The sequence below is a fragment of the Marisediminicola senii genome (assembly GCF_011057645.1).
Lineage (GTDB): Bacteria > Actinomycetota > Actinomycetes > Actinomycetales > Microbacteriaceae > Marisediminicola > Marisediminicola senii.
This window is the reverse complement of sequence record NZ_JAALGE010000024.1, coordinates 1-42120: the sequence shown is the minus strand read 5'-3', so window position 1 is coordinate 42120 and position 42120 is coordinate 1. Positions and strand designations below refer to the sequence as shown.

At 69.5% G+C, this 42120-nt stretch carries 35 protein-coding genes; 12 read left to right on the top strand and 23 right to left on the bottom strand.

Annotated elements, in window-relative coordinates; all coding sequences use genetic code 11:
• From ligA to G5S38_RS09190, 4 genes are all read right to left on the bottom strand, one after another.
• The coding region (ligA, locus tag G5S38_RS09205; RefSeq protein ID WP_165067653.1) for an NAD-dependent DNA ligase LigA at positions 1-2243 on the bottom strand (2243 nt) is incomplete at its 3' end.
• Between the two features lie 134 nt (positions 2244-2377).
• Positions 2378-3535, bottom strand: coding sequence for a tRNA 2-thiouridine(34) synthase MnmA (mnmA, locus tag G5S38_RS09200; protein ID WP_165067630.1), 1158 nt, complete (start codon positions 3533-3535; stop codon positions 2378-2380).
• A 55-nt stretch (positions 3536-3590) separates the two neighbouring features.
• Positions 3591-4232 (bottom strand): hypothetical protein, encoded by a 642-nt coding sequence (locus tag G5S38_RS09195; RefSeq protein WP_165067628.1) that lies wholly within the window; start codon positions 4230-4232, stop codon positions 3591-3593.
• A complete protein-coding gene (locus G5S38_RS09190; protein WP_165067625.1) occupies positions 4219-5424 on the bottom strand; it encodes a cysteine desulfurase family protein in 1206 nt (401 codons plus the stop codon). The genes G5S38_RS09195 and G5S38_RS09190 overlap by 14 nt, the downstream gene beginning before the upstream one ends.
• Positions 5425-5563: 139 nt before the next feature.
• Between G5S38_RS09190 and glgX the strand changes: the two genes are divergently transcribed.
• Positions 5564-7663 (top strand): glycogen debranching protein GlgX, encoded by a 2100-nt coding sequence (glgX, locus tag G5S38_RS09185; RefSeq protein WP_165067623.1) that lies wholly within the window; start codon positions 5564-5566, stop codon positions 7661-7663.
• Between the two features lie 36 nt (positions 7664-7699).
• Here glgX and glgP read toward each other — a convergent pair whose 3' ends face one another.
• A complete protein-coding gene (glgP, locus tag G5S38_RS09180) occupies positions 7700-10255 on the bottom strand; it encodes an alpha-glucan family phosphorylase (protein ID WP_165067620.1) in 2556 nt (851 codons plus the stop codon).
• Positions 10256-10350: 95 nt separating this feature from the next.
• On the opposite strand from glgP, the gene G5S38_RS09175 reads away from it, so the two are divergent.
• Both G5S38_RS09175 and glgB read left to right on the top strand, forming a co-directional pair.
• The gene (locus G5S38_RS09175) at positions 10351-12348 is read left to right on the top strand and encodes an alpha-1,4-glucan--maltose-1-phosphate maltosyltransferase (RefSeq protein ID WP_165067650.1); all 1998 of its coding nucleotides are present in this window, start codon (positions 10351-10353) and stop codon (positions 12346-12348) included.
• Positions 12348-14759, top strand: coding sequence for a 1,4-alpha-glucan branching protein GlgB (gene glgB / locus G5S38_RS09170; protein ID WP_165067618.1), 2412 nt, complete (start codon positions 12348-12350; stop codon positions 14757-14759). The genes G5S38_RS09175 and glgB overlap by 1 nt, the downstream gene beginning before the upstream one ends.
• Before the next feature lie 341 nt (positions 14760-15100).
• Here the strand turns inward: glgB and G5S38_RS09165 are convergent, their stop codons facing one another.
• Together G5S38_RS09165 and G5S38_RS09160 are read right to left on the bottom strand one after the other, a co-directional pair.
• Positions 15101-16045, bottom strand: coding sequence for a tetratricopeptide repeat protein (locus G5S38_RS09165; RefSeq protein ID WP_165067616.1), 945 nt, complete (start codon positions 16043-16045; stop codon positions 15101-15103).
• On the bottom strand, positions 16042-17793 hold the full coding sequence (locus G5S38_RS09160; protein ID WP_165067614.1) for a hypothetical protein: 1752 nt from the start codon (positions 17791-17793) through the stop codon (positions 16042-16044). Before G5S38_RS09160 ends, G5S38_RS09165 begins: the two co-directional genes overlap by 4 nt.
• A gap of 414 nt (positions 17794-18207) precedes the next feature.
• Between G5S38_RS09160 and G5S38_RS09155 the strand changes: the two genes are divergently transcribed.
• Together G5S38_RS09155 and G5S38_RS09150 are read left to right on the top strand one after the other, a co-directional pair.
• Complete coding sequence (locus tag G5S38_RS09155; RefSeq protein WP_165067612.1) at positions 18208-19923, top strand: coiled-coil domain-containing protein; 1716 nt, start codon at positions 18208-18210, stop codon at positions 19921-19923.
• A gap of 19 nt (positions 19924-19942) precedes the next feature.
• Positions 19943-20992, top strand: coding sequence for an AI-2E family transporter (locus G5S38_RS09150; RefSeq protein WP_165067608.1), 1050 nt, complete (start codon positions 19943-19945; stop codon positions 20990-20992).
• Positions 20993-21000: 8 nt separating this feature from the next.
• Here G5S38_RS09150 and G5S38_RS09145 read toward each other — a convergent pair whose 3' ends face one another.
• The 9 genes from G5S38_RS09145 to rpsB all read right to left on the bottom strand — a co-directional run bounded on the left by G5S38_RS09145 (position 21001) and on the right by rpsB (position 27820).
• Entirely contained in the window at positions 21001-21711 is a 711-nt protein-coding gene (locus tag G5S38_RS09145) for an alpha/beta hydrolase (protein WP_165067606.1), read from the bottom strand.
• Positions 21712-22023 carry a hypothetical protein gene (locus tag G5S38_RS09140; RefSeq protein ID WP_165067603.1) on the bottom strand — a complete coding sequence of 104 codons (312 nt, stop codon included), beginning with the start codon at positions 22021-22023 and terminating at the stop codon, positions 21712-21714.
• Positions 22024-22059: 36 nt separating this feature from the next.
• The gene (locus G5S38_RS09135; RefSeq protein ID WP_235928984.1) at positions 22060-22749 is read right to left on the bottom strand and encodes an aggregation-promoting factor C-terminal-like domain-containing protein; all 690 of its coding nucleotides are present in this window, start codon (positions 22747-22749) and stop codon (positions 22060-22062) included.
• Positions 22750-22890: 141 nt separating this feature from the next.
• Positions 22891-23442 (bottom strand): DivIVA domain-containing protein, encoded by a 552-nt coding sequence (locus G5S38_RS09130; RefSeq protein ID WP_165067601.1) that lies wholly within the window; start codon positions 23440-23442, stop codon positions 22891-22893.
• A 94-nt stretch (positions 23443-23536) separates the two neighbouring features.
• Positions 23537-24526: a phosphatidate cytidylyltransferase gene (locus tag G5S38_RS09125; protein ID WP_201276638.1), complete on the bottom strand. Its 990-nt coding sequence runs from the start codon at positions 24524-24526 to the stop codon at positions 23537-23539.
• On the bottom strand, positions 24527-25081 hold the full coding sequence (frr, locus tag G5S38_RS09120; protein WP_165067598.1) for a ribosome recycling factor: 555 nt from the start codon (positions 25079-25081) through the stop codon (positions 24527-24529).
• Between the two features lie 34 nt (positions 25082-25115).
• Positions 25116-25850, bottom strand: a complete 735-nt coding sequence (gene pyrH, locus G5S38_RS09115) for a UMP kinase (RefSeq protein WP_165067643.1) — start codon at positions 25848-25850, stop codon at positions 25116-25118.
• A gap of 106 nt (positions 25851-25956) precedes the next feature.
• On the bottom strand, positions 25957-26784 hold the full coding sequence (gene tsf / locus G5S38_RS09110; RefSeq protein ID WP_165067595.1) for a translation elongation factor Ts: 828 nt from the start codon (positions 26782-26784) through the stop codon (positions 25957-25959).
• A gap of 10 nt (positions 26785-26794) precedes the next feature.
• Positions 26795-27820, bottom strand: coding sequence for a 30S ribosomal protein S2 (gene rpsB / locus G5S38_RS09105; protein ID WP_165067592.1), 1026 nt, complete (start codon positions 27818-27820; stop codon positions 26795-26797).
• 358 nt (positions 27821-28178) lie between these two features.
• Here rpsB and G5S38_RS09100 point away from each other — a divergent pair, with 358 nt between their 5' ends.
• Positions 28179-28769, top strand: a complete 591-nt coding sequence (locus G5S38_RS09100) for a murein hydrolase activator EnvC family protein (RefSeq protein ID WP_165067589.1) — start codon at positions 28179-28181, stop codon at positions 28767-28769.
• A gap of 53 nt (positions 28770-28822) precedes the next feature.
• On the opposite strand, the gene G5S38_RS09095 is transcribed toward G5S38_RS09100, so the two are convergent.
• From G5S38_RS09095 to G5S38_RS09070, 6 genes are all read right to left on the bottom strand, one after another.
• Complete coding sequence (locus tag G5S38_RS09095; protein WP_165067586.1) at positions 28823-29734, bottom strand: tyrosine recombinase XerC; 912 nt, start codon at positions 29732-29734, stop codon at positions 28823-28825.
• A 16-nt stretch (positions 29735-29750) separates the two neighbouring features.
• The gene (locus G5S38_RS09090; protein ID WP_165067583.1) at positions 29751-30689 is read right to left on the bottom strand and encodes a phosphodiesterase; all 939 of its coding nucleotides are present in this window, start codon (positions 30687-30689) and stop codon (positions 29751-29753) included.
• A 118-nt stretch (positions 30690-30807) separates the two neighbouring features.
• A complete protein-coding gene (locus G5S38_RS09085) occupies positions 30808-32904 on the bottom strand; it encodes a bifunctional metallophosphatase/5'-nucleotidase (protein WP_165067580.1) in 2097 nt (698 codons plus the stop codon).
• A gap of 148 nt (positions 32905-33052) precedes the next feature.
• On the bottom strand, positions 33053-34597 hold the full coding sequence (locus tag G5S38_RS09080) for a tripartite tricarboxylate transporter permease (protein ID WP_165067577.1): 1545 nt from the start codon (positions 34595-34597) through the stop codon (positions 33053-33055).
• On the bottom strand, positions 34597-35250 hold the full coding sequence (locus G5S38_RS09075) for a tripartite tricarboxylate transporter TctB family protein (protein ID WP_165067574.1): 654 nt from the start codon (positions 35248-35250) through the stop codon (positions 34597-34599). The genes G5S38_RS09080 and G5S38_RS09075 overlap by 1 nt, the downstream gene beginning before the upstream one ends.
• Positions 35247-36227 (bottom strand): Bug family tripartite tricarboxylate transporter substrate binding protein, encoded by a 981-nt coding sequence (locus G5S38_RS09070; RefSeq protein ID WP_165067641.1) that lies wholly within the window; start codon positions 36225-36227, stop codon positions 35247-35249. The genes G5S38_RS09075 and G5S38_RS09070 overlap by 4 nt, the downstream gene beginning before the upstream one ends.
• Positions 36228-36352: 125 nt before the next feature.
• On the opposite strand from G5S38_RS09070, the gene G5S38_RS09065 reads away from it, so the two are divergent.
• The 3 genes from G5S38_RS09065 to G5S38_RS09055 all read left to right on the top strand — a co-directional run bounded on the left by G5S38_RS09065 (position 36353) and on the right by G5S38_RS09055 (position 39409).
• A complete protein-coding gene (locus G5S38_RS09065; protein ID WP_165067571.1) occupies positions 36353-37606 on the top strand; it encodes a sensor histidine kinase in 1254 nt (417 codons plus the stop codon).
• A complete protein-coding gene (locus tag G5S38_RS09060; RefSeq protein WP_235928983.1) occupies positions 37603-38412 on the top strand; it encodes a response regulator in 810 nt (269 codons plus the stop codon). The genes G5S38_RS09065 and G5S38_RS09060 overlap by 4 nt, the downstream gene beginning before the upstream one ends.
• Before the next feature lie 67 nt (positions 38413-38479).
• Entirely contained in the window at positions 38480-39409 is a 930-nt protein-coding gene (locus G5S38_RS09055) for an acetamidase/formamidase family protein (RefSeq protein ID WP_165067568.1), read from the top strand.
• 66 nt (positions 39410-39475) lie between these two features.
• Here the strand turns inward: G5S38_RS09055 and G5S38_RS09050 are convergent, their stop codons facing one another.
• Positions 39476-40264, bottom strand: coding sequence for a DNA-processing protein DprA (locus G5S38_RS09050; RefSeq protein ID WP_407943838.1), 789 nt, complete (start codon positions 40262-40264; stop codon positions 39476-39478).
• A gap of 278 nt (positions 40265-40542) precedes the next feature.
• On the opposite strand from G5S38_RS09050, the gene G5S38_RS09045 reads away from it, so the two are divergent.
• The 3 genes from G5S38_RS09045 to G5S38_RS09035 form a co-directional block, all read left to right on the top strand.
• Positions 40543-41553, top strand: coding sequence for a tyrosine-type recombinase/integrase (locus tag G5S38_RS09045; protein WP_235928982.1), 1011 nt, complete (start codon positions 40543-40545; stop codon positions 41551-41553).
• Entirely contained in the window at positions 41553-41906 is a 354-nt protein-coding gene (locus tag G5S38_RS09040; RefSeq protein WP_201276637.1) for a helix-turn-helix domain-containing protein, read from the top strand. Before G5S38_RS09045 ends, G5S38_RS09040 begins: the two co-directional genes overlap by 1 nt.
• A partial coding sequence (locus tag G5S38_RS09035; RefSeq protein WP_165067565.1) for a hypothetical protein occupies positions 41899-42120 on the top strand: 222 nt, incomplete at its 3' end. The genes G5S38_RS09040 and G5S38_RS09035, both read left to right, overlap by 8 nt.

Sequence of the window (42120 nt, the reverse complement as noted above, 5' to 3'; positions counted from 1 at the left end):
GCGGCGGGGCCCTCGGCGAGGAGCAGCGCGAACTGCGCAGCATCGATGATGCGCACCCCGAGCTGCTCGGCCTTGCCCAGCTTGGATCCCGCGCCGGGGCCCGCCGCGACGAAGTGCGTCTTCTTGCTGACGCTGCTGCCGGCCTTACCGCCCGCGGCCATGATGGCCTCGAGGGCGCCCTCGCGGGTGAATCCCTCGAGGCTGCCTGTGGCGACGACGGTGATGCCGTCGAGCACTCCCCCGGCGGCGACCTGTGCGCCGGGCCCCGGGTGCCCAGGGGTCGTCCACTGCACGCCGGCCGCGGCCCAGGTGTCGACGATCTCGGCGTGCCAGTCGACCGCGAACCAGTCGATCAGGGCGTCGGCGATGATGCCTCCCACCCCGTCGACCGCGGCGAGCTCGTCGCGGCTGGCGGAGCGGATCGCGTCGAGCGACCCGAAGTACCCGGCGAGGGCGCGGGCCGCGACGGGGCCGACATGACGGATGCTGAGGGCGACGAGGAACCGCCACAGATCGCGGGTCCTTGCGCCCTCGAGGTTGCGGATCAGGTCGTACGCGACCTTCGACGGGATGAATTCGGCATCGCCGTCGAACTGGCTGGCATCGGCGTCGAAAGCGGGGTCTTTCTTCTGTCGGCGCCGACGGTAGGGGGTGACGACTTTGGGCGTTCCGTCGTCGGCGAGCTTGGGCATTCCGGTCTCGGTGTCTCGTACGATCACCCGGATGGGGAACAGGTCGGCGAGGGTGAGGTCGAACAGGCCGGCCTCGGTGATGAGGGGCGGGTTCTCGGGAAACACCGGCTGCGTGAGCGCCGCGGCACCCACCTCGCCGAGCCCCTCGATGTCGAGCGCCCCCCGGCTGCCGACGTGCTCGACGCGCCCGCGCACCTGGGCGGGGCAACTGCGCGCGTTGGGGCAGCGCAGGTCGACGTCGCCCTCTTTCGATGGCGCGAGCGCGGTGCCGCACACCGGGCAGTGGGTGGGCATCACGAATTCGCGCTCGTCACCGGTGCGCAGCTCGACCACGGGCCCGAGCACCTCGGGGATCACGTCGCCGGCCTTGCGCAGCACGACGATGTCGCCGATGAGCACGCCCTTGGCCTTCACGACGTCCTGGTTGTGCAGTGTGGCCTGGCGCACCTCGCTGCCGGCGACGAGTGCCTTCTCCATCACCGCGAACGGGGTAGCGCGGCCCGTGCGGCCGATCGACACCACGATGTCGAGCAGCCGGGTGTTGACCTCTTCTGGCGGGTACTTGAACGCGGTCGCCCAGCGGGGGGCACGGCTGGTGGCGCCCAGCTCGAGGTGCAGGTCGAGGTTGTCGACCTTGACGACGATGCCGTCGATCTGGTGCTCGACCGTGCTGCGCGCCGACCCGTAGCGCCGGATGTACTCGTGCACCTGTGCGATCTCGTCGAAGACGCGGAAGTGGGTGGAGATCGGGAGTCCCCACTCGCCGAGCAGCGCGTACACCTCGGACTGCGCGGTCACCGGCGTCGAGCTCTCGATCTCGCGCACCGGCCACGCGCCGATGCCGTGCACGAGCATGCGCAGGCGTGACAGCCGGTCGCGTACGAGCGCGAGCTTGGCCTCGCTCTTGCCCTCGACCTTCTGCCGCAGCGACCCGCTCGCGGCGTTGCGCGGGTTGGCGAACACGCGCTCCCCGGCCGCCGCCTGGCGGGCGTTGAGCTCGTCGAACAGGGCGACGGGAAAGAAGATCTCGCCGCGCACCTCGACGAGGTCGGGGTGGCCGGTGCCGCTCAGGCGTTCGGGGATCGACCCCATGGCCAGCACGTTCTGGGTGACGTCTTCGCCCACGACACCGTCGCCGCGGGTGGCCGCGGTGACCAGCACCCCGCGCTCATAGCGCAGGTTGATGGCCAGGCCGTCGATCTTGAGTTCGGTGAGATAGCGCACGTCGGCCGTGCCGGCATCGCGTTCGACCTTGGCCGCCCACGCGTCGAGCTCGTTCTCGCTGAACACGTTGTCGAGGCTGAGCATGCGCTCGGCGTGCTCGACCGGGTCGAACAGCGTCGTCTCAGCCCGCCCTCCGACGGTCTGGGTCGGGCTGTCCTGCGACTGCAGCTCGGGAAACTCATCCTCGAGCTGCTGGAGCCGCCGCACCATCGCGTCGTAGTCGGCGTCGGAGACCGGCGAGGCGTTGCTCTCGTAGTAGGCGTCACGCAGCGCGAGGATGCGCGTCGTCAGCTGGTCGGATTCGTCCTTCGCGGCCGTGAACTGCACGGCTGTAACCGGCGCAGTCGTGGATTGCGCGGTCGTGGATTGCGCGGTCTCTGCTGCGGAACTGGCATCGGGTTGTTGCACCCCGCCAGCTTACGGACGACGACCGACATCCCACCCGACGGGACGGGGATGGATCAGGCGACCGGCACCGGCACGGCGCTGGTGGTGCGGTGGATGGTGCACTGCCCGAGCACGCGCGTTCCGACGTAGACCACGGCGGTCTGGCCTGGGGCGACGCCGTTGAGCGGCTCGACCGGGGTGATCACCATCTCGTTCTCACCCGAGATGGGCACCGAGTAGGTGCCCTGCGTCTGCCGCACCGCGGGCCGCACAACGGCGATGGCGGGTACCGGGTCGGCGTGGGCGCGAATCTGCACGTGGCATTCGAAGGGTATGGATGCGTCGGCCGGCGCATTCCCCGCCCAGCTGTACGAGCTGCCGGCGATCTCGGCGATGTCGAGTGCCTCCTTGGGCCCGACCACGACCTCGTTGGTGCTCGGACGCACCTCGAGCACGAAGCGGGGCCGGCCGTCGGGGCTGGGCACCCCGAGGTTGAGTCCCTTGCGCTGCCCGACCGTGAAGGCGTGGGCGCCCTCGTGGCTGCCGACGGTGTCTCCCCCGCGGTCGAGGATGACACCCTTCTCGGCGCCGACGCGTTCGGCGAGCCAGCCGCGGGTGTCGCCGTCGGGGATGAAGCAGATGTCGTGGGAGTCGGGCTTGGTGGCGACGCTGAAGCCGCGGGCTGCGGCCTCCGCCCGCACTTCGGCCTTGCTCGGGGTCGCACCGAGCGGGAACATGCTGTGCGCGAGCTGCTCCTTCGTGAGCACGCCGAGAACATAAGACTGGTCCTTGGCCCACGCGGCGGCGCGGTGCAGTTCGCGACCTCCCGCGTCATCCGTCACGATCGTCGCGTAGTGGCCGGTGGCGACGGCATCGAAGCCGAGGTCGATGGCCTTCTCGAGCAGGGCGGCGAACTTGATGCGCTCGTTGCAGCGCATGCACGGGTTCGGGGTGCGCCCCGCGGAGTACTCGGCGATGAAGTCGTCGACGACGTCGAGCTTGAAGCGCTCGGAGAAGTCCCACACGTAGTACGGGATGCCGATGATATTGGCGGCCCGCTGCGCGTCCATCGAATCCTCGATGGTGCAGCATCCACGACTGCCGGTGCGCAGGGTTCCCGGCATACGACTGAGCGCGAGGTGCACGCCGACGACGTCGTGGCCGGCGTCTACCGCCCTGGCTGCGGCCACCGCCGAATCGACGCCACCACTCATTGCTGCGAGAACCTTCATATCCCCATGGTACGGGCGACTGCCCGCGAGGCCTCCGGGTGCGGGCGCGCCGACGCTAGGGGATGTTGGGGCTCGCGAGCTGCACGGTGACGACGGACTGCCCCTCCACCGACAGGTCGGCGCCGATCACGAGGAACCACGACTGGTCGCTCTGCTCGCTGCTCGACAGCGCGGTGAGGGTGCTCTCGCCGGTGTCGGTGCTCTCGCGGGTGATCCAGCCGGCCTCGTCGAGGGTCGCGACCACGGATTCGGCCTGCGCGGCCGAGTCGACAGACGGGTCGAGCGTGATGGTGTGGATGATTCCCCAGTAGCGACCGTCGGCGACGGCCTCCACCTCCTGCGAATAGTCGTCGTCGTTGAGCAGCCCGGCGACCGCGACCAGGCCCGCGATGCGGTCGCCCACGCGCGTGGTCTCGGTCTGCGCGTATTCCAGTGTGAACTCCTCGACCCAGACCGGCAGCAGCGGGGACGGCTCGGCATCGGCCTGGTCGCTGCCTCCGTCGGCTCCGTCCGTCGCGTCGCCGTCGCCGGCCCCGTCGTCACCCGTGGAACCATCGCCTGCGCCGTCCCCGGCATCCGCACCGGCCGACGGCGACGCCGGCGTGAGGGTGGGCGTGTAGGCGGGGCCGCAGGCGGTGAGGGCGAACGCGAGCGCGGCGGCGGTCGCGAGCTGCGCGATGGTGTTACGCGGTGGCATGGACGTTCCTGTCGGAGTAGCCGGCCCGGCGCGCGCGGTCCACGGCGCCCGGGAGGGCGGCGAGGAACACGTCGACGTCGTAGTCGGTGCTGGTGTGGCCGAGGGTCACCCGGATGGCGCCGCGCGCCTCGTCTTCGTCGAGCCCCATCGCGAGGAGCACGTGGGATGCCTCGGGGATGCCGGCCTGGCAGGCCGACCCGGTGCTGACCGAGACGCCGGCGACGTCGAGCAGGAAGAGGAGCGAGTCGCCCTCGCAGCCGGGGAAGGTGAAGTGCGCGTTGTTGTCGATCCGGTCGACGGGGTCGCCGCGCAGCACGGCTTCCGGCACCGCCGCGCGCACGCCCGCGATCACCCGGTCGCGCAGCGGCGCGAGCGATGCGTGCGCCGCGCGGGCCGCGACGGCGAAGCCGATGGCTGCCGGGGCGTCCTGCGTTCCGGAGCGCACCTGGCGTTGCTGCCCTCCCCCGTGGATGAGCGGAACCACCGACGCGGTGCGCGCGACGACCAGGGCGCCGATGCCGAGCGGACCGCCGATCTTGTGGGCGGAGACGCTGAGCGCGGCGAGCCCGGACGACGCGAAGTCGATGGGGATGTGCCCGTACGCGGAGACCGCGTCGACGTGCACCGGCACGTCGAACCGGGCGGCGAGCGCCACCACCTCGGCCACCGGCTGCACGGTGCCGACCTCGTTGTTGGCGAGCAGCATCGTGACTAGCGCGACGTCGGGGCCGAGCGCCGCGGCGAGCGCGTCGACGGAGATGCGGCCGTCGGCGTCGAGCGGGATCCACTCGATGACCGCGCCCTCGTACTTCTCGAGCCACTCCACGGTATCGACGGTGGCGTGGTGTTCGCCACGGGGAACCAGGATGCGCGCGCGGGTCGGGGCCGCCGCATCCACCCCGGTCGCCTGCCCGGTTGAACGCTCCGGCGCAGGATTGCGGCGTGCCCAGTACAGGCCCTTGATGCCCAGGTTGACGGCTTCGGTGCCCCCTGAGGTGAAGACGACCTCGATCGGGTCGGCGCCGAGCGACGCCGCGACGCCCTCGCGTGCCTCTTCGAGCATGCGCCGCGCGTTCTGCCCCTGGCTGTGGATCGACGACGGGTTGCCGACGACGTCGAGGGCCTCGACGTAGGCCGCCTTCGCCTCCGGCAGCATCGGCGTCGTCGCCGCGTGGTCGAGGTAGACGGGCATTACGACTCCAGGGTCGGCGGGCGGTGCTGGTGTGCGGTGCTGGTGTGCGAGGTCTGGTGCAGGGGCTCCCGGCACCCCGGGAATCGCTGGCGACCGGGGGCGTCACGGAGGGTTTCGCGCGGCCCCTATCCTAAGACGCATGCCTGAGACCGACCCCGTGAGCGTTCTCGACAGCAGTGCCGCTGCCGACAACGACGCCGACCCCGACCACCTGCGCGACCTCGGGGTGCGTGCCACCGCCGACGGTGGCACGATCCGAGTGTGGTCCGACAGCGCCACCGCGATCGAGCTGTGCGTCTTCGCCGTGAAGGATCCGGACTGGATCGCCGACTCGGTGCAGCTCACCCGCGACGACCATGGCGTCTGGTCCGGGTTCTCCCCGTCGCTGCTGCCCGGCACCCGGTACGCGCTGCGCGCGAGCGGGCCCTCCGGCCCCAACCACGCGTTCGACCCCAGGCTCGCCCTCATCGACCCGTACTCGCGCGGCCTCGCCCGCACGTCGTCGGGCCGCTGGCGCTCGTACGTGCAGGACGACGCGTTCGACTGGGGCGGCGTGCAGAAGCCGGCGACGCCGCTCGACCACACCGTCATCTACGAGGCGCACGCCAAGGGCCTGACGAAGGCCAACCCTGCCATTCCCGAGCACCTGCGCGGCACGTATGCGGGCATCGCGCACCCCAGCACCATCGAATACCTGCAGGGCCTCGGCGTGACGGCGATCGAGCTGCTGCCCATCCACCAGTTCGTCAGCGAGCAGCGCCTCATCTCGCAGGGCCTCCGCAACTACTGGGGATACAACACGCTCAACTTCTTCACCCCGCACACGCAGTACGCGTCGCGCGACGCGCAGCTGGGCGGGCCGGGCGCCGTGCTGCGCGAGGTCAAGGGCATGGTCAAGCTGCTGCACGAAGCCGGCATCGAGGTCATCCTCGACGTGGTGTTCAACCACACGGCGGAGGAGGGCCCGGCCGGCCCCACCACGAGCCTGCGCGGGCTCGACAACGCGAACTACTACCGGCAGATGTCCGACGGCGACTACATCGACGTGACCGGCTGCGGCAACACCGTGGACTTCTCCACCCCCGCGGCGCAGCGGCTCGTGCTCGACTCGCTGCGCTACTGGGCCAACGACGTGCAGATCGACGGCTTTCGCTTCGACCTCGCCCCGGCGCTCGGCCGCGACGACCACGCCAGGTACGACCCGCAGCACCCGCTCCTCACAGCGATCGTCACCGACCCGGAGCTCGCCGGCGTCAAGATGATCTCCGAGCCGTGGGACCTCGGCATGGGCGGCTGGCAGGTCGGCAACTTCCCGGCCGGCTGGTCGGAGTGGAACGACGGCTACCGCGACCGGATGCGCGACTTCTGGCTCACCGACGTCGCATCGGAGCAGGCCCACGGGTCGCCCGCACAGGGCATCGGGGGAATGGCGAGGAGGCTCGCGGGGTCGTCGCACGTGTTCTCGCACGACCGCGGGCCGCTGGCATCCATCAATTTCGTCACCGCGCACGACGGCTTCACCCTCGCCGACCTCACCGCGTACAACCAGAAGCACAACCTCGGCAACGGCGAGAACAACCGCGACGGAACCGACAACAACCACTCGTACAACTTCGGCGTGGAGGGTCCGACGGTCGATGCCTCGGTGGTGGATGCCCGGCGCCTGGCCATGCGCAACCTGCTGGGTACCCTCCTGCTGTCGGCCGGCGTGCCGATGATCACCGCCGGTGACGAGTTCGGGCGAACGCAGCGCGGAAACAACAACGCCTACTGCCACGACAGCGAACTGACCTGGCTGCCGTGGACCCGCGACGGCTGGCAGGGCGAGCTGCTCGAGGTGTCGCGCACCCTGCTGCGGCTGCGGCGCGAGAACCCGGCGCTGCGCCCGGTGCGATTCAGCGTGATCGGCGAGAGCACCCCGTCGGCCTCCGAGATGGAGTGGTACTACGCCGACGGCGCGATGATGTCGGGAGAGCAGTGGGATTCGCCGCACGCCCGCACCCTGCAGTACCTGGCGGCGTCGACGCCGGAGCACGAGGAGCTCAACCGCATCCTGCTCGTGATGCACGGCAGGGGCACCCCGGTCACGGTGACCCTCCCCCGGCACGCCGGCATCAACTCGTACACCCTGCTGTGGGACAGCGCCGACGACGAGGCCGGAAGCCGGGGGTCGCGATCGCTACCCGGCGACACCCGCGACGTCGCCGGGCACTCGATGCAGCTGTTCCGCGCCGACTAGGGGCTGCGTTGAGAACTGGGCGGCGTCGAGCCCCGACTAGTCGGCGACCGCGACCAGCCCCAGCTCGGCCGGGCTTGCCAGCAACGGATGCTTCGGCACGACCCGCACGGTGTATCCGAAGCTCCCCGCCCGCGACAGCGGAACGGTGCCCGTGAACTGCGCGGGTCCCTCCCTCGTGGGCTGCGCGGTGAGCGCGATGTACTGGGTACGGTCGAGCCGGTCGCCGTCGATCGCCCGGCCGTAGACCACCTCGACCGCGACGTCGTCTGCGGTGAGCGCGTCGAGCTGCACGAACGCGCGCACGTGCAACTCGTCGCCGACCTGCGGCACGGTGTCGACCCCGCCGGACTCGACGTGGGCGACCGCGACGCCCGGCCACGCCGCGCGCACGCGCGACTTCCACGCGGCGAGCTCGCGCGCGCCGGCGAAGGAGTCGGCGCGCACCTCGCGTTCCGCGATCGCGGCCGGCGTGTAGAGCTGCGTGACGTACTGCTTGACCATGCGGTCGGCAGACAGCCTGGGCGACAGGGTCGACAGGGTGTGACGGATGCTGCGCACCCACCTCGACGGAACGCCGTCGTCACCGCGGTTGTAGAACCGCGGCGCGATCTCGTACTCGATGAGGTCGTACAGCGCGTTCGCCTCGAGCGTGTCGCGCTCGGCCGAGTCGCCTGCGGAGTCGGCGCTCGGGATGGCCCAGCCGTTCTCGCCGTCGTAGAACTCGGCCCACCAGCCGTCGAGGATCGACAGGTTGAGCGATCCGTTCAGCGCGGCCTTCATGCCGGAGGTGCCGCACGCCTCGAGCGGGCGCAGCGGGTTGTTCAGCCACACGTCGGTGCCCGGGTAGAGCAGCTGGGCCATGGCGATGTCGTAGTTCTCGAGGAACACGATGCGGGTGCGCAGTTCCGGGTCGGACGCGAAACGCACGAGCTTCTGGATGAGCCGCTTGCCCTCTTCGTCGGCGGGGTGGGACTTGCCGGCGATGACGATCTGCACCGGGCGGTCCTTCGAGAGCAGCAGCGAGCGCAGGCGGTTCTCGTCGTGCAGCATGAGGGTGAGGCGCTTGTAGGTGGGGACGCGGCGCGCGAACCCGATGGTGAGCACTTCGGGGTCGAGCAGGTCGGAGACCCACGATGGCGTGATCGACCCGGGGTTCTGCCCGGCGATCGCCGCGGCGATGCGGCTGCGCGCGTCGACGACGAGCTGCTGCCGCATGGCATTGCGCACCGCCCACAGGTCGGCGTCGCTCACCCGGTCGCTCGCCCAGTCCGCCTCGGTGGTGTCGGCCGTTCCGAGCTGCGTCGACGCGAGCTGCAGCAGGGCGGGGTCGGTCCAGGTGGGGGCGTGTACCCCGTTGGTGACCGATCCGATCGGCACGTCCGCGGCGTCGAAGCCCGGCCAGAGGTGACCGAACATGCCTCGACTGACCTCGCCGTGCAGCTGCGAGACCCCATTGGCGCGCTGTCCGAGCCGCAACCCCATCACGGCCATGTTGAACATGCGGGAGTCGCCGCCCTGGTAGCTCTCGGCACCGAGGGCGAGCACGTCGTCGACGCCGACGCCAGGCAGCATGCCGGTGGAGAAGTACTGGCGAATGAGGTCGGCCTCGAACCGGTCGATGCCCGCGGGCACCGGCGTGTGCGTGGTGAATACGGTGCCGGAGCGCACCACCTGCAGTGCCTCGTCGAAGCTCAGCCCGGTGCCGATCAGGTCGCCGACGCGCTCGAGGCCGAGGAATCCGGCGTGGCCCTCGTTGGTGTGGAACACCTCGGGTGCCGGTGCGCCGGTCAACTCGACGAGCAGCTTGATGGCGCGCACGCCGCCGACGCCGAGCAGAAGCTCCTGCAGCAGGCGGTGCTCGCTGCCGCCGCCATACAGCCGGTCGGTGACGCTGCGCAGGTCGTCGTCGTTCTCCGGCACGTCGGTGTCGAGCAACAGCAGGCGGATGCGCCCCACCGCGACCTGCCAGACCCTCGCCTGCAGCGTGCGGCCGTGCGGGAGCGCGAGCGACACGTGCGCCGCCATGCCGTCGGGGTGCCTCAGCACGCGCAGCGGCAGGCCGTCGGGGTCGAGCACCGGGTAGGACTCCTGCTGCCAGCCGTCTGACGAGATGGCCTGCGCGAAGTAGCCGGAGCGGTAGAACAGGCCGACGCCGATGATCGGCACCCCGAGGTCCGACGCGCTCTTGAGGTGGTCGCCGGCGAGGATGCCGAGCCCGCCCGAGTACTGCGGAAGGGCGGCGGCGATCCCGAACTCCGGCGAGAAGTAGCCGATGGCGGCGGGGGCGCCCTCCGGGAGCGACTGGTACCAGCGCGGTTCGGTGAGGTAGGTGTGCAGGTCGGCGAGGCGCTCGTTGACACGCTGCACGAACCCCTCGTCACCCGCGAGTTCGAGCAGTCGCGCCGGCTCGATCTCGCCGAGCAGACCGATCGGATCGCGCCCGCTGCGCTCCCACAGTTCGGGCGACAGCGACGCGAAGAGTTCCCTGGTCGGCTCATGCCACGACCAGCGCAGGTTGGTCGCCAGCTCCTCGAGTCCGGCCAATGGTTCTGGCAGGGATGTACGCACGGTAAAACGCCTGATCGCCTTCACGAGAAGCAGCCTAGGGGCATCGTGCGACCACCGTGCACAACCCATCGGATGACAGAACCTAGTACGGTCGGAACGTGGCTACGGCAAATAAAACCATGATGGGGCGCATCCCCATTCGAGACCTCTCACCGCAGCAACCCGGCGCTCTCTGGCCGGCTAAAGCGTATGTCGGGGAGGTGGTCCCGTTCGCCGCGACCATCTTCAAGGACGGGCACGACGTGCTCGGGGCCGAGGTGCTGCTCACGGCCCCGGATGCCACGGTGACCCGTCACCGCATGGCGCCGGGCGCCCCCGGCACCGACCGCTGGCACGCGGAGGCCCCCGTCGCCTCGCAGGGCGCGTGGAGCTACGTCGTCATGGCGTGGAACGACGACTGGGCGACCTGGCTGCACAATGCCGAGATCAAGGTGCCAGCCGGTGTCGACGTGGAGCTGATGCTCACCACGGGCTCGCAGCTGCTCACGCGCGCAGCCGAGGCCGCGGCATCCACCGGGTCGACGACCGAGCAGGCGACGCTGGATGCTGCCGCCGCGACCATGGCGAACACCGCACTGGCCGCTGCCGACCGACTCGCTGCCGCAGAGCAGCCCGACGTGCTCGCCGCGATCGACGCCGCCCCGCTGATGAGCCTCGTGACCGAGTCCTCGTCGCTCACCCTGCTCGTGGAGCGCGAGCGCGCCGGCTACGGCAGCTGGTACGAGTTCTTTCCCCGCTCCGAGGGCGCCGTCAAGAACGCCGACGGCAGCTGGACCAGCGGAACCTTCCGCACCGCCGCCGCCCGCCTTCCCGCGATCGCCGCGATGGGCTTCGACGTCGTCTACGTGCCGCCGATCCACCCGATCGGCACCACGAACCGCAAGGGACCGAACAACACCCTCGTCGCCGGCCCGAACGACCCGGGGTCGCCCTACGGCATCGGATCGGCCGACGGCGGTCACGACTCCATCCACCCGGAGCTCGGCACGGCGGCCGACCTGACCTGGTTCCTCGAGCAGTGCGCGGCCAACGGCCTCGAACTGGCCCTCGACATCGCCCTGCAGGCATCCCCCGACCACCCGTGGGTCACCGAGCACCCCGAGTGGTTCACCACCCTGCCCGACGGCTCCATCGCGCACGCAGAGAACCCGCCGAAGAAGTACCAGGACATCTACCCCCTGAACTTCGACAACGACCCCGAGGGCATCTACGACGAGATGCTGCGGGTGTTCAGGGTGTGGATAGGGTTCGGCATCAAGATCTTCCGGGTCGACAACCCGCACACCAAGCCGCTCGCGTTCTGGGAGCGCATCATCGCCGAGATCCTCGCCGACGACCCCGACATCATCTTCCTCTCCGAGGCGTTCACCCGCCCGGCGATGATGCGTGGCCTCGCGCAGGTCGGCTTCCAGCAGTCGTACACGTACTACACGTGGCGCAACACCAAGAAGGAGCTCGCGGACTACCTCACCGAGCTGTCGCACGAGACCAGCGACTACCTGCGGCCGAACCTGTTCGTGAACACCCACGACATCCTCACGCCGTACCTGCAGTTCGGCGGAACGCCCGCGTACAAGATCCGCGCGGCCATCGCCGCGACGGCGTCGCCCACCTGGGGCGTCTACACGGGCTACGAGCTGATCGAGAACGTCGCGCGCCCCGGCGCCGAGGAGAACATCGACAACGAGAAGTACGAGTTCACGTCGCGCGATTTCGCCACGGCAGAGAAGCTCGGCCGGTCGATCGCGCCGTACCTCACCAGGCTCAATGAGATCAGGGCGCAGCATCCATCGCTGCACCAGCTGCGCAACCTCGACGTGCACTGGAGCGACGACGACTCGATCCTCGTCTACAGCAAGTTCATCGACGGCGCCTACACCGACAGCGGCGAGAGCGACGCGATCATCGTGGTCGCGAACGTCGACCCGCACTCGGTGCGCGCATCGAACGTGTACCTCGACCCGACCCTGTTCGGGGTCGACCCCGAGCTGCCGTTCGACGTGACCGACCTGATCACGGGGCACACGTACACCTGGGGCCAGCGCAACTTCGTTCGCCTCGACGCATTCACCGAGCCAGTGCACATCCTGCGCGTCGAAATCCCGAAAGGCAGCTGATGGCTTCCCGAACCCCGTCCTCCCCCAAGACCCCGAAAACCCCGAAGACTCCGCGCGAGACGAAGGCGAGCAAAGCCGCCCCGGCCGAGGCTGAGACCGAGGCCGCGGAGGCGCCCGTCGCAGCTCCCGCGGCTGCGGAGGCGCCAGCTGCCGCTGCTGCGGAGGCGCCCGTCGCAGCTCCCGCCGCTGCGGAGGCGCCAGCTCCCGCCACCGCGGCTCCCACCGCCGAGGCACCCGCCGAACCCGAGTCCAGCCCGTTCCCGTGGCTGCACCCCGGGCTCATCGACGCCCTCGCCGCCGGCACGCACCCGCGCCCGCACGACACCCTCGGCCAGCACCCCGTCGAGGGCGGCTTCGTCATCCGCGCGCTGCGCCCGCTCGCCGAGTCGGTGACCGCGCTGCAGGACGACGGCACCCCGATCGCCATGCACCACGTCGCGAACGGCCTGTGGGAGGGCTTCGCGCCCGGCGCCGGCCAGGCATACGTGCTGTCGACCACCTACTCGAACGGCCCGGACTGGGTCGCGCAGGATCCGTACCGCTTCGTGCCGTCGGTCGGCGACATGGACCTCTACCTGTTCGGCGAGGGCAGGCACGAGCAGATGTGGACCGTGTTCGGCGCGCACTACCGCCCGCACGAAGACATCGCGGGCACCGCGTTCAGCGTCTGGGCGCCGCACGCCAAGGCCGTGCGCGTCATCGGCGACTTCAACGGCTGGTTCGGCGCCGCGCACGCGATGCGCAGGCTCGACGACAACGGCATCTGGGAGATCTTCGTACCCGGCGTCGAGCCGGGCGCCACCTACAAGTTCGAACTGCTCACCCAGGGTGACTACTGGGTAGAGCGCGCCGACCCGATGGCCCGCTCCACCGAGGTGCCCCCCGCGACGGCATCCAGGGTCGCCGACACCAGCTATGAATGGCAGGATGCCGGCTGGCTCGCCCGGCGCGCCGAGACCGACACCCACAACGGCCCGATGAGCATCTACGAGGTGCACCTCGGATCGTGGCGGCCCGGCCTCGGCTACCGCGAGGTCGCCGACCAGCTGGTGGAGTACGTCACCTCGGCCGGCTTCACCCACATCGAGTTCATGCCGCTCGCCGAGCACCCGTTCGGCGGCTCGTGGGGCTACCAGGTCACCGGGTACTTCGCCCCGACCAGCCGCTTCGGCAGCGGCGACGACCTGCGCTACCTGATCGACCGCCTGCACCAGGCGGGTATCGGCGTGATCATGGACTGGGTGCCAGGGCACTTTCCGAAGGATGAGTTCGCGCTCGCGAACTTCGACGGCCAGCCGCTGTACGAGCACTCCGACCCGCGCCGCGGCGAGCAGATGGACTGGGGCACCCTGATCTTCAACTTCGGGGATTCGCAGGTGCGCAACTTCCTGGTGTCGAATGCGCTGTTCTGGCTGGAGGAGTTCCACATCGACGGCCTGCGGGTCGATGCCGTGGCATCCATCCTCTATCTCGACTACTCGCGCGAAGAGGGCGAGTGGGAGCCGAACATCCACGGCGGACGCGAGAACCTCGAGGCCATCAGCTTCCTGCAGGAGGTCAACGCCACCGCGTACAAGCGCAACCCCGGCGTCGTGATGATCGCCGAGGAGTCCACCTCGTTCCCCGGCGTCTCGCGCCCCACCGCCGGTGGCGGACTCGGGTTCGGAATGAAGTGGAACATGGGCTGGATGCACGACACCCTGTCGTACATGCAGGCCGACCCGATGTGGCGTGCACACCACCACGGCGAGATCACCTTCAGCATGGTCTACGCCTACACCGAGAACTTCCTGCTGCCGATCAGTCACGACGAGGTCGTGCACGGCAAGGGCTCGCTGCTCACCAAGATGCCCGGCGACCAGTGGCAGAAGCTCGCGAACCTGCGCGTGTACCTGTCGTTCATGTGGGCGCACCCCGGCAAGCAGCTGCTCTTCATGGGCCAGGAATTCGGGCAGCCGTCTGAGTGGTCGGAGGAGCGCGGGCTCGACTGGTGGATCCTCGACCAGCCGGTGCACCAGGGGCTGCTCGCCCTCGTCAGCCGGCTCAACGCCGTCTACCGCGAGGAAGGCGCCCTCTGGCAGCAGGACTTCGACCCCGCCGGCTTCGAGTGGATCGACGGCGGCGCTGCCGAGCAGAACATCCTGTCGTTCCTGCGCTGGTCGTCGGACGGCCAGCCGATCGCGGTCGTGCTGAACTTCTCCGGCGCCCCGGTCGGCCCGTACCGGGTCGCCCTGCCGTTCGCCGGCGTCTGGGACGAACTGGTGAACACCGACGCCGAGGAGTACGGCGGATCGGGTGTCGGCAACTTCGGCTCGGTCACCGCGGTCGACGAGCCGTGGGCCGGACGCCCAGCGCACGCCGAGGTCACGCTTCCGCCGCTCGGCGGACTGTGGCTCAAGCTGCGCCGCTAGGCACCGGGGCGCCGCACGCGCCAGCAGCATCACGCACAACGGCCGGCCGGGTTTCGCACCCGGCCGGCCGTTCGTATTGCGGGCTGCTCCTCACCGGCGGAACGCGCACCCCGGCTGTCGTTGCTTTCATCATTCAGGAGCCGCGGGCTGCGATCTCTCATCATTCAGGAGCCGCGGGCTGCGATCTCTCATCATTCAGGAGCCGCGGGCTGCGATCTCTCATCATTCAGGAGTTCGGGGGCTGAACCGGCCCGAATGCGCCATCTGCAAGCAGATCCGCGCCGTATCGCACTTCTGACGCTCGCGGACTCCTGAATAATGAAAGCCCACAGGGGCTGCAGTCAGTACAGCAGCGCGGTGAGGCGACGACGGGCCGCCCCGACGCGCGGGTCGTCCGACCCGGCGATCTCGAAGTACTCGAGCATGCGCGTGCGCACGGCGTTCTTCTGCTCCTGGTCGAGCGACACGAACAGCGTCAGCAGGCGGTCGAAGGCGTCCTCGAGGTGCCCACCCGAAACGTCGAGGTCGGCGACGGCGAGCTGCGCGTCGACGTCGGTCGGGTCCGCCGCGGCGGCGGTTCGGATGGCGTCGGCGGTCTGCGAGCCGAGGCGGTGCAGCAGCGACACCTGCGCGAGGCCGGCGACCGCGAGGGCGTCGCGCGGGTCCTGCGCGATCGCGGTGCGGTACGCGGCGATCGCGCCGGGGTAGTCGCCCTTCTCGATGGCGTCGTACGCCTCCTGGTGCAGGGGCGGCAGCGGCTCCTCGACGGGCTCCGCCTCGGTGGATGCCTCGGCTCCCCCCACCGTCACGGAACCGGTGACCCCGCTCTGGGCCGCGAACTCGAGCACCTTGTCGAGCACCTGCCGCGCGTCGGCCTCCGGCAGCTCGCCTTCGAACAGGGCGAGGGGCTTGCCGCCGATCACCGCGGCGACGGTCGGGGCCACCTGCACCTGGAACGCCTGCTGCAGCTGGGGGTTCGCCGTGGCATCCACCCTCGCCAGTACCATGCGGCCGGCGTGGCCGGTCACCAGGGTCGCGAGCGTGCTCGAGGTCTGGCCGGCGTGCAGCTCGACGATGACGGGCACCGTCTGCGACAGCTCGAGGATCGCGGGGAAGGTCGCGTCGGAGGCGTCGACGACGAGCGCGGGCACTGCCTGGCTGCCGCCGTTGCCGGCCGGGGCTGCACCGGGCGTCGCGGCGGGAGCAGCAGACGCGGGCGGGCGCACGAGCGACGACAGGTCGACGGCTCCGCGGAGGCTCGCTGCAGAGGGCGGGATGTTGGTCATGGAATCTCCTGGGCGCTGAGCAGGGCTTCGCTGAAGCCGAGAAGGACGGTCTTGTCGGTGCTGCCGATCGGCGGGATGTAGAACAGCAGCTGGTAGCTGTATTCGGCCGTGTACCCGCGGGTGCTGCCCTCCGACCCGGTGAGCGTCTTGACGAGCCCGGTCGGGTTGATGGTGTCGCCCTCGATCGACGGCCGCGCGGTCGTGGTCTCGGTCAGGTAGGTGGTCACCAGCGCACCCGATTCATTGGATGCCAGTGCGATCGTCTCGGCATCGCCGACGCCATAGCTGTACTCGAGGGTGCCGTTCGCCTCCTTGAGCGCGTTGATCTGCTCGTCCCTGGCTGCCGGGTCGATCTGCGGAAGCAGGTTGTCGCTCTCGAGGTCGAAGGCCGGGGCGTTCACGCTCGCGTCGCCGGTGGTGACGACGTCCTTGTAGTTCGCCAGAACGTTGCCCGGAGCCATCGACAGCAGCTTCGTGTCGGGGCTGAGCCTCGGTGCTCCGACGCCGCGGGGGGCGAGCTCCGGCAGCGTGGCGTTGGGCTCGAGCGTCACGGCGTAGTACACCTTGTACTGCTCGCGCGGCGACTGCTGCACGAGCATGACCGACCACGGGGCGACGGTGGCCGGATCCGGGCTCTCGACGACGGCGAAGATGGCGCGCGGCCACGGGTCGGAGTCGACGGGGAGGCTCTGCGGCACCGACACGGCGACCGGGCCGCTGGGGAAGGCGGGGAGCGCGGGGTGGGCTGGGTCCTTCTCGCGGATCGCGAAGTTGCCGATGCGCTGCTCGAGGGCGGGCCCGGTGAAGCGGTAGCCGAGCATGACCTCGTCGAGGCCACCCTCCGCGGTCTCGGCGACTTCGGAGACCTTGCCGATGATGGATTCGACCTGGCCGGTGGTGACCGCGGGAATGCTGGTCTCCTCGGGTTCGGCCGACGGGCTGGCCGAGGGCGACGACTCGGCGCTGGCCATGGTGAGGTCGGGCCAGCTGTCGCTCGCGCACGACGAGAGTCCGAGGGTGCCGACGAGCACGATGGGAACGACGGCAGTCATCCGGCTGATCGACCGGCGGCCGCGCGATCCGATGGCCCCTGGCTCGGTGCGGCCCGTCCTGCGCTGGCCGGAGGTGATGCTGCGGCGACGCGGGCCGCGGGTGCGGTGGGAGTGCACGAATGCCCACACGAAGAAGAAGAACGACAGCAGCAGCATGGCTCCCCCGGCGGCGATGAGCGGCGCTGCCCACGGCGTGCGGTTGTCGAGCGGCCAGCTGACGGTGACGGTCGACGGAGCGGGCTGCGTACCGTCGGAGACCACGATGATGGAGAGGTCCTCGCTGAGGCTGACCTGCATCGAGAGGGCGATGTCGCCGGTGTACTCGCGGAGCCACAGGTCGGAGCCGGCGGGGTTCGGCACGGTGACTTCTGACCCCGGTACCTCCTCGCTGGTGAGGGACTGGGTCTCGTCGTCGAAGCCGATCTCGTTGTACGAGGCGTCGCCGACCCAGGCCAGCACGTCGTCGGTGCGGCCGAATGCGGCGAAGATGGTGTCGGATCCACTGAGTTCGAGGTCCTGGCGACCCTCGAGGGAGTTGAGGGTCTCCCCGTCGATGACGGTGACCGTCGCGTCGGACGTCGCTTCCGCGGTGACGACGAGGCTGTCGGGCCCGGCGAGTACGGTTCGCTGCGCGACCCCGTAGCCGATGAGGACCACGGCGAGCACGAGGCTCACGATGGCGAAGATATATCGCACGAGTCATTCCTTTCGTGTTGCCGGGCCGATCGGGATCATGTCCCCTGGCACCCAGGAGGGCATCCATTCGCACGCCCAGTGGGGGCGCGGGATGCTCGGACAATCGTGTGGCGCCCGAAAAGGCAACAGACAAAGACAGTAAAGAGTAGCCGAAGTCGCGGTAGTCGCCCAATTGCCCTGTGAGAAGGCCCTGCACCGCGCGGTTCCGCCCCCCTTCGCCGGCCGGTGAGAAGGCCCAGCGCATGCGGTTCCGCACCCCTTCGCCGGCCGGTGAGAAGGCCCTGCGCGTGCGGTTCACCGCAACCCGCGAGGCCGCCCCGCGACGCGGCTGAATCCTCCGGTCGGCGTCGACGGGCGCGTGGTTACACTCGGAATGTCATGCGGTCCGGCACCGGATGGCGTCGAGGAGAACCCGTGAGCGACGACGAGACCTTCAGCACCGCGATGCGCGGCTACGCGCGCGACGAAGTGGACAGGGCGATGCTGGAGCTCCGCCGGGATCTCGCGACCTCGGAACGCGATCGTGCTGCTGCGGTGCGCGAGATCCGCGAGCTGCGCCGCACCGTCGAGGACCTCCGCGGGGAGGTCAGCGAGGTCGGCTCCCCCACCTACAGCGGACTCGGCTCGAAGCTCGAGAACATGCTGCGCGTCGCCGGGGAGCAGTCGAAGCGCGTCATCAGCCAGGCCGATGCCGAGGCCCAGCGCATGCGGCAGGGCGCGCAGGCCGAGGTGCTCGCCATGCGGGCCGAGGCAGCGCACAACGCGGAGGCGACCATCGCGCGCGCGACCGCCGAGGCTGACGACATCGTGGGGCGGGCCGCCGCCGACGCCGACGCGCTCCGGCAGCGGGCCGAGGCGGACGCGGCACACGTCGCGGAGGAGGCACTGCGCGACGCGGCATCCATTCGGGCGGCCGCCACCACCGAGGCCGCCGAACTGAACGTCGAGGTGCGACGCACCGTCGCGGTGGTGCAGCAGGAGGCGGACCGGGATGCTGCTGAGCTGAGGGCCACCGCGGCACGCGAGGTCGCCAGGGCCAGGGACGACGCCGCCCGGCTCGCCCGCGAGACGGAGCTGGCCAGGGCGGATTTCGCGAGCGTCGACGAGAAGCAGCGTGGCGACCTCGCACGGGACATCGACCGCGGGCGCGCAGACCTCGCCCGCGAGGTCGACACGATCACCGCGCGGCTGGCCGCAACGGTGCAGCAGACCACCGCCGACCTCGACCGCGAGGTCATGGCGGCACGCGAGGCCCTGGTCGTCGAGCAGAACGCGGTGCACGCGGCGCTCGACGAGGAGACGGCGGCGAGGCGGGCGGCGCTCGACGCCGAAGAGGAGCGCGCGCGCAGGATCCTCGCGGCGGAGGACGCCGAGGCGCGGGCCGCGCTGGCGACCGAGGTGGCGAATGCCAGGGCGACCGTCGAGCGCGAGCGGGCGGCCACACTCGCGGCGCTGGCCGATGAACTGGCGCTGAAGCGTTCGACCCTCGACCGGGACGTCGCGGCAGAGCGCGACGCCGTGGCGCGTGAGGCGGCCGCGGCCCGGGCCGAGCTCGCCGTCGAGATCGACGCGGCGCGCGCGGCGCTCGACGCCGACACCGCCCAGCAGCGCGCAGACCTGAAGCGCGAGGCCGAGGAACTGCGCTCGGTGCTCACTCTCCAGCGCACCGAGACCGGGGAGGCCATCGTGGCCGCCGCCGCGCAGGCGACCCACGACCTCGAGGTGACACTCGCGGCCAGGCGCGACGACGCGGAACGGGAGCTTCTCGCCATGCACCGCACCGCGGCCGCCGACCAGCGCCGGTACCTCGACGATGCTGCGCGCCAACTCGCCGCGACGCTCGACCGGGCGCAGCAGACCAGGGACGAGGTGGATGCCGCGGTCCGCGCGGCCAGCGACGAAGCCGCCGCAACGCGGGCCGCCGCCCGCGCCGACGCCGACCGGATCCTGGCCGAAGCACAGGCGCGCGCCCGCGAGATCGTGGTGGAGGCGAACGACCGGGGCAACGGGCTCGTGGCCGAAGCTGAAGACAGCCTGAGCGAGCTTAGGATTGAGCGCGACGCCATCGCGGGATACTTCGAGAGCCTTCGCGGGGTGCTGTCACAGGTGGAGAACTCTCCAGCCGATTAGCCCGACCGGGAGACACCGAGTGAAGATCCAGAATGCGTTCCGGTTCGGCCTGTTCGGGGGGCTCGGCGTCCTCCTCGCCATCGCCATCGGGGCGGCAATCACCTCGCTCGCCACCATCCTCACCTACGTGGGGGCCGCGATCTTCCTCGCGCTCGGCCTGGACCCGTTCGTCACCTGGCTCGAGAAGAAGGGCATGAAGCGCCCGTTCGCTATCGTCATCGTGCTCAGCGGAGTGCTCGCCGTCGTCGCGGGCCTCGTGCTCGCGATCATCCCGGTCATCGCCGACCAGGTCGACACCCTGGTGCGGGCGATCCCTCCCCTCGTCGCGAGCATCGAGGACAACTCTCTGATCGAGGACATCCAGCGCAACTTCCCCTGGCTCGACACGCAGACGGTGCTCGACGAGGTCAGCACTGCCGTGCAGCAACCGACCTTCATCGGCAGCCTCGGCGGCGGCGTGCTGCAGGCCGGCATCACGATCGCCACCGGCCTGACGGGTGCGCTGATCGTCACCATCCTGGTGCTGTACTTCATCGCGTCGCTCGCCAGCCTCAAGCGCGGCCTCTACGAACTGGTGCCGGCGTCGAAGCGCGAGCGCTTCATCGACCTCTCCGAGCAGATCAGCGACTCGGTCGGGCGCTACGTCGTCGGCCAGGGCACCCTCGCGTTCGTGAACGGCGTGCTGTCGTTCATCGTGCTCACCTTCGTGTTCCAGGTTCAGTACTCGGCGCTGCTCGCGTTCATCGCGTTCCTGGGCTCGCTCATCCCGCTGGTCGGAACCATCACCGCGTCGATCGTCATCACCCTCGGTGTGCTGCTGTTCGACGGGCCGCCCACCGTGTTCTGGGTCGCCGGCTACTACCTCGTCTACATGCAGGTCGAGGCGTACGTGCTGAACCCGCGCATCATGACCCGCGCCGTGCAGGTGCCCGGCGTCGTCGTCGTCGTCGCGGCCCTCGCCGGGGGAACGCTGCTCGGCATCCTCGGGGCGCTCGTCGCCATCCCGGTGGCGGCGTCGATCCAGATCGTCGTGCGGCAGGTCGTCGTGCCGCGCCAGAACGAGTTGTAGCTCCCCTGCTACTCGTTCCACTCCTCGGGGAGCGGGAGTACGCCGGGGTTGAGCCGCGCGACGATCTCGGTGAGCACGCGCCTGGTCTGCGTCTCGCCGACCCACAGGTGCTTGCCGCCCTCGACCGGGACCAGGTCGGCGTCGGGCACGCTCGCGAACCTCTGTGCAGCCTCGGCCGGGCGCAGGTAGTCGTCGAGCTCCGGCACGACCACGACGAGCTGGCGGTCTGCGCCGCTCCAGCGCGACACCTCCGCGTCGCTCGTGCGATGCAGCGGCGGGGAGAGCAGGATCGCGCCGACCATGTCGTGCTCGAGCCCGTGCTTGAGTGCGACCTCGGTGCCGAACGACCAGCCGAGCAGCCACGGGTCGGGCAGTCCCCGCGCTGCCACGAATTCCATGGCGGCCGCGAGGTCGTGGCGTTCCTCGATGCCCTCGCCGAACTGTCCGTCTGACGTGCCGTGCGGTGAGGTCACCCCGCGAAAGTTGAAGCGCAGCACCGCGATGTCAGCGAGTGCGGGCAGCCGGGCGGCAGCCTTGCGAATGATGTGGGAATCCATGAACCCGCCGGCGGTGGGCAGCGGGTGCAGGGCGACGATGGTCGCGACCGGTTCGACCGCCTCGGGCAGCGAGAGCTCGCCGACCAGCGTCAGGCCGTCTGCGGTGACGAGTTCGATGGCCTCGCGGCGGGCGGGGAGCTCGACCCCTCCGGTGATCTGCATTCAGCGTCCTATCTTCCAGCAGTGGGTGTGCCAGTGGCGGCGGCCGGCGACGTCGTCCGCCTCGCCCATCAGGCCGTCGGCACGCCAGCAGACGACGTGGCCGGTGCCCGGCGTTATGGACAGGGTGCAGCCGGGGCAGACGTAGGTCTTGGTGGCGGATGCCGGCGCTATCGCCTGCACGTTCCACTGCTGGCCGCGGCGCGTCTCGATACGCGAGCTGTTGTAGACCCCACGGGGCGACTCGTCGTCGTCCGCTCCCCACGACCGTGGGTCGTTGCCGCGCGAACGGCGGGGGCGGTTGCTGCGGGGCATGGGGTCCAGTCTATGGAGCGCCCACACCGTGCCCGATCAGTACCAGTTCTTGGCGATGCTGTGGTTCCAGGCGCCACACGGGGTGCCGTAGCGCGCGGTGATGTAGCCGAGGCCCCAGGTGATCTGCGTGGCCGGGTTGGTGGCCCAGTCGGCACCGGCGGTGGCCATTTTGCTGCCGGGGAGCGATTGCGGGATGCCGTATGCGCCGCTGCTCTTATTCTCGGCGAAAGTGTTCCAGCCGGACTCCTTCTTCCACAGCGACACGAGGCAGCTGAACTCGGCGTCGCCCCAGCCGCGGGCGACGACCATCTCGTAGGCGATGGCCTGGGCGCTGCCAGGGTCGGGCACGCCGGCGGCCGGTGCGGGAGCTGCCGGGCGCGGGGCCGCGGGCGCGGCTGCGGAGCCGGACCCAGAGCCGGAAGACGATGACGCGGACGGTGCTGGTGCCGGTTCCGGCACGACGACGGGCTCGGGAATCGGGATGGGCTTGGCGGTCACGCCGTACTCGTCACGAACGACCTGGGTCTCGTAGGTGGCGTCGATGGCGTAGGCCTGCGTCGGGAGGGCCTCGACCTCGGACATCACGGCGGCGACGGCGACCTCGGTCTGCGCCATGGGCGAGGTGACCGAGACGAGCACGAAACTGAGGGCGGCGAACGACGCGAAGACCGGCAACGCGGCACTACGGCGGAGCTTGCGAGCCGGTGCGGAACGGGGCCGGAACACCGGGCCCGCCTGTGCGGGCGATTCGGGTCGAGAAGCGGGGGCTCCGGCGACTCGATGCGAACGCTGGACCACTAGTGAATTCTCGTGACGACCCATATTCGCTCGACTTTAGCCCACGATCGCCGGATCGGGAAATGCCGGTCAGCGAACGGCGAGCATGACGTCGATGACGGCATCGATGACCAGGTCGACCTGCGGCTCGCTGTAGCCGCCCCTCCGGGAACGGAATGCGGCGGTGCGCACCTCGGTGATGGTGAGCGGAACGCCGTCCCTGAAGTAGGCGACCAGCAGGTCGGCGAAGGCGTCGACGTCGCCGACGTGGTACCCCGCGGTGAGGCGTCCCGCACGGGTGAAGCGCTCCCCCGCGGGCCTCGCGAGCCGGTCGAGGATCTCCTGCGCACGCACGCGAGCGTCGGCGTAGTACGCGTCGTCCCCGCGCTGCTTGAGGGCGCGCTCTCGTTCACGGAGGGCGAAGGCGTCTTCGAGGCGCTCGAGCGCGGCATCCACCGTGTCTGTCTCGTACCCGCCCTTGATCAGCTCGAATGCGGTGTGCCGGATGGTCTGGGAGGTGATGACGCCGTCGCCGACGGCGCCGGCGTCGTAGGCCCGCCTGGCCTCTTCGAGGAAGTCCTCGACCTGCTCGACCCTGTACCCCAGCCGCGGACGACGCGTGCGCGGAAACGTTGTACTCACCAGGCCATTCTGCCCTACCGCCGGGAAGCGCCCGCGCGGGCGGTCCACCCGGCGCGTTGCCACGCGGGGTCGCGTGCGCTGCCGTCGCCGGCGGTCAGGGCGCGAAGACGACGAACAGCGCGTATGCGACGGCGGCGCTCGGCAGCACCGAGTCGAGCCGGTCGAGGAATCCGCCGTGGCCGGGCAGCCAGGTACTGATGTCCTTGATGCCGAGATCGCGCTTCATGAGCGACTCGGCGAGGTCGCCGACGGTGGCGGATGCCACGATCAGCACGCCGAACACGATGCCGAACCACCACGGCTGGTCGAGCATGAGCAATCCGAGCAGCACGCCGGCGACTATCGCGACGGTGACCGATCCCGCAAAGCCCTCCCAGGTCTTCTTGGGGCTGATGCGCGGGGCCATCGGGTGCTTGCCGAACAGCAGGCCGCTCGCGTAGGCCCCCGTGTCGGTGGAGATCACCAGGATCAGGAAGGCGAGGGTCCACCACTCGCCGCCGTCCTGCGCCGCGAGCAGTACCGCGAAGCTGCCGAGGAGTCCGACATAGGTCTGAATGAGTACGCCTGCGCCGACGTCCTTCCAGAGGTCCTGGCTGCCGGTGCGCGTCGCCGCGGTCGCCTGGCGCGCGATGCGCCACAGCGAGATGAGCAGCAGGCCGGCGAGGTACGCGAACCACTGCCCGTCGTTGCCGAGGTAGAACGCGGTCGGCACCATGGCGACGGACGCGATGACGGTGGGGATGCGCGGAACGTCGCGCCCCGCGAATCGCAGCGCGCTGGCCAGTTCGAACGAGGTGAACGCGATCAGGCCGACCGCGACGATCATGAACAGCGACTTGACCAGGATGAGGCTGAGCAGCACGCTGCCGCCCAACCCCAGGCCGATCAGGATCGCGATCGGGAGGTTACGGCCGGTCCTCGCCTCGATGCGTTCGTTCGTGGCATCCAACTGGGCCCTGGTCGCGGCGACCTGGTGCCGGATCTCTTCGCGGGTCGCCTGTGCCCTCGCCTCGAGGTCGTTTCGGCCGAATCGGCGTCGAGCCTGCTCTCGCGGCGGATCGGGTACTTCTGGCGCGTCTGACACTTAGACCTCGAAAAGCTCGGTTTCCTTCTTCTTGAGGGCGTCGTCGATGGCGTCGATGTGCGACTTAGTGACGGACTCGAGTTCCTTCTCGCCGCGGCTCACCTCGTCGTCGCCGACCTCGCTCTTGAGGGCGTCGAGGTCGTCCTTGGCGCGGCGGCGGATGTTGCGGATCGACACCTTGGCGTCTTCGCCCTTGGAGCGCACGATCTTGACGAACTCGCGGCGACGCTCCTCGGTCAGCTCGGGCAGCGTCACGCGCACGATGGTGCCGTCGTTGCCGACGTTGGCACCGAGGTTGGGGGCGTTGACGAGGGCACGCTCGATCTCTTTGAGCGCCGCCTTGTCGTAGGGGGTTACGACGAGGGTGCGGGCCTCGGGGTTCTGCATGCCGGCGAGCTGCCCGAGCGGGGTCGGGGTTCCATAGTAGTCCACGAGGATCTTCTGGAACAGGGCGGGGTTCGCCCGTCCGGTGCGCACACCGGAGAAGTCCTCCTTGGCCGCCTCGACGGACTTGTGCATCTTGTCTTTAGCCTCGGCCAGTACGTCGGAGATCACGCTGTTCCTCTCGAGAGATGGTTCGGAAGTGAGTTTAGTTGGAGACGAGGGTGCCGATGCGCTCGCCACGGATGGCGCCCGCGACGTTGCCCGCCGGGTTCATGCCGAAGACGACCATCGGCATGAGGTTGTCCATGCACAGGCTGAACGCGGTGGAGTCGACGACCTTGAGCCCGCGCACGAGGGCCTCCTGGTAGGTGATCTCGTGGATCTTCGACGCGGTGTCGTCTTTGTTCGGGTCGGCGGAGTAGACCCCGTCGACGCCGTTCTTGGCGACGAGCACGACGTCTGCGCCGATCTCGAGGGCGCGCTGCGCGGCGACGGTGTCGGTGGAGAAGTACGGGAGTCCGGCGCCCGCACCGAAGATGACGACGCGCCCCTTCTCGAGGTGGCGCTCGGCGCGGCGCGGGATGTACGGCTCGGCGACCTGGGTCATCGAGATGGCGGACTGCACGCGGGTGGCCGCCCCGGCCTGCTCCAGGAAGTCCTGCAGGGCGAGGGCGTTCATCACGGTGCCGAGCATGCCCATGTAGTCGGCGCGCCCGCGGTCCATGCCGCGCTGGCTGAGCTCGGCGCCGCGGAAGAAGTTGCCTCCACCGACGACGATGGCAACCTCGACCTCCTTCGCGGCGTCCGCGATCTCGCGCGCGATGGCACTGACGACGTCGGGGTTGACGCCGATGTCGCCGCCGCCGAAGGATTCGCCGGAGAGCTTGAGGAGGACGCGTCGACGCTTGCCGTGCTCCGTAGCGGTCGTGCCGTTGTCCATGGTCATTCTGGCTCCCTCGCTGGTGGCTGGTTACAGGCTATGCGTTCGGTGCCCATGAAAAAGGGCCCGGGCCGCCGGAGCGACTCGGACCCTTTCACGCGGGTGGTTACGCGCCGACCTTGAAGCGAGCGAATCCGCTCACCGTGAGTCCGGCGTCCTTGAGGACCTTCGCGACGGACTGCTTGTTGTCGCGGGCGTAGTCCTGCTCGGGGAGCACGACCTGCTTGAAGAAGCCGTTGACGCGACCCTCGATGATCTTCGGAAGCGCGGCCTCCGGCTTGCCCTCGTTGCGGCTGATCTCCTCGACGATGCGACGCTCGGTCTCGACCTGCTCGGCCGGCACCTCGTCGCGGCTGAGGAACAGCGGGTCGGCGAAGGAGATGTGCTGCGCGATGCTGCGCGCGGTCTCCGCGTCGTCTCCCGCGTATCCGACGACGACGCCGACCTGGGGCGGCAGGTCCTTGTTGGTCTTGTGCAGGTAGACGGCGAACTTGTCACCGGAGACGACGGCGACCCGGCGGAGTTCGATCTTCTCTCCGAGGATGGCCGCTTCGTCGCTGATGAGCTCGGCGACGGTCTGCGTTCCGGTCGAGGCAGCGAGGCCCTCCTCCGGGGTGGTGGCCCCGGCGGCGACGATCGCGTCGAGCACGGTCTGCCCGAGGGTCACGAACTTCTCGCCCTTGGCGACGAAGTCGGTCTCGCAGGCGAGCTCGATGAGCGTCGTCGAAGAACCGTTCTCCTTCGCGGCGACGAGTCCCTCGCTGGTGGAGCGGTCGGCACGCTTCGCGTTGCCCTTCGCTCCCTTGAGGCGGAGCAGTTCGGTGGCCTTCTCGAGGTCTCCGCCTGCTTCGACGAGTGCATTCTTGGTCTCGACCATTCCCGTACCCAGGCGCTCGCGCAGGGTCTTGAGGTCTTCCATGCTGAAGTCTGCCATGTGCTGTTCCTTACTTGGCGGCTGCGTCAGCAGCAACGTCGGCCGTCGGGGTCTTCTCTTCTTCGGTGGCTTCGGCCTCGATGCGGGCCTCGGCGTCGGCTGCCGACTCCGGGGCGTGCACGGGGACGATGGTCTCGTCGGCGGCGGCTTCGTGCTCGGCGGCCACGGCGTCGGCGTCGTTCTCGGCGACAGGAGCTTCGGTCTTGGCGGCGGATGCGGCATCCGTGCCGTTCTTGTCGGTCTTCTCGACGGTCTCGGCTGCGGTCGACGGGGTCTCCGAGGCCTGGAGCAGTTCGGCTTCCCACGCGGCCAGCGGCTCGACGGGGGCGTCGCCCTCCTCCGGCTTCTGGTGGCGCTGGATGAGGCCCTCTGCTGCGGCGTCGGCGATGATGCGGGTCAGGAGTCCGACGGAGCGGATGGCGTCGTCGTTACCCGGGATCGGGTACTGGACCTCGTCGGGGTCGCAGTTGGTGTCGAGGATCGCGATGACCGGGATACCGAGCTTGTGCGCCTCGTCGATCGCGAGGTGCTCCTTCTTGGTGTCGACGATCCAGATCGCGGACGGGGTCTTCGTCAGGTTGCGGATACCACCGAGCGAGCGGTTGAGCTTGGTGAGCTCGCGCTTCTTGATGAGCAGTTCCTTCTTGGTGAAGCCCTTGGTGGTGTCGTCGAAGTCGAGCTCCTCGAGCTCCTTCATGCGTGCGAGGCGCTTGGAGACCGTCTGGAAGTTGGTGAGGAGCCCACCGAGCCAGCGCTGGTTGACGTATGGCTGGCCGACGCGCTGCGCCTGCTCGGCGATGGAGCCCTGGGCCTGCTTCTTGGTGCCGACGAAGAGGATGGTGCCGCCGTGGGCGACGGTGTCCTTGACGTAGTCGTAGGTCTTGTCGATGTGGGCGAGCGACTGCTGCAGGTCGATGATGTGGCTGCCGCTGCGCTCGGTCAGGATGAATCGCTTCATCTTCGGGTTCCAGCGGCGGGTCTGGTGTCCGAAGTGCACGCCGCTGTCGAGCAGCTGGCGGATAGTTACAACGGCCATGGCCGTCTCCATTCCTGGCAGGCTGACGCCCGCCTTCTCAGTTTGTCGTCGCTACCGTCTGGCGCGATCCCTGGTGCCCTGGCACACGTCCGCTTCCCGACTCGGAGCCGGAGCTCGTGGCGGGGAGACTGATGGAGAGTGATGCCGGCCCGTCGGTTCGACACTCGGGGAGTGTCGTCGGTCGGAGCCCGTGGGCACGCGTAGTCAGGGCATGGTGATGCGCTGCTCCCGCCATATTAGCACCGGTGGGCACGGCGCGGACGCCCGGTGGCCCCTCCCCCTGCGACCCGCGGCGGATCCCTCCCCCGTGGGTCGTCGCCGCGCTGTGCGGTGCTGCCAGATGGCGCAGAGTCGGGCCATGTCGCTCCCGTCGTCGCCCGCCAGGCCATCCCGGCTTAGTGGTCGCGCGCCGTGGCCCATCACGGTTGCGCTGCTGGTCGCACTCACCCTGGTGCTTCCGGCAGGGCAGGCGTCGGCGGGGGCGGCATCCCCGGCGGGTGAGACCCCACCGGCCGGCGTGGTGTCACCCGATGGCGAACGGTGGAGGTGGCCGGTGGACGGGGCACGCGTGGTCGTGCGTGCGTATCAGGCGCCACCCACGCCGTACGGTGCTGGGCACCGTGGGATCGATGTCGCGGCCTCGGTGGGAGTGCCGGTGGTGGCGTCATCCACCGGTGTCGTGCACTTCGCCGGACGCGTGGTCGACCGCGGGGTGCTCTCGGTGCGGTACTCGCAGGCCGTGATCGCCAGCGTCGAGCCGGTGACCCCGCTGGTCGCGGAGGGGCAGTCGGTCGTCGCGGGTGAGGTGATCGCGACGGTCGACCCCGGGCACTGTGCGACGCCGTGCCTGCACCTCGGCGTGCGGGTGAATGGGGAGTACGTGTCGCCGCTCGCGTTCCTCGAAGGGATTCCGCGCTCGATCCTGCTGCCCACCCGGCCGGATGGGTGATCTCGCGGCGCCGGGTTGGGCGCGGGCGTCGGGTGCGTCAGGCGCGGGCGCGGTCAGGCGCGGGGGTGCGCGGAGCGGTAGCTCTCGGCCAGTCGCTCGGTGGAGACGTGGGTGTAGATCTGGGTGGTGCCGAGGCTCGCGTGGCCGAGCATCTCCTGCACCGCGCGCAGGTCCGCCCCGCCGTCGAGCAGATGGGTCGCCGCGGTGTGCCGCAGCGAGTGGGCGCCCGATGGCCCGCCGCCCGGAATGACGAGCAGCAGCTCGGCGACGAGGGAGTAGACGGCACGGGACCCGAGGCGCCCGCCCCGCGCGCCGAGGAAGACGGCACGCGCGGAGGCCGCCGGGGCTCGGAGCAGCGCGGCCCGCCCGTCGACGAGATAGCGCTCGATGGCCTGCTTCGCCGGCACTCCGAACGGCACGACGCGCTCGCGGGACCCCTTGCCGGTCACGCGCACGGTGAGGCGGCCGAGGTCGATGTCGTCGAGGTCGAGCCCCACCAGCTCGCTCACGCGCAGCGCCGACGCGTACAGCAGCTCGACGACCGCGAGGTCGCGGAGTGTGGCAGCATCTCCCGTGCTGGCGCGGATGCCGAGTGACGACAGCACCCCGTCCATCTGCGCGCGGGTGAGGACCCTGGGCAGGTGGCTGTCGGGCTTCGGCGAGCGGAGGCGGGCGGCGGCATCCATCGGGGTGATTCCGGTGCGGGTGAGCCAGGCGGAGAAGCTGCGTACCGCGGCGGCGCGACGGGCGAGGGTCGCCTTGGTGAGACCGCGGGTGGAGCCCTGCCACAACCAGTCGCGAAGCAGTTCGAGGTCGAGGCCCTCGGTGTCGTTCACGCCGCGCTGGTCGGCGAATGCGCGGAGGTCGGCGAGGTCGGAACCGTACGACCGCACCGTGTGCTGGCTCGACGCGCGTTCGGCGGTGAGGTACGACGCGAAGTCGTCGAGCGCATGGTCGATCTGCATGGTCAGCGCACCCGCCCTAGAGCGCCTCGATGTCGGCCACCGTGTACGGCGACCGCTTGCTGGAGAACGCCTCGAGCCGGTCATGCGGGCTCATACGCGAGAGGTTCTCGAGGAACGCGTCGGTGAACCCGGTCACGGCGGTGAAGTCGCCGACGGGCACGGTGGAATGCACGATCTGGTCGTCGTACACGCTGACCAGGCTGAACGACTGCCCGCCGCTGACCCCGGAGAGCGCTGTCGACGGCGTCGCCACGTCGATCGTGTAGCAGCTGGCTGCCGCGACACTGACCGGGATTCCCGCGAACATGCCGTGCGTCGAGTAGTGCAGGTGCCCGGCGAGGATGCCGCGCACATCGGTGCCGGCGACGACCGCGGCGAGGCGGTCCTGCCGCTGGAGCTCCAGGATCGCCATCACCTCGACGGTGGTCGGGATGGGCGGGTGGTGCATCGCGAGCAGGGTGCCGAGCGGGGCCGGACTGGCGAGCACGCCGGCGAGCCAGTCGAGCTGGGCATCCGACAGCTCGCCGTGGTGGTAGCCGGGAACCGTGGTGTCGATGACCACGATGCGGAGCCCATCGATGTCGTACACGCGGTCGTGGGGCGCAGGCTCGGTCTCGACAGGCTCGGACTCGTCGAGCAGTTCGCGGCGAAAGGCGGCGCGCTCGTCGTGGTTGCCCATGACCCAGATGAGGCGGGTTCCCATGCGGTTCGCGACGGGCTCGACGCTCGCACGCAACCTCCGGTAGGCCCCCGGCTCACCCAGGTCGGCGAGGTCGCCGGTGAAGACGATGGCCTTCGGCGCCGAGCCCGACCGTTCGAGGTGGTCGAGTGCCGCGACGAGGTTCGCCCTGGTGTCGATGACGCCAAACATGCCGTCGTCGTCCCCGCGAAAGTGCGGGTCGCTGAAATGGGCGATGACGAGCGTCGGGGCGGGGTACTGGCCGAGTTGCATCATGCTGCCACCGTATCTTCGCGGGCGGACATCGGCCGGTCAGCCGTTCCGGCCGGTGCCCGCCAAACCGATGACGGCCAGGGCGTTCGCACGCCACCGGCCGTCATCACGGGTTCTGGTATTACGAGGTGGTGCGCGCTCCGCGACGTGCGCGGGCGGTGAGCCAGAGCGCCGCTCCGCCGAGGAACATCAGGAGTGCGGCACCCGCGGCTACGCCGGAGTCGGACGCGCCGGTCGCGGCGAGCTCGCCGGTCGAGGAACCACCGGTGCCGGGCGCGGTGCCCGATCCGCTTCCGGTTCCGGTTCCGGTTCCGGTGCCGGGGGTGCTGCCCGATCCCGTGCCGGTGCCGGTGCCGGTTCCAGTGCCAGGGGCTGGGGTGGTGGGCGTGGGCTCCGGGGCGGGAGTCGGCACGGGGGCCTCGGCGGCCGACGTGATGAGGCTCCAGTTCTCGTCGAAGAAGTCTGCCGGGTCGATGACGCCGCGCTCGGTGGCCCACTCGATGAGCACCTGGCGGATCTCGAGCAGCTCGTCGTAGACGATGGGCGCCTCGGCGACGTTCGGGAACGCTCCCCCGCCGCTCTGGCGGTAGTTGTTGACGGCCATGATGAACACGTCGTCATCGGCGACGGGCGTGCCGTCGGGGTGCGTCAGGTCGCCGATGCGCGAACCGGCGGGCTGGGCGATGTTGATCGTGTAGTCGAGCCCCGAGATCGCGTCGTAGTTGTAGTCCGGGATACCGGTCGGGCGATCGGGCGTGACGGCGTTCGTTCCCGTCGCGGGGTCGAATGTCGCTCCCTCGGCGACCTGCGTGAAGTAGCGGGCCGAGTACTCGAGGTACTCGCGCACCTCGGCGCCGGTCAGCTGAACGCCTCGGAGGGTGTTCTCGTAGATGTAGAGGCCGGCGATGTCCCGAATGGTCACCTGCCCCTCCGGGAACTGCGCGGTGCGCGAGAACGGTGACGCCTGCGAGATGACGGGGATGTCGGCGTACTCGGTTCCGGCGAGCGCGGACTCCACGGTCTCGGCCTGCACGCCGTTGATGAAGTCGATGATCGCGGTGTCTTCGTAGCGCGAGCTCGACGCCGGCAGTGCGGTGACCGATCGCGCGACGGGGGTGTTGACGTACTCGATGGTCTGCTCGTGCTCTGCGGTGAGTGCTTCTACGATCGCCGGGTCCTCGTCGGGGATGTCAGCGGCATAGTGCGCGGTGGCGGTGGGTGCGGCATCCACCGAGAAATCGACTTCGTAGCCACCGTCACCGGCGGGAACCAGCGAGAGGTCGACCTCGGTCACGCTCTGCGCCCAGAAGTAGGGCTGCGTGAGCATGACCTGCTCGCCCGCTACGTTCGTGACGAGCTCGCCCGGGTTGTCCTGGTGGCTGTGGCCGGCGACGAGCACGTCGATGCCGGGCACCTGGTATGCGATGTTGTTCGCGACGTCTTCGTTGAGGTCTGCCGGGTCGTATTCGGCGTCGGGCACGGTGCCCTCTCCGGTGTGGGCGGTGACCACGACGACGTCGGCGAGCTCGTCGACGATGGGCACCCACTGCTTGGCCGCGGTGACCATGTCCTGGAATTCGAGCACGCCGTCGACGTACTGCTTGTCCCACACGCGAACACCCGGGGTGACGAGGCCGATGACCCCGATGGTGACCTGCTCGCCGTCGATGGTGCGCTCGATCAGCGTGTACGGGTCGTGGTACGGCTCGCCGGTGGCGACGTCGATGACGTTGGCGCCGAGCAGAGGCGCGTCGAGGTCGTTCTCGTAGGCGTCAAGCAAGTCGAGGCCGTAGTTGTATTCGTGGTTTCCGACCGTCTGCCCGTCGTAGCCGATGGCGTTGAATGCCTGTGCCATCGGGTGCTCCGTCGAGCCGTCGAGCACGCCAGGTGCCCCGTCGCCGAGGCCGTAGTAGTAGGTGAGGGGCGTGCCCTGGATGGCGTCGCCGTTGTCGACGACCACGACGGATTCCTCGCCGTCCCTGGCGCGCACCTCGTTCACGGCGGTGGCGACCCTGCTGAGCCCGAGGGTCTCGTCGGCCTCGTACGGGGCATCGGCGAAGTAGTCCCAGTTGAAGACGTGCCCGTGGGTGTCGGTCGTCGACATGAGCGTCAGCTGGAGGGAATCTCCGTCGGGGAGGGTCGAGGCAGCGGCGGGCGCGGCGACGGTGACCCCGAGGCACACGAGGGCGAGGCTGCTGGCGGTACGGCGGAAGCGCATCTGGATCCTGTCGGTTCGGTGGGCAACTGTGCCCCGGTTGACACTAGGCGGGGTACGTAAACGGCGTGTTAACTGCGCGAGGTTGTTTCACTTCGCTGGTCGACCTCGCGGTGTGCGAGGTGCCGGCCCGGTGAGGCGCCACGACGGTTCACTTCACCAGCGTGTCGACACCGACCCGGTCGGCCGTTCGTCGCTTGGCCGTGTGCCTGGCGTGCTGCAGCACGCTGACCGTGACGATGACCGCCAGCAGCGCGTACAACACGATTGTGATGGGCGAGGAGAGCAGCACCGACGGGTCTCCCTCCGAGACCGCGAGGGCCCGACGCAGCTGCGTCTCGGCCAGCGGCCCGAGGATCGCGGCGATCAGTACCGGCGCGACGGGCAGGGAGAACCTGCGCATCACGAAGCCGACGATGCCGATCGCCAGGGCGAGCCACAGGTCGACGATGCGCGACGCGATCGCATACAGGCCGAGCATCGCGACGACGGAGATACCCGCGTAGAGGTAGTGGCGCGGAATGACCAGGAGCTTCGCCCACACTGCCGCGAACGGCAGGTTGATGACCAGCAGGATCACCAGGCCGAGGAACAGGCTCGCGAGCAGCGGCCAGACCAGGTCGCCACTGCGCTCGAAGAGCAGCGGGCCGGGCTGCATGCCGTACTGCTGGAATGCGGCGATCATCATGGCGGCGGTCGCCGACGTCGGGATGCCGAGCCCGAGCAGGGCGCCCATGGCCGATCCGGCGGTGGCATTGCCCGCGGCCTCCGGACCCGCGACGCCCTGGATGGAACCGCGCGTGCCGAAGTCGGGGTCGCCGCGACGCCTGGCCAGGCGCTTCTCCGTCCCGTAGGCCAGGAAGGTGGGAACCTCGGCGCCCCCGACGGGAATCGCCCCGAACGGCACGCCGAATGCGGTGCCGCGCAGGAACGCGGGGAGGATCATGCGCCACTCCCGAGCGGAGGGCAGCGGGGAACCCGTCGGCGTGACCATCGCCCCTGGACCCCCGGAGCGGCGGATGTACGAGCCGACGTGCAGCACCTCCCCCAGAGCGAGCAGGCCGACGGTGATCACGATGATGGAGATCCCGTCGAAGAGAACGGGGCTTCCGCCGGTGAACCTCTCGGTACCCGTCATCCCGTCGATACCGACCATCGCGAGCGCGAAGCCGAGTCCGAGCGACACCAGGCCGCGCACGATCGAGTCGGCGACGACAGCCGAAATGGCGACGAACGCGAACACGGCGAGCGCGAAGTATTCCGCCGGGCCGAAGACGGTCGCGAGTCGCACGATGAACGGGGAGAAGAAGACGACGAGCACGCAGGAGATCGTGCCCCCGAAGAATGCGCCGATCGCGGCCGTACCGAGGGCCTTCGCCGCCCGGCCGTCCTTCGCCATGCGGTGGCCCTCGAAGGTGGTCGCGATGGCCGAGGAGTTGCCTGGGGTGTTGAGCAGGATGCCGGAGGTGGAGTCCCCGAACAGCCCGCCGAAGTAGATGCTGGCGAACATGATGAACGCGCCAGTGGGATCGAGGCTGAAGGTCACCGGGAGCAGGAGCGCGACGGCCATGGCTGAGCCGAGCCCTGGCAGCACCCCGACGGCGGTGCCGAGGATGGCGCCGATGACGAGGAAGAGGAGGTTCTGCGGCGTGAACGCGACTTCGAAGCCGCCGAGCAGGAGCGCGAGCTGGTCCATCAGAGCACCCCCGCCAGGAAGCCACCGGGCAGGGAGAGCCCGAGGCCTGCGCCGAAGGCCAGCTGCACGGATGACGACATGATCGCGGCGATCGCGATGTCCATGAGCGGGCGGGTGCTGCCGAAGGCCCACGCGATGACCCAGAACAGCGCGGCCGCGGAGATCAGCCAGCCCACCACCGGGAGGATGACGATGAAGCCAGCGAAGGCGCCGATGGTGATCAGCACGGTCTTGCGGTCGGAGCCAGAACGGGCCGGTGAGCCGGAGTCGGTGGTCGTGGCGGCGTAGTCCTCCGGGGAGACGACCCGGATCTCGCTGGTCTCGTCGATGCGACCGAGGTCGCGCAGCATCTCGTCGGACATCTCGACCGGGTCGTCTCCGACGTGTGCACGCTGGGGAGACCGCCAGACCTCGATGGCGAGCGCGATGGCCGCCGCGTAGAGGAAGACGACGACCAGGGCGGGAAAGAACTGCGGGCCGGGAAAGACGTCTTCCTCGCGCACCTCCATGGTGACCGTGCCGTAGAGCAGCACGGTGGCGAGCGCGAGCACGCCCGCGACGACGATCAGTTCACTGCGACCGGTGTACCAGCGCGGCATGCGCTGCACCCGCAGCGCACCCGTCGAGAGCGGTGGCGATTCGTTGATGCTCACAGTCCCAGTTCCTCCACGATCTCTCCCGTGCGTTGTGTCTCTTCGTCGATGAAGGCGGCGAATTCGTCGCCGATCATGTAGCTGTCGACCCAGCCGTTGCGGTCGAGCACCTCGCGCCAGGCCGGGGTGTCGCGAAGCTCCGTAGCCATGGCGACGAGCTCCGCCTCGACGGACTCGGAGATGCCGGGAGGGGCGACGAAGCCGCGCCAGTTCGACATGGCGACGTCGAGGCCACCCTCCCGGAAGGTGGGGATGTCGATGCCATCGACGGGCTCCGGGGCCGAGGTGCCGAGGGCGCGCATGCTGCCCGACTCGATCTGGTCGCGGAACTCGTTGTAGCCAGACAGGCCGGCCGCCGCGGTCTGCGACAGGATCGACGTGACCACCTCGCCCCCTCCCGGGTAGGCCAGGTAGTTGACCTCGGCGGGGTCGGCCCCTACCTCCTGCGCGAGAAGCCCGGCAAGCAGGTGGTCGATGCCGCCGAGCGAGCCTCCCGCTATCGCCGTTCCCCCCGGGTTCGCCGCGAGGGCCGCAGCGAAGTCGTCGAGCGTCTGGTACGGCGAATCGGCGGGCACGACGAGCACGTTGAAATCGTCGGCGAGCCGGGCGATCGGCACCACGTCGTCGAGGGTGACCTGCGAGTCGTTGATGATGATGCCGCCGAGCATCACGCCGCCGGTGACCATCATGAGGTCGTGGCGGTCGCCCATGCCGACGAGCTGGCCGAGGCCGATGGTGCCGGAGGCACCGGGAATGTTGACCACCTGGACTCCCCCGGCGATCCCCTCCACGCGCATCACCTGCTGGCTCTCGCGGGCGAAGGCGTCCCACCCGCCTCCGGGTGCCGCCGGTGCCACCAGGGTCACCTTCGTGCGGGGGCTCGCAGCCCCTCCCGTCGTCGTGGCGTGGGCTGCCGCAGCCAGGAACATGGATGCCGCGATCACCCCGATGATCGTGCCGCTGATGCGTCTCCGCATGGTCACCTCCCGCGCCCCCTTCGTCGTCGAGGAAGGCGTGCCGAGTAGACTGCCACCGAGTGACCGTGGCGCCTGCCCCCGTGGGAATTGCGCTCTTTGATGCTCACGCCGCAGAGGAGTCGATGATGACACCGAGTCGGCCTGTGCTCGCGACTAAGACCAGCATGCTGCTGGTGCTGGTCATGCAGTGCATCGTGGTGCTGTCATGCGTCGGGGTCACCACGCTGGTTGCCGTGACCGTGCAGGAACGCAGCATCCGTTCTGCCACCACCGACCGCGTGCTCGACGTCTCGCGCAGCCTCGCCGACCTCGCGCAGGTGCGCGCCGCGGTGCAGCTCGACGCCGAAACGGCCATGGGCGAGCTGCAGCCGCTGGCCGACACGATCGAGCGCGCGTCTGGGGTCGACTACGTGGTCATCACCGACGCCGACGGCATTCGCCTCACCCACCCCACGGCTTCGGAGCGGGGTCTCCCCGTATCGACCGACCCCTCGAAGGTGCTGGCCGGCGAATCGTTCGTGGGCACCGAATCGGGCACCATCGGGTCGACCCTGCGTGCCAAGGTTCCGGTCTTCGACGGCGGCACCGTGGTGGGAACCGCGTCGGTCGGCATCCTCGAGAGCACCATCGCGCAGGACCTCGACGACGCGATCGGTGGACTGCTGCCGTGGGTGCTTGGGTCGGTGGTGCTCGGCTGCCTGGTGAGTGCCCTGCTGACGGGTGCGCTGCGTCGCAGCGTGCGGCCCGTCGAGGAACGCGCGCGCGAGGCCGAGACCCAGCGACAGATCGCCGGAGCGCTGCGCGACCATACCCACGAGTTCCGCACCCGCCTGCACGTCATCCGCGGGCTCGTCGCGGAGGGCGAATCCGGCGCGGTGCTCGAATACGTCGATCGCCTGGTCCCCCCGACGACGGTGATGGATGCCGCGAGCGCGGTGACCGATCCGGCGCTGCGAACCCTGCTCGACGCCTACGCGGCCGAGTTCGCGGACCGTGACGGCTCCCTCGAGGTCGACCCCCTCACGACCGTGGGTGCGGGGGTTCTCGACGACACCGACCTGCTCGTCGTCAGCAACCTGTGCCGCAACGCGATCGAGGCGGCCGACGGGCGGGTGCGCGTGCTCGCGGTAGCCGACACCACCGACCTGCACGTCGACGTGAATGACGACGGGCCAGGCATCGCTCCGGAGCTGGTCGACCGCATCTTCGAACGCGGGGTCTCGTCGAAGGGCGGCCCGGACGACCGGGGAGTCGGCCTCGACATCGTGCGCCGAGAGGTCGCACACCGCGGTGGGAGCATCACGGTCAGCAGGTCGCCGTGGGGTGGGGCACGCTTCACGGTCGAGATGCCCCTCGCCGTGCGGGACCGGGCGCGGTGACCGGCGACGTGACCGGTGCGACCGGCGCGGTGACCACTGCGGTGACCGGCGACCCCATCAGGACCCTCATCGTGGACGACGATCCCGCCGTGGTGCGGCTGCACAGCGCGTACCTGCGCGATATTCCGGGGTTCGCCCTGGTCGGCACGGTGCGCACGGGAACGCAGGCCGCGCGGTTCGCCTCGAACACCGCGGTCGACCTCGTGCTCCTCGATATGAACCTGCCCGACTTCAGCGGCATCGAAGTGTTGCACCGGCTGCGCCTCGTGCGGGACTGGAGTGTGGACGTCATGGTGGTCAGCTCGGCACGTGACGGGTTCACGGTGCGGCAGGCTCTCGCCGCCCACGTGGTCGGCTACCTCGTGAAGCCGTTCACCCGTGAGGCGTTCGCGGAGCGCCTGACCGAGTACCGGCGCTCGCGCGCGGAGCGGCCGCCGGAGGTGCCCGTGGGGCTGGCGCAGGGCGAGATCGACCGGCTGGTGGCCCCGGCCGCAGACGCGGGCCGCGGGGAGCTCCGCGGCGGGGCGCATTCTCCCGGTTCCGCGATCGGCGGGGCGACCACCGGCCAGCCGCTGCCCAAGGGCCTGTCGGAACCGACGCTGCGCACGATCCTGGACGCCCTGCACCTGACCTCGCCGGTCACCGCCCAGGCGATATCCGCCGCGTCGGGGGCGTCGCCCGCGACGGTGCGGCGCTATCTCGCCTACCTGTCGGGCAACGGGTACGTCGCGGTGTCGCATCGCTTCGGCGCGCGCGGACGCCCTGAAGTGCTCTACCGGCGAGCGTCCCCGGTCCCGCCGAGGTGAGCGCGGCTCCCCGCACGGCGGCACGTCGACACGACCGACGACATTCCACGAGTTAGGGTCCGACACCATGGCACACCATGAGGTTCCCGACGTCTACAACCGGTTGTGGACTCCCGCCCACGAGCCGGTGCTCAGCATCCGCAGCGGCGACACCATCAGCTTCGACGTGCGCGACGCCGCCGACGGCCAGCTCGACGACTATCGGCAGGGTGACCCCATCGTGCCGCGCGACGCCTCCCGCAGCTATCCCCTGCGCGGACCGATCCTCGTCGAGGGTGCGCAACCCGGCGACGTGATCGAAGTCGAACCCCTCGAATTCCAGCCACTCGGCTGGGGCTTCACCGCCAGCCGCCCCGGCGCCGGCCTGCTGCCCGACGACTTCACCGAGCCCTACGTCTACAAGTGGGACCTCACCACCGGCGACACCACCGAGTTCCTCGACGTCGCGACCATTCCCCTGCGCCCATTCCTCGGGGTGCTGGCATGCACCCCGAACACCCCCGACCCACTCCCCGTGATGCCCCCTGGCGACTTCGGGGGCAACATGGACATCCGCGACCTCGTCGTCGGAACCCGCATCTTCCTTCCCGTCGGACTCACCGGCGCACGACTGATGTTCGGCGACCCGCACGCCGCCCAGGGAGACGGTGAAGTCTGCATCACGGCCATCGAAGCACCCCTGGACGGCGCACTGAGGATCACCCTGCACCAGGGACGCTCCATCCCCTCACCGCAATTCCAGACCGCCGGCCCGCTCCAGCCGGGGATCGAGGACCAGGGCTACTACGCCACCACCGGCGTGCGCCCCGACCTGCTCGACGCCGCCAGGGAAGCACTGCGCACCATGATCGACCACCTCTGTTTCACTTACCGCATCGAACCCCACGAGGCATACATCCTCGCCTCCGTCATCGTCGACCTGAAGATCAGCGAGGTGGTCGACGCCCCCAACTGGATCGTCAGCGCCTATCTCCCCCTCTCGGTCATGCACCGATAGCTCTCGGTCGCGTACCGATAGCCGTCGGCCGTGCATCGAAAGCAGTCGGCGCAGCCCCGTGCCGCACTACGTCGACCGCAGCCACCCGTGCTCCCCCCGCCTGGCTGCGCCCTCGAGGTCGAGCGCCCCGAGCACCCCGCGCACGGTCTCGACCGCGAGGCCGCTCCGTGCGGCGATGTCGTCGACGGATCGGGCGGACCGGCTGCTCAGCGCATCGAGCACCCTCATCTCGTCGCCGATGTGTCCGCTGCGACCAGCACCGGTCGACGGGTGCGCCTGCGGGCCCGGGCGCTGCGTCGACCTCCCCCGCCCCTGTGTCCCCGGTGCGGCCCACAGCGGGGCGAGCTCGGCCATCTCATCGGGGTTGGTGACGCAGACGGCAGCGGATTCACGGATCAACCGGTGGCAGCCCGCCGAGGCCGCACTCGTGATCGGCCCCGGCACCGCCCCGAGCGGCCGCCCGATCGTCGCGGCGTGGCCCGCGGTGTTGAGCGAACCGGAACGCCACCCGGCCTCGAGCACGACGGTGGCGAGGCTGGCGGCGGCGATTAACCGGTTGCGGTGCAGGAACCGCCACTTGGTGGGCGGGGCGCCGCACGGCAGCTCGGAGATGACCGCCCCCGTCTGAACGATGCGGGAGAGCATCGCCTCGTGACCGCTCGGGTAGAAGCGGTCGACCCCACCCGCGAGGATTGCCACGGTCACACCGGACGATGCGAGCGCCGCGCGGTGGGCCATACCGTCGATGCCGAATGCCGCGCCGGAGACGATGCAGTACCCGCGGTCGACGAGCCCCGCCGACGCGTCGATTGCGACGCGTTCGCCGTAGGTGGTGGCCGCGCGGGCGCCGACCAGCGAGATAACCGCGCGCTATTCCGTCTGCTGCGTGATCTGCGTGGATACAGGTGTCGGTAATCGTATCGAAGCGGTCGGCCGGGCGGCGCAGTGATGCCAAGGCGTGGCGGATTCGCAATATGAGTCGCGCTTGATGCATTGTTAGTGCATTAGATGGGAGCTTTGGATTGGGTCAGCAGACTGTTCCACATGGTGCTTCGGCGCTTTATTTGGCCGCCGGGGTTTCGTTCCTTCAGGAGGAGGACGCGGTGTTCGCGGCAATGTTGGAGGGTTGGACGATGCAGCAGCGCGGCGGGCGGAACCTGCGCGAGACGTCGGTGAAGACGGTGGTCGGCGTGGTCGAGCGGTTTCAGACTTTCACGGGGGAATGGCCGTGGTTGTGGACTGCCGGAGGTCTTGATGAGTGGATGATGCATCTGGTCGCCGTCCGCAAGCTGGCGCCGTCGACGATCCGTAGTCATCAGCATGCGGTGCGCTCGTTCTGCGACTATCTCATCTCGGAGCACTATGGGTGGGCGGACGAGTGCCTCACCCGGTTCGGGACGCATCCGGTCCAGATCTGCCACGAGTGGAACACGACGAAACATCTGCAGGACTACGAGGGCAAACCGGGACGACGGCCGTTGACGCGGGAGGAACTGCAGATGCTCCTGGATCACGCGGACGGCGAGGTCGACCGGATCCTGGATGCCGGACACAAGGGTGCTCTACCCGCCTACCGGGATGCGACGTTGTTGAAGGTTGCCTACGCCTGGGGTTTGCGGGCAAACGAGGCGGTGAATCTGGACACGACGGATTTTTATCGCAACGCGCACGCGCCGGAGTTCGGAGCGTTCGGTGTTCTCCAGGTCAGACATGGGAAGGCGGCACGCGGTGGCGCTGCGAAGCGACGGTCCGTGATCTCGTTGCGCGGCTGGGCGGTGACCGCGGTGAAGGACTACGTCGAGAACGTCTGGCCGCTGATGCGGGCGGAGGGGTCGAACGCGTTGTGGGTGTCCGAGCGCGGCACCCGGCTGCGGACACGGGAGCTGTCGACTCGATTCGCTCATTACCGGGACGAGCTGGGGCTGGATGCGGGATTATCGCCGCACGCGCTTCGGCACAGTTACGTCACACATTTGGTCGAGGAGGGGGTGGATCCGACATTCGTGCAGCAGCAGGTTGGACACGCCTACCAGTCGACGACATCCATTTACACCGCGGTGAGCGGTGATTTCGCGAACACGATGATGCGGCAGGCGCTCGGGCAGATGCTCCAGGGCCAACCGTCAAAGAAGGAGAAGACCTGATGAGGGTGATCGGATATGAGTGGCGGTTACGGGAGGTTATGGCCGCGGCGGGCATCTTCTCGACGACGAAGCTGGTCCCGCTGCTGCGAGAACGGGGCATTGACTTGTCGACGAGCCAAATTTTCCGACTCGTGACGGAGAAACCGGAACGGCTGAACATGCACGTCCTGGTCGCGCTGATGGACATTTTCGACTGCTCGGCGGACGACCTCGTCGGCCGCGTCAACATGGGGGCTGCAGCGACGAACGCGGCAACCGGGACCGAGAGCGTCAGCAGCGAGCAGGGAACGGCGAGGTTGCGCGAGAGCGGGCTGCGGCCGAAGAGGGCGGAGATTCTGCCGCGCGATGCGTGAGCAGACTGTCTCCGCGATCGCGAACCTGATCGGCGCAGTCGAATCCGGTGTTCCCTTTGAGCGGATCCAGTCGGCGGTCGATGCGGTGCTGGTGAAGCAGCCACCCGCGCTGCGGGTGCTCGCCATTCTTAACGCTGATCCCGGGATGCTGGTGTCGGGGTCGTCGACGATGCCGCGGGCATTGGAACGCATCGTCACAGCGCTGCTCGATGAC

Excerpts from the sequence above, each read along its gene's own strand:
- G5S38_RS09095 (WP_165067586.1), bottom strand. The coding sequence starts at position 29,734 with ATGCAGATCGACCATGCGCTCGACGACTTCGCGTCGTACCTCACCGCC.
- tsf (WP_165067595.1), bottom strand. The coding sequence starts at position 26,784 with ATGGCAGACTTCAGCATGGAAGACCTCAAGACCCTGCGCGAGCGCCTG.
- glgB (WP_165067618.1), top strand. The coding sequence starts at position 12,348 with ATGGCTTCCCGAACCCCGTCCTCCCCCAAGACCCCGAAAACCCCGAAG.
- G5S38_RS09190 (WP_165067625.1), bottom strand. The coding sequence starts at position 5,424 with ATGCCCGTCTACCTCGACCACGCGGCGACGACGCCGATGCTGCCGGAG.
- G5S38_RS09065 (WP_165067571.1), top strand. The coding sequence starts at position 36,353 with ATGACACCGAGTCGGCCTGTGCTCGCGACTAAGACCAGCATGCTGCTG.
- G5S38_RS09045 (WP_235928982.1), top strand. The coding sequence starts at position 40,543 with ATGCAGCAGCGCGGCGGGCGGAACCTGCGCGAGACGTCGGTGAAGACG.
- G5S38_RS09085 (WP_165067580.1), bottom strand. The coding sequence starts at position 32,904 with ATGCGCTTCCGCCGTACCGCCAGCAGCCTCGCCCTCGTGTGCCTCGGG.
- G5S38_RS09175 (WP_165067650.1), top strand. The coding sequence starts at position 10,351 with ATGATGGGGCGCATCCCCATTCGAGACCTCTCACCGCAGCAACCCGGC.
- glgX (WP_165067623.1), top strand. The coding sequence starts at position 5,564 with ATGCCTGAGACCGACCCCGTGAGCGTTCTCGACAGCAGTGCCGCTGCC.
- G5S38_RS09055 (WP_165067568.1), top strand. The coding sequence starts at position 38,480 with ATGGCACACCATGAGGTTCCCGACGTCTACAACCGGTTGTGGACTCCC.
- G5S38_RS09165 (WP_165067616.1), bottom strand. The coding sequence starts at position 16,045 with ATGACCAACATCCCGCCCTCTGCAGCGAGCCTCCGCGGAGCCGTCGAC.
- G5S38_RS09070 (WP_165067641.1), bottom strand. The coding sequence starts at position 36,227 with ATGCGGAGACGCATCAGCGGCACGATCATCGGGGTGATCGCGGCATCC.
- G5S38_RS09080 (WP_165067577.1), bottom strand. The coding sequence starts at position 34,597 with ATGGACCAGCTCGCGCTCCTGCTCGGCGGCTTCGAAGTCGCGTTCACG.
- mnmA (WP_165067630.1), bottom strand. The coding sequence starts at position 3,535 with ATGAAGGTTCTCGCAGCAATGAGTGGTGGCGTCGATTCGGCGGTGGCC.
- G5S38_RS09090 (WP_165067583.1), bottom strand. The coding sequence starts at position 30,689 with ATGATGCAACTCGGCCAGTACCCCGCCCCGACGCTCGTCATCGCCCAT.
- G5S38_RS09100 (WP_165067589.1), top strand. The coding sequence starts at position 28,179 with ATGTCGCTCCCGTCGTCGCCCGCCAGGCCATCCCGGCTTAGTGGTCGC.
- G5S38_RS09145 (WP_165067606.1), bottom strand. The coding sequence starts at position 21,711 with ATGCAGATCACCGGAGGGGTCGAGCTCCCCGCCCGCCGCGAGGCCATC.
- G5S38_RS09140 (WP_165067603.1), bottom strand. The coding sequence starts at position 22,023 with ATGCCCCGCAGCAACCGCCCCCGCCGTTCGCGCGGCAACGACCCACGG.
- rpsB (WP_165067592.1), bottom strand. The coding sequence starts at position 27,820 with ATGGCCGTTGTAACTATCCGCCAGCTGCTCGACAGCGGCGTGCACTTC.
- G5S38_RS09195 (WP_165067628.1), bottom strand. The coding sequence starts at position 4,232 with ATGCCACCGCGTAACACCATCGCGCAGCTCGCGACCGCCGCCGCGCTC.
- G5S38_RS09040 (WP_201276637.1), top strand. The coding sequence starts at position 41,553 with ATGAGGGTGATCGGATATGAGTGGCGGTTACGGGAGGTTATGGCCGCG.
- pyrH (WP_165067643.1), bottom strand. The coding sequence starts at position 25,850 with ATGGACAACGGCACGACCGCTACGGAGCACGGCAAGCGTCGACGCGTC.